The organism is Streptomyces pallidus (ex Mingjun et al. 2026) (assembly GCF_051550185.1).
GTDB lineage: Bacteria > Actinomycetota > Actinomycetes > Streptomycetales > Streptomycetaceae > Streptomyces.
The window spans coordinates 4,909,772-4,965,592 of record NZ_CP196181.1 but is presented as its reverse complement, the minus strand read 5'-3'; the positions used below and the strand labels follow the sequence as shown (position 1 = coordinate 4,965,592).

Annotated in this window: 51 protein-coding genes, 1 tRNA gene and 1 pseudogene (2 of these 53 only partly in view); 28 read left to right on the top strand and 25 right to left on the bottom strand. The window is 72.6% G+C overall.

The features are described from left to right. The 3 genes from ACSHWO_RS21970 to ACSHWO_RS21960 all read right to left on the bottom strand — a co-directional run. Window positions 1-1,036 carry the 5' portion of an aminopeptidase gene (locus tag ACSHWO_RS21970; protein WP_438314051.1) on the bottom strand. It extends 431 nt beyond the left edge of the window, so 1,036 of the gene's 1,467 nt are visible here — the first part of the coding sequence; it begins with the start codon at window positions 1,034-1,036; its stop codon lies beyond the left edge, outside the window. Window positions 1,037-1,121: 85 nt separating this feature from the next. After that, window positions 1,122-1,385, bottom strand: coding sequence for a hypothetical protein (locus tag ACSHWO_RS21965; protein WP_438314048.1), 264 nt, complete (start codon window positions 1,383-1,385; stop codon window positions 1,122-1,124). A 260-nt stretch (window positions 1,386-1,645) separates the two neighbouring features. Next, a complete protein-coding gene (locus ACSHWO_RS21960) occupies window positions 1,646-5,512 on the bottom strand; it encodes an ABC transporter ATP-binding protein (protein ID WP_438319216.1) in 3,867 nt (1,288 codons plus the stop codon). Window positions 5,513-5,817: 305 nt separating this feature from the next. On the opposite strand from ACSHWO_RS21960, the gene ACSHWO_RS21955 reads away from it, so the two are divergent. Then, window positions 5,818-6,810, top strand: coding sequence for a hypothetical protein (locus tag ACSHWO_RS21955; protein WP_438314045.1), 993 nt, complete (start codon window positions 5,818-5,820; stop codon window positions 6,808-6,810). On the opposite strand, the gene ACSHWO_RS21950 is transcribed toward ACSHWO_RS21955, so the two are convergent. Further along, window positions 6,800-7,396, bottom strand: a complete 597-nt coding sequence (locus ACSHWO_RS21950; protein ID WP_438314042.1) for a hypothetical protein — start codon at window positions 7,394-7,396, stop codon at window positions 6,800-6,802. The genes ACSHWO_RS21955 and ACSHWO_RS21950 overlap by 11 nt on opposite strands. A gap of 144 nt (window positions 7,397-7,540) precedes the next feature. Next, a pseudogene (locus ACSHWO_RS21945) lies at window positions 7,541-8,302 on the bottom strand (GntR family transcriptional regulator). A gap of 157 nt (window positions 8,303-8,459) precedes the next feature. On the opposite strand from ACSHWO_RS21945, the gene ACSHWO_RS21940 reads away from it, so the two are divergent. Next, on the top strand, window positions 8,460-8,879 hold the full coding sequence (locus ACSHWO_RS21940) for an ATP-binding protein (protein WP_438314039.1): 420 nt from the start codon (window positions 8,460-8,462) through the stop codon (window positions 8,877-8,879). On the opposite strand, the gene ACSHWO_RS21935 is transcribed toward ACSHWO_RS21940, so the two are convergent. From ACSHWO_RS21935 to speB, 5 genes are all read right to left on the bottom strand, one after another. After that, window positions 8,869-9,522: a hypothetical protein gene (locus ACSHWO_RS21935; protein WP_438314036.1), complete on the bottom strand. Its 654-nt coding sequence runs from the start codon at window positions 9,520-9,522 to the stop codon at window positions 8,869-8,871. The two genes, ACSHWO_RS21940 and ACSHWO_RS21935, sit on opposite strands and share 11 nt — an antisense overlap. Window position 9,523: 1 nt before the next feature. Continuing rightward, a complete protein-coding gene (locus ACSHWO_RS21930; protein WP_438314033.1) occupies window positions 9,524-11,671 on the bottom strand; it encodes a hypothetical protein in 2,148 nt (715 codons plus the stop codon). A 12-nt stretch (window positions 11,672-11,683) separates the two neighbouring features. After that, a complete protein-coding gene (locus ACSHWO_RS21925) occupies window positions 11,684-12,088 on the bottom strand; it encodes a hypothetical protein (protein ID WP_438314030.1) in 405 nt (134 codons plus the stop codon). A 59-nt stretch (window positions 12,089-12,147) separates the two neighbouring features. Further along, window positions 12,148-13,833 carry a thiamine pyrophosphate-binding protein gene (locus ACSHWO_RS21920; RefSeq protein ID WP_438314027.1) on the bottom strand — a complete coding sequence of 562 codons (1,686 nt, stop codon included), beginning with the start codon at window positions 13,831-13,833 and terminating at the stop codon, window positions 12,148-12,150. A 98-nt stretch (window positions 13,834-13,931) separates the two neighbouring features. After that, entirely contained in the window at window positions 13,932-14,909 is a 978-nt protein-coding gene (speB, locus tag ACSHWO_RS21915) for an agmatinase (RefSeq protein ID WP_361084372.1), read from the bottom strand. Between the two features lie 157 nt (window positions 14,910-15,066). On the opposite strand from speB, the gene ACSHWO_RS21910 reads away from it, so the two are divergent. Beyond that, a complete protein-coding gene (locus ACSHWO_RS21910) occupies window positions 15,067-16,629 on the top strand; it encodes a helix-turn-helix domain-containing protein (protein ID WP_438314024.1) in 1,563 nt (520 codons plus the stop codon). A 108-nt stretch (window positions 16,630-16,737) separates the two neighbouring features. On the opposite strand, the gene ACSHWO_RS21905 is transcribed toward ACSHWO_RS21910, so the two are convergent. Then, window positions 16,738-17,886 carry a serine hydrolase domain-containing protein gene (locus ACSHWO_RS21905; RefSeq protein ID WP_438314022.1) on the bottom strand — a complete coding sequence of 383 codons (1,149 nt, stop codon included), beginning with the start codon at window positions 17,884-17,886 and terminating at the stop codon, window positions 16,738-16,740. A 284-nt stretch (window positions 17,887-18,170) separates the two neighbouring features. Between ACSHWO_RS21905 and ACSHWO_RS21900 the strand changes: the two genes are divergently transcribed. The 3 genes from ACSHWO_RS21900 (at window position 18,171) to nadE (ending at window position 21,169) form a co-directional block, all read left to right on the top strand. Then, window positions 18,171-19,328, top strand: a complete 1,158-nt coding sequence (locus ACSHWO_RS21900; RefSeq protein WP_385847787.1) for an acyl-CoA dehydrogenase family protein — start codon at window positions 18,171-18,173, stop codon at window positions 19,326-19,328. A 6-nt stretch (window positions 19,329-19,334) separates the two neighbouring features. After that, complete coding sequence (locus tag ACSHWO_RS21895) at window positions 19,335-20,213, top strand: acyl-CoA thioesterase (RefSeq protein ID WP_385847784.1); 879 nt, start codon at window positions 19,335-19,337, stop codon at window positions 20,211-20,213. Between the two features lie 125 nt (window positions 20,214-20,338). Then, window positions 20,339-21,169 carry an ammonia-dependent NAD(+) synthetase gene (gene nadE / locus ACSHWO_RS21890; RefSeq protein ID WP_361084387.1) on the top strand — a complete coding sequence of 277 codons (831 nt, stop codon included), beginning with the start codon at window positions 20,339-20,341 and terminating at the stop codon, window positions 21,167-21,169. A gap of 64 nt (window positions 21,170-21,233) precedes the next feature. Here nadE and ACSHWO_RS21885 read toward each other — a convergent pair whose 3' ends face one another. Continuing rightward, window positions 21,234-22,046, bottom strand: coding sequence for a phosphatase (locus ACSHWO_RS21885; protein ID WP_361084389.1), 813 nt, complete (start codon window positions 22,044-22,046; stop codon window positions 21,234-21,236). A gap of 56 nt (window positions 22,047-22,102) precedes the next feature. Next, a complete protein-coding gene (locus ACSHWO_RS21880) occupies window positions 22,103-22,681 on the bottom strand; it encodes an SACE_7040 family transcriptional regulator (RefSeq protein ID WP_361084392.1) in 579 nt (192 codons plus the stop codon). 100 nt (window positions 22,682-22,781) lie between these two features. Here ACSHWO_RS21880 and ACSHWO_RS21875 point away from each other — a divergent pair, with 100 nt between their 5' ends. The 11 genes from ACSHWO_RS21875 (at window position 22,782) to ACSHWO_RS21825 (ending at window position 36,572) form a co-directional block, all read left to right on the top strand. Beyond that, window positions 22,782-24,413 carry a carboxyl transferase domain-containing protein gene (locus ACSHWO_RS21875; RefSeq protein ID WP_361084394.1) on the top strand — a complete coding sequence of 544 codons (1,632 nt, stop codon included), beginning with the start codon at window positions 22,782-22,784 and terminating at the stop codon, window positions 24,411-24,413. A gap of 27 nt (window positions 24,414-24,440) precedes the next feature. Next, the gene (locus ACSHWO_RS21870) at window positions 24,441-26,513 is read left to right on the top strand and encodes an acetyl/propionyl/methylcrotonyl-CoA carboxylase subunit alpha (RefSeq protein ID WP_438314015.1); all 2,073 of its coding nucleotides are present in this window, start codon (window positions 24,441-24,443) and stop codon (window positions 26,511-26,513) included. An 11-nt stretch (window positions 26,514-26,524) separates the two neighbouring features. Then, the gene (locus ACSHWO_RS21865) at window positions 26,525-27,451 is read left to right on the top strand and encodes a hydroxymethylglutaryl-CoA lyase (protein ID WP_361084901.1); all 927 of its coding nucleotides are present in this window, start codon (window positions 26,525-26,527) and stop codon (window positions 27,449-27,451) included. A gap of 7 nt (window positions 27,452-27,458) precedes the next feature. Next, the gene (locus ACSHWO_RS21860) at window positions 27,459-28,619 is read left to right on the top strand and encodes an acyl-CoA dehydrogenase family protein (protein WP_361084400.1); all 1,161 of its coding nucleotides are present in this window, start codon (window positions 27,459-27,461) and stop codon (window positions 28,617-28,619) included. A gap of 129 nt (window positions 28,620-28,748) precedes the next feature. After that, the gene (locus ACSHWO_RS21855) at window positions 28,749-29,792 is read left to right on the top strand and encodes an ABC transporter substrate-binding protein (protein ID WP_438314012.1); all 1,044 of its coding nucleotides are present in this window, start codon (window positions 28,749-28,751) and stop codon (window positions 29,790-29,792) included. A 93-nt stretch (window positions 29,793-29,885) separates the two neighbouring features. Beyond that, entirely contained in the window at window positions 29,886-30,794 is a 909-nt protein-coding gene (locus ACSHWO_RS21850; RefSeq protein WP_438314010.1) for a siderophore-interacting protein, read from the top strand. A 141-nt stretch (window positions 30,795-30,935) separates the two neighbouring features. Continuing rightward, window positions 30,936-32,417: a pyridoxal phosphate-dependent decarboxylase family protein gene (locus tag ACSHWO_RS21845; RefSeq protein ID WP_438314007.1), complete on the top strand. Its 1,482-nt coding sequence runs from the start codon at window positions 30,936-30,938 to the stop codon at window positions 32,415-32,417. After that, window positions 32,401-33,720: a lysine N(6)-hydroxylase/L-ornithine N(5)-oxygenase family protein gene (locus ACSHWO_RS21840; RefSeq protein ID WP_438314004.1), complete on the top strand. Its 1,320-nt coding sequence runs from the start codon at window positions 32,401-32,403 to the stop codon at window positions 33,718-33,720. Before ACSHWO_RS21845 ends, ACSHWO_RS21840 begins: the two co-directional genes overlap by 17 nt. Then, on the top strand, window positions 33,717-34,301 hold the full coding sequence (locus tag ACSHWO_RS21835) for a GNAT family N-acetyltransferase (protein WP_361084416.1): 585 nt from the start codon (window positions 33,717-33,719) through the stop codon (window positions 34,299-34,301). The genes ACSHWO_RS21840 and ACSHWO_RS21835 overlap by 4 nt, the downstream gene beginning before the upstream one ends. Then, a complete protein-coding gene (locus ACSHWO_RS21830) occupies window positions 34,298-36,079 on the top strand; it encodes an IucA/IucC family protein (protein ID WP_438314001.1) in 1,782 nt (593 codons plus the stop codon). Before ACSHWO_RS21835 ends, ACSHWO_RS21830 begins: the two co-directional genes overlap by 4 nt. Window positions 36,080-36,155: 76 nt before the next feature. Beyond that, window positions 36,156-36,572, top strand: coding sequence for a hypothetical protein (locus ACSHWO_RS21825; protein WP_438313998.1), 417 nt, complete (start codon window positions 36,156-36,158; stop codon window positions 36,570-36,572). Window positions 36,573-36,612: 40 nt separating this feature from the next. On the opposite strand, the gene ACSHWO_RS21820 is transcribed toward ACSHWO_RS21825, so the two are convergent. Further along, window positions 36,613-38,211: a beta-N-acetylhexosaminidase gene (locus ACSHWO_RS21820; protein ID WP_438313996.1), complete on the bottom strand. Its 1,599-nt coding sequence runs from the start codon at window positions 38,209-38,211 to the stop codon at window positions 36,613-36,615. Window positions 38,212-38,262: 51 nt separating this feature from the next. Between ACSHWO_RS21820 and ACSHWO_RS21815 the strand changes: the two genes are divergently transcribed. The 3 genes from ACSHWO_RS21815 to glmS all read left to right on the top strand — a co-directional run bounded on the left by ACSHWO_RS21815 (window position 38,263) and on the right by glmS (window position 41,466). After that, window positions 38,263-39,177, top strand: a complete 915-nt coding sequence (locus tag ACSHWO_RS21815) for a DUF4429 domain-containing protein (RefSeq protein WP_385848724.1) — start codon at window positions 38,263-38,265, stop codon at window positions 39,175-39,177. 109 nt (window positions 39,178-39,286) lie between these two features. Further along, window positions 39,287-39,562 (top strand): hypothetical protein, encoded by a 276-nt coding sequence (locus tag ACSHWO_RS21810; protein WP_361084431.1) that lies wholly within the window; start codon window positions 39,287-39,289, stop codon window positions 39,560-39,562. 86 nt (window positions 39,563-39,648) lie between these two features. Beyond that, the gene (gene glmS / locus ACSHWO_RS21805) at window positions 39,649-41,466 is read left to right on the top strand and encodes a glutamine--fructose-6-phosphate transaminase (isomerizing) (protein ID WP_361084434.1); all 1,818 of its coding nucleotides are present in this window, start codon (window positions 39,649-39,651) and stop codon (window positions 41,464-41,466) included. 90 nt (window positions 41,467-41,556) lie between these two features. Here the strand turns inward: glmS and ACSHWO_RS21800 are convergent, their stop codons facing one another. Both ACSHWO_RS21800 and ACSHWO_RS21795 read right to left on the bottom strand, forming a co-directional pair. Further along, window positions 41,557-42,126 (bottom strand): GPR1/FUN34/YaaH family transporter, encoded by a 570-nt coding sequence (locus ACSHWO_RS21800; protein WP_361084436.1) that lies wholly within the window; start codon window positions 42,124-42,126, stop codon window positions 41,557-41,559. A gap of 97 nt (window positions 42,127-42,223) precedes the next feature. Further along, on the bottom strand, window positions 42,224-42,754 hold the full coding sequence (locus ACSHWO_RS21795; protein ID WP_361084439.1) for a universal stress protein: 531 nt from the start codon (window positions 42,752-42,754) through the stop codon (window positions 42,224-42,226). 339 nt (window positions 42,755-43,093) lie between these two features. Here ACSHWO_RS21795 and ACSHWO_RS21790 point away from each other — a divergent pair, with 339 nt between their 5' ends. The 4 genes from ACSHWO_RS21790 to ACSHWO_RS21775 all read left to right on the top strand — a co-directional run bounded on the left by ACSHWO_RS21790 (window position 43,094) and on the right by ACSHWO_RS21775 (window position 46,004). Further along, window positions 43,094-43,546 (top strand): hypothetical protein, encoded by a 453-nt coding sequence (locus tag ACSHWO_RS21790; RefSeq protein ID WP_438313989.1) that lies wholly within the window; start codon window positions 43,094-43,096, stop codon window positions 43,544-43,546. Between the two features lie 373 nt (window positions 43,547-43,919). Then, window positions 43,920-45,092: a helix-turn-helix domain-containing protein gene (locus tag ACSHWO_RS21785; RefSeq protein WP_385848722.1), complete on the top strand. Its 1,173-nt coding sequence runs from the start codon at window positions 43,920-43,922 to the stop codon at window positions 45,090-45,092. 118 nt (window positions 45,093-45,210) lie between these two features. Further along, entirely contained in the window at window positions 45,211-45,813 is a 603-nt protein-coding gene (gene orn / locus ACSHWO_RS21780; protein ID WP_361084445.1) for an oligoribonuclease, read from the top strand. Between the two features lie 118 nt (window positions 45,814-45,931). Next, window positions 45,932-46,004: transfer RNA gene (locus tag ACSHWO_RS21775), tRNA-His, on the top strand. Here the strand turns inward: ACSHWO_RS21775 and ACSHWO_RS21770 are convergent. Next, complete coding sequence (locus ACSHWO_RS21770; RefSeq protein WP_438313986.1) at window positions 45,996-46,883, bottom strand: NAD(P)H-binding protein; 888 nt, start codon at window positions 46,881-46,883, stop codon at window positions 45,996-45,998. The two genes, ACSHWO_RS21775 and ACSHWO_RS21770, sit on opposite strands and share 9 nt — an antisense overlap. A 118-nt stretch (window positions 46,884-47,001) precedes the next feature. On the opposite strand from ACSHWO_RS21770, the gene ACSHWO_RS21765 reads away from it, so the two are divergent. Next, the gene (locus ACSHWO_RS21765; protein ID WP_438313983.1) at window positions 47,002-47,496 is read left to right on the top strand and encodes a MarR family winged helix-turn-helix transcriptional regulator; all 495 of its coding nucleotides are present in this window, start codon (window positions 47,002-47,004) and stop codon (window positions 47,494-47,496) included. Between the two features lie 71 nt (window positions 47,497-47,567). Here ACSHWO_RS21765 and ACSHWO_RS21760 read toward each other — a convergent pair whose 3' ends face one another. The 5 genes from ACSHWO_RS21760 to ACSHWO_RS21740 all read right to left on the bottom strand — a co-directional run bounded on the left by ACSHWO_RS21760 (window position 47,568) and on the right by ACSHWO_RS21740 (window position 51,412). Next, window positions 47,568-48,281, bottom strand: a complete 714-nt coding sequence (locus ACSHWO_RS21760) for an NADPH-dependent F420 reductase (protein ID WP_438313980.1) — start codon at window positions 48,279-48,281, stop codon at window positions 47,568-47,570. A 138-nt stretch (window positions 48,282-48,419) separates the two neighbouring features. Continuing rightward, window positions 48,420-49,085 carry a disulfide bond formation protein B gene (locus tag ACSHWO_RS21755; RefSeq protein ID WP_438313977.1) on the bottom strand — a complete coding sequence of 222 codons (666 nt, stop codon included), beginning with the start codon at window positions 49,083-49,085 and terminating at the stop codon, window positions 48,420-48,422. 8 nt (window positions 49,086-49,093) lie between these two features. Further along, window positions 49,094-49,258 carry a DUF5993 family protein gene (locus ACSHWO_RS21750; protein WP_361084459.1) on the bottom strand — a complete coding sequence of 55 codons (165 nt, stop codon included), beginning with the start codon at window positions 49,256-49,258 and terminating at the stop codon, window positions 49,094-49,096. A gap of 79 nt (window positions 49,259-49,337) precedes the next feature. After that, window positions 49,338-50,726, bottom strand: a complete 1,389-nt coding sequence (locus tag ACSHWO_RS21745; protein ID WP_361084462.1) for a sensor histidine kinase — start codon at window positions 50,724-50,726, stop codon at window positions 49,338-49,340. Next, on the bottom strand, window positions 50,723-51,412 hold the full coding sequence (locus ACSHWO_RS21740; RefSeq protein ID WP_361084465.1) for a response regulator transcription factor: 690 nt from the start codon (window positions 51,410-51,412) through the stop codon (window positions 50,723-50,725). Before ACSHWO_RS21740 ends, ACSHWO_RS21745 begins: the two co-directional genes overlap by 4 nt. A 79-nt stretch (window positions 51,413-51,491) precedes the next feature. On the opposite strand from ACSHWO_RS21740, the gene ACSHWO_RS21735 reads away from it, so the two are divergent. Then, entirely contained in the window at window positions 51,492-52,055 is a 564-nt protein-coding gene (locus tag ACSHWO_RS21735) for a hypothetical protein (RefSeq protein ID WP_385848715.1), read from the top strand. Window positions 52,056-52,079: 24 nt separating this feature from the next. Here ACSHWO_RS21735 and ACSHWO_RS21730 read toward each other — a convergent pair whose 3' ends face one another. Beyond that, window positions 52,080-52,955, bottom strand: a complete 876-nt coding sequence (locus ACSHWO_RS21730; RefSeq protein ID WP_438313972.1) for a spermidine synthase — start codon at window positions 52,953-52,955, stop codon at window positions 52,080-52,082. A gap of 95 nt (window positions 52,956-53,050) precedes the next feature. After that, window positions 53,051-53,446, bottom strand: a complete 396-nt coding sequence (locus ACSHWO_RS21725) for a hypothetical protein (protein WP_361084471.1) — start codon at window positions 53,444-53,446, stop codon at window positions 53,051-53,053. Window positions 53,447-53,742: 296 nt separating this feature from the next. Between ACSHWO_RS21725 and ACSHWO_RS21720 the strand changes: the two genes are divergently transcribed. After that, window positions 53,743-55,035 (top strand): tetratricopeptide repeat protein, encoded by a 1,293-nt coding sequence (locus tag ACSHWO_RS21720; RefSeq protein ID WP_361084473.1) that lies wholly within the window; start codon window positions 53,743-53,745, stop codon window positions 55,033-55,035. 44 nt (window positions 55,036-55,079) lie between these two features. On the opposite strand, the gene ACSHWO_RS21715 is transcribed toward ACSHWO_RS21720, so the two are convergent. Continuing rightward, window positions 55,080-55,676 (bottom strand): histidine phosphatase family protein, encoded by a 597-nt coding sequence (locus ACSHWO_RS21715; protein ID WP_361084476.1) that lies wholly within the window; start codon window positions 55,674-55,676, stop codon window positions 55,080-55,082. A 115-nt stretch (window positions 55,677-55,791) separates the two neighbouring features. Between ACSHWO_RS21715 and ACSHWO_RS21710 the strand changes: the two genes are divergently transcribed. Further along, on the top strand, window positions 55,792-55,821 hold the 5' portion of the coding sequence (locus ACSHWO_RS21710) for a phosphatase PAP2 family protein (protein WP_385848712.1). It continues 891 nt past the right edge of the window; the window shows 30 of its 921 coding nt (coding positions 1-30); it begins with the start codon at window positions 55,792-55,794; its stop codon lies off the right edge, out of view.

Here is a 55,821-nt window from a genome sequence, read left to right as displayed (position 1 = left end):
CCGGCGAGCCGAGCTGCGTGCCGGCCTGGTAGTAGTACGGCGTGTACGTCTCCAGGCCCTGGTCGGCGTAGGCCGAGAAGCCGGAGATCGCGTCGATCGAGTCCCAGATCTCCTGGTCGCTGGCGGCCTTGGCGTCCGCGGGGATGGTGCCGCAGTCGGACAGCAGGCTGTACTGCCAGAACGCCCACACGTAGTCGAGGACGACGGCCTCGTAGGCCTTGTCGAGGCTGCCGACGGTGTTGAAGGTCCAACCGTTCCCGGTGGCGGCGGCCGCGTACTTGGCCTCCAGCGGCTCGCGGCGCACGAGCGCCTCGCGCTGGACGGCGTTCAGCTTGTCGCGGCACTCCTTGGTGCCGACCTTGGCGAAGAACCGGTCGTAGGCCGAGTCCTCCTTGTTGACGACGTCGTTGGGCGCGACGTACGCGACGACGCCGTCCATGTCGCGCGGGTAGAAGCGCTCGTAGTACGTCGCGGTCATGCCGCCCTTGCTGCCGCCGGTGGCGAGCCAGTTCTTCGGGTAGAGCTTCTTCAGCGCGGTGAAGATGCGGTGCTGGTCGCTGGCGGCCTGCCAGATGTCCAGCTTCGACCAGTCCGCCGGGTCGGGGCGGGACGGGTTGAAGAACCGGTACTCCATCGACACCTGGTTGCCGTCGACGATCGTCGTCGGCTCGGCCCGGCGCGGGTTGGTGTTGACGTTGTAGCCCGAGGTGTAGAACACCGTGGGCCGGGAGACGTCCTTGTGCAGCAGGGTGATGCGCTGCTTGAAGGTGCCCTTCCACGGCTGCCGGTGGTCGATCGGCTGCTCGTAGTTCAGCACGAAGAAGCGGTAACCGGGGTACGGCTTCTCCTCGATCAGGCTCATGCCCGGAATCGCGAGGATCTGGTCCTTGATGTCCGTGGTGGCGGCCTGTGCGGCGATGGCCGGCACTGCGGCGGTCGGCTCTGCGGCGGTGGCCGCCTGAGCCGTGAAGCCGGCCGTGCCCATGGTGCCGATCAGCACGGCGAGCGGCAGCAGCCGGCCAAGCGTCTTGCGCATTCACCCTCCCCTTGAGTTCACTGCGGTCGCACGTGAACCTAGCGGGGTCAACACGCAGCTGACCAGACCCAGTTGGGACGCACGTTCAGCACAGGATCCAGCCGGACTCGACGGACCCGACCGCGACGCTCCCCCTTACATACACACAGCGGTTGATCGCACCCACGGTGACAGGTCCGGCATATCGGGTGAACTGCCCGAGATCGCGGACCGGAACCCCACCGCGCGGCTGGATGCTCACCGCCATCGGCCGGCGCCTGCCCGGATCCCGGGTGAGGGCGACGGCGCAGGCCTGGGTGCGGCTCTTGAAGATCCGCACCTCCCCCGCGGGGAACGGCAGCGTCTTCACGAGCTGCCCCTCACAGCCGCCCCCGGCGGCCCGGGCCGGCGGCGCCCCCAACAGTCCCCCCAGGCAGAGCGCGAGCACCGCCGTCGACACCCCCGCGCGGACGGCCCCCCGGCCGCCCCGCCTTCCTCCGCGTACCACAGTGCCCCCCGGTCAATTGGGCGTACTTATGTGCGTCATACGTACGTCCGTACGACGCGCAGACCCCCCGGAAGGTTGCACCCTGCAAGATCCGGGGGGCTGGGGCAGGAGGCCGGAACGCCTCAGGCCGCGGCGTGCTCGTCCTCGCCGACGAACGTCCGCCACAGCACGGCGTACCGGCCGTCGCGGGCCAGGAGCTCGGCGTGGGTGCCGTCCTCCACCACCCGGCCGCGGTCCATGACCACGACCCGGTCCGCGCGCGCGGCCGTGGTCAGCCGGTGCGCCACCACCAGGGTGGTGCGCCTGCCGGCGAGCCGGTCCGTGGCCTGGTTGACCTGCGCCTCGGTGGCCAGGTCGAGGGCGGCCGTGGCCTCGTCGAGCAGCAGCACGTCCGGGTCGACGAGTTCCGCACGGGCCAGGGCGATCAGCTGGCGCTGCCCGGCCGAGAGGTTGCGGCCGCGTTCGGCGACGGTGTGCAGGTAGCCGCCGTCGAGCGTGGCGATCATGTCGTGGGCGCCGACCGCGCGGGCGGCCGCCTCGACCTCCGCGTCGCTCGCGTCGGGCCGCCCGTACGCGATCGCGTCGCGCACCGTCCCGGCGAAGAGGTACGGCTCCTGCGGGACCACCCCGAGCCGGCGGCGGAACGCCGTCAGGTCGAACTCCCGCAGGTCGGTGCCGTCGGCGGTGACCCGGCCGCCGGTCGGGTCGTAGAACCGGGCGACCAGCTTCACCAGCGTGGACTTGCCCGCCCCGGTCTCGCCGACGAACGCGACGGTCTGGCCCGCCGGTATGCGCAGGCTGATTCCGGCCAGGGCCTCGCTGCCCTTCTCGCCGTGCTCCTCGGCGGTCCCGTACGCGAAGTGCACGTCCTCGAACGCGATCTCGCCGCGCAGCTCCCGCACCCCGCGCGGGTCGGCGGGCAGCGGGGTGGTGGTCGGCTCCCGCAGCAGCTGCTGGATCCGGCCGAGGGAGACGGTCGCCTGCTGGTACCCGTCGAAGACCTGCGAGAGCTGCTGGACCGGGGCGAAGAACAGGTCGATGTACAGCAGGTACGCCACCAGCGCGCCCGTGGTGAGCGTGCCCGCCTCGACCCGGCCCGCACCGACGACCAGGACGGCCGCCGCCGCGGCCGAGGACAGCAGCTGCACGAACGGGAAGTAGACGGATATCAGCCACTGGCCGCGCACCCGCGCCTCGCGGTACGCGTCGCTGCGCTCCGCGAAGCGGACTGCGCCGGAGCCCTGGCGGCGGAAGGCCTGGACGATGCGGAGCCCGGAGACGGACTCCTGGAGGTCGGCGTTGACCAGGCTGACCCGGTCGCGGGCGAGCTCGTACGCGGCGACCGACTTGCGGCGGAACACGATGGTGCCGACGACCAGCACCGGCAGCGTGGCGAAGACGATCAGCGCGAGCTCGACGTCGAGGACGAGCAGGGCGACGAGGATGCCGAGGAAGGTGAAGACGGAGACGACGGCGGTGACGAGGCCGGTCTGCAGGAACGACGACAGCGAGTCCACGTCGGTGGTCATCCGGGTCATGATCTTGCCGGTCAGCTCGCGCTCGTAGTAGTCGAGGCCGAGGCGCTGGAGCTGGGCGAAGATCTTGACGCGGAGGGCGTACAGCACGCGCTCGCCGGTGCGGCCCGTCATGCGGGTCTCGGCGAACTGGGCCGCCCACTGGCCGAGGACCACCGCGAGGGCGAGCAGGGACGCCGCCCAGACGGCCCCGAGCGCGGCCTGCTCGACGCCCTTGTCGATGCCGTGCCGGATCAGGACGGGCAGCAGCAGCCCGGCGCCCGCGTCGACGGCGACCAGGCCGAGGCTGACGGCGAGCGGCGCCCAGAAGCCGCGCAGCAGGCGGCGCAGGTTGTAGCTGTCCTCGGCGGCCGCGGCGCGCGTCTCGTCGACCTCCGGCTCGTCGTCGGCGGGCGGCAGGGCCGCCACCTTGGCGAGGAGCTCGGGGGTCGCCGGCGTGCCGGCGACGGCCCCGGCCATGGAGTGCGGGGGGCCCGCGGCGGGGGTGGGGGGCGCGGAGGGCGCTCCGGGGGCGGAAGCTGCCCCGGAGGAGGCGGTTCCTGACGAGGATGCCGTCCTGGTGTCGTTGTCCTCGCGGCGGCGCCACAGCTCGGGGGTCACCCCGTCGACGACCCGCCGCTTGGCGTTGACCGGCTCGGCGTCTATCTCGGCCTCGACCTCGATGTCCTGCTCGAAGTCCCGCTCGAACTCGTCCATGGTGGCCGCCGGCGCCTCGGGCGTGCGCGGCGAGGCGGCGCCGAGCGCGTCCGCGTCGGTCAGCAGCCGCCGGTACAGCGCGGAGCGGTGCTCCAGCTCCTCGTGCGTACCGATGTCGGCGAGCCGGCCGCGGTCGAGTACGGCGATCCGGTCGGCCAGCGCGAGCGTGGAGCGGCGGTGGGCGATGAGGAGGGTGGTGCGGCCCGCCATGACGGCGCGCAGCGCCTCGTGGATCTCGTGCTCGACGCGGGCGTCGACGGCCGAGGTGGCGTCGTCGAGGAGCAGCAGGCGGGGGTCGGTGAGGATGGCGCGGGCGAGCGCGACGCGCTGGCGCTGGCCGCCCGACAGGGTCAGGCCCTGCTCGCCGACCTTGGTGTCGTAGCCGGCGGGCAGCCGTTCGATGAAGGCCTCGGCCTGGGCGGCGCGGGCGGCGGCCCGGACCTGCTCCTCGGTGGCCTCCGGGTGGCCGAAGGCGATGTTGGCGCGGATGGTGTCGGAGAAGAGGAACGAATCTTCCGGCACGAGGCCGATCGCGGCGCGCAGCGAGTCGTACGTGAGCTCGCGGACGTCGTGGCCGCCGACGCGGACGGTGCCGGCGTCGGCGTCGTAGAAGCGGGGCAGGAGGAGCGAGACGGTGGACTTGCCGGAGCCGGAGGCGCCGACGACGGCGACGGTCTCGCCGGCGGCGACGGTGAGGGAGAAGCCGTCGAGGACGGGCCGCTCGGGGTCGTAGCCGAAGACGACGTCGTCGAACTCGACGGTGGCGGGGGCGTCGGCGGGCAGCTCCCGGGTGCCGTCCTGGATGGTGGGCTCGGTGTCGATCAGCTCGAACACCCGCTCCACGCCGGCACGGGCCTGCTGGCCGACGGTGAGGACCATGGCGAGCATGCGGACGGGGCCGACGAGCTGGGCGAGGTAGGTGGAGAAGGCGACGAAGGTGCCGAGGGTGACCTGCCCGTTCGTGGCCAGCCAGCCGCCGAGGGCCAGCATGGCGACCTGGGCGAGGGCGGGCACCGCCTGGAGGGCGGGGGTGTAGCGGGAGTTCAGGCGTATGCTCCGCAGCCGCCCGGCGAACAGCCCGCGGCCGGCGTCGCGGAGCTTGGCGGTCTCCTGGTCCTCCTGGCCGAAGCCCTTGACGACGCGGACGCCGGTCACGGCCCCGTCGACGACGGAGGCGACGGCCGCGGCCTGGCCCTGGGCCCACCAGGTGGCGGGGAACAGCTTCTTGCGGCTGCGGTCCGCGATGAACCAGAGGGCAGGCGCCATCAGCAGTGCGACGAGCGTCAGCAGCGGCGAGAGCCACAGCATCACGGCCAGGGATATACCGAAGAGCAGGAAGTTGCCGATGGTCATCGGCAACATGAAGAGCAGGCCCTGGATCAGCTGGAGGTCGCTCGTGGCCCGGCCGACGACCTGGCCGGTGGACAGCTCGTCCTGGCGGCGGCCGTCGAGGCGGCCGATGGTCGCGTACATGTCGGTGCGCAGGTCGTGCTGCACGTCGAGGGCGAGGCGCCCGCCGTAGTAGCGGCGTACGTACGTGAACGCGTACACGAGGACCGCGGCGCCGACGAGCAGCCCGGCCCAGGGGGCCATCGGCTTGGTCTGCTCCCCGATGACGTCGTCGATGATGACCTTCGTGACGAGCGGGACGAAGGCCATGACGGCCATGCCGCCGAGCGACGAGCCGAGTGCGAGCAGCACGTTGGCCTTGTAGCGCCAGGTATAGGCGGCGAGCCGCCTGGCCCAGCCCTGCTGCACCGGGCCGCCGTGCTCTCCCGGCCCCTCGCCGGCCGTCTGCGCCGTCCTTGCCGCTGTCTGCGCCGCCGCCACGTTCTGCCTCCCCGTCCGTCCGTCGCTGCCGCCTCCCCCAACGCCCCGACCGGCGGATTTCATCCCGCCGCAACATCTCGAGGGTGCGGATATGTCACCTCGGCCGCACGCGGGGCGGGGCCGGTGGGGGGAACGGGGGTGAGGGGGAAACGGGGACGAGGTGCACACGGTTCGGTTCAGCCGGGTGGCGCGGCCCGCGTGCAGGCCGGGCCGCCCCCGCGGAGACTGGGCGCATGCCCGAGCCGCAGGAGCAGCCGCCGGGACCGGAGCCGGGACCGGGGCCGGCCCGGGGGTCGCCGGTGCCGCCGTCGGAGGCGGAACCAGGGGCGCAGGCGGCGGGGCCGGGGACCGGGTCGGGGTCGCTCCTGGAAAAGGCCGCGTACGTCACGGCCCCGGCGACCGTGGTCCTCGGCCTCCTCTACTACTTCGGCAGCACCTACACCGACGCGTACTACGCCTACTTCGGCATCCCCGCGAGTGATCTTCAGCTCTCCCTCCAGACGTACGTGGTCAAAAGCCCGGACGCGGTCTTCTTCCCCCTCTGGCTGCTGTTGATCTGCGGACTGGTGGTGCTGCTGGTGCTGGGCTCGGTGGGCCGGGCCCTGGCCGTACCGGGGCGGGAGGCGCTGCGCCGCCGGGTGACGGGCTGCCTGCTCGCCCTCGGCCTGCTGCTGGTGCTGGCCGGGTTCCCGGCCTACTTCATGGAGAGACGGCTACCGCAGCTCCCCAGTGGCTGGATGCGCGATTTCCTGCCCTGCCTGGTCGTGGCGCTGGGCGCCACGCTGGCGTTCTTCGCCGTACAGATGCACCTCGGCCGGAGCCGGGACGGCGAGCTCCACAAAGGGGCCCGGATGGGCGACCGGTTGTGGCTCGTGGGCGGCACCTTACTCATCGGGCTGCTAGCGATGAGCCTGTTCTTCGCCATGGCGCGGTACGCGGCCCAAGCAGGTTGGGCCGATGCCAAGAGTCTCGCGTCCAGCGACTACCTGGACAGCCCGAGGGTGGTGGTCCATTCGAAGGTCCGCATCCCTCACCACCTCAAAGCCATCGTCGTCGACGACCAGGGCGCTGGCGCCGCGCCGTACCGTTACCAGTACCGCGGCTTCCGGCTCCTCACGAAGTCGCCGTCCCGCTTCTACGTCGTCTCCTATGCCGTGTCCGACGGGGCGCCGGTCGTGCTTGCACTGCCTGACGACGACACCGTGCGGGTGGAGATCAGTCCGTGACCTCAGGGGACGCGTCGTCGGTGGGCGTGTCCCCGGTGGGCGTGCTGTCGGCCGACAGGTTCGGACTCGGGGATTCCGCTGAGCCGTCGGAGTTCGCCGCGGCGCCGACCGCCTCCCCCGTGATCCCGACGGTGATGACCTCGCCGTCGGTGGTCTCGGCGGTGAGCTGCCCGCTGTAGCTGCCCGGCGCGGTGGCGACGTGCTGGAGCGTGATCGTGCAGGTTCCTGCGGGCGGCAGCTCGACGCCGGAGCAGTTGTCCTGCGTGATCGTGGTCTCCCCGCTGTCGGTGGTCGCCGACAGGTTCTGGACGGTCTTGGGTTCGCCTTCGGGGTTGGAGATCGCGAAGTCCCGGGTCGCGGGCTCGCCCACGGACGCCGCCGGCACGCTGATCGGCCTGGAATTGGCGGCGCTCTCCCCCAGGAACACGGTGTCCTCCGGTTCGGGGGCGACGGTCTGCTCCGTGCCCGAGGGCGGCGTCGGCGAAGGCCGCTGCTCGCGGTCGCCGCCGCTCTGACAGGCGACGAGGACCACCGCCAGGGCGGCCGCGACCGCTGCCGCGGCAGGGCTTCGGGAAAGTGCGGGCATCACGGCGTCGGCGCCTCCGCTCCCGGACCGACACGGACCGGCTCACCGACCAAGCTCCCACAGGGGAGGTCCCCGGCCCGCGACCTCGGGCCCATGACACAGCGTCATCATCCGAAGGGACGCGGCGCGTGGCCGGCCGCGCCGTCAGCCGGCGCCGAACTCGTACTCCAGGACGTAGGCGGCGGAGTCGAGCACCATCTCGTTCACCTCGACGACCTGTCCGTCGGCGGCGAAGGCGGTACGGCAGACCAGGACCACCGGCGTCCCGGGCACGAGGGCGAGGGCCTCGACCTCCTCGGGCCCCGGCATCCGCGACCGGATCTCCTCCCGGAACCGGACCGGCTCGCGGCCGAGCTCGGCGAGGCGGGCGTAGATGCCGCCCGGGCCGGTGTCCGGCTCGGCGATGGGCGTGCCGGCCGTGAAGACGGCGTCCAGGTAGGACGTCGAGACGAGCACCGGCTTACCGTCGAGAAGGAACCGTCAGCGGCGGACGCACACCTGGCCGCCTTCGCCGAGCCCGAGCAGCGCCCCAATGCCCGGCGGCGCAGACTCCTCACCCACGGACAGCAGTTCGACGGACGGGTCCCGGTTCTCGGTGTCGGCCTCCCAGATGGACTGGCCTTCACCCCAGACGTGGCCTCCGAGGCGCTGAATGCCGCGTCGGCGGATCAGTCTGAACTCACGGACGAAAACCCCGGCACCCTTGCGGGCCTCCACGATGCCCTGCGTCTGGAGGACGCCGAGAGCCTGGCGGGCTGTCATGCGTGCAACGCCGTAGGTGGCCATCAGGTCGTTCTCGCCGGGAAGGCGGTCGCCCGGCCCGTACGTGCCGGCCTGGATGGCCTCCTTCAGCTCGGCAGCAATCCGCTGGTACTTGGGCTGCCGCCCGGAGCCGTTACTCGGCATGCGTCCTCCCGATCATCTCTCGCCATCGTAGGCACGGAAGCGTCGGCGCCTGCTCACCCCCATGCACACGCTGCGTACATCTCTAGAGATAGCTTGACCGATAGACGGCCGGCGCGCTTCACTCGACTTCATCGAATCTCTAGAGAGGCGAGTTCCGGTGGCGCTGACTGCATCCCTGCCGACCGAAGTCTTCTGGCTCTTCCCTCGCAGCCCTCGTAGCCCTGGCTGGGCCCGGGTCTTTTTCCGTGAGCAGGCCCGAGCCTGGGGTGTCGCACGCCTGACCGTGGAGGCCGCCGAGCTGGCCCTGTCGGAGCTCGTCACCAACGCCGTACGGCATGCTCATGCGCCCCGCGGCCGGGAGATCGGGGTGCGGGCGGTGTGGGACGGCGCGTGCCTGCGCGTCGAGGTCGCCGACGCCGGCGACTGGGTGGACCTGGACCCCCGACCGCACCGGCCCGACGGTGAGGACGGCCGCGGCCTCGCGGTGGTGGCGGCCGTGGCCAGCCGGTGGGGGCAGGAGCCCCGCGCTCACGGCATCGGCAAGACGGTCTGGGCCGAGTTCCCGGTCAGGGGGTAGGCAGCGGCTTCACGACCGGGGACTTCTCCAGGGGCTTGTTCCCGCAACCGAGGGCCTCGTTGACGCGGCGGGTCATGAGAGCAGTGAGGGCCATCTTCCTGTCCGTTGCCGCTTGGCTCTCGTCAGGCTCGAAGTCCATGAACGTGTACGAAACGTCCGCGGACAGGTACGCCTTCTGCGACTGCGCCGCGAGATCACCGGGCATGTCGCACTGGACGAGCAACCGCGCCTTCGTGTTGTCCGCCACACCACGCGCGCCGTTCACGTCGTACGACACATTGCCGGCGAACCACGGCTGCTGAGGAGCGCTTCGAGGCGCCCATGCGAACGAGAAGCTCGCCCGGGCGAGACGTGTATCGGTGTCCGCCTGGAACGCGCACGTGAGGTGGTAGTACGTCTGCCTTTCGGGAGGCATCGACCGCAGGTCGCGCTCCAGCTTCTTCACCAGTTCGTCCGTGGGCTTGTAGGCCTTCGTCGTGAAGCCCTCGGTCTGGAGGACCTGCCGCAGAAGCACGGTCTCTTCCGAAGAAGACGGGGTCCCGCACAGGTTCGCCGCCTTCTCATCGGCATCGCCCGAGTCGCACGACGCCAGGGTCAGCGCACAGAGGAGAGCAGCCGTCGACCGCCTGAGAGTCTTGAACACGTCAGGACCGGAGGTGCGCGCGAGCGGCATCCCGCCCACTGGTGTAGCTGTCGTGCGCCATGTTCTTGGCATGCTTGAAAGCAGGATCGCCTTCCATGTGACGGTCCTTGCTCCACGCCTCGAACAGGTCGTTGGTCGCCTGCCTGCCCTTCCCATAGTTGCCGCTGGAATCCTTCTTCCCCTGGTCCTCGGCCTCGTCCTTGACGCCCTCGACCCACTCGTACTTGAGCGAGTCGATCAGCGAGCCTCCGACCGTGCCCGCGATCGGGATCTCGCCGATGAGTCCGTTCGCAACGGCAGCCGTGTGCTCAGATGTGCCTTCCGCCCACTTGCCCTGGTCGTCTTCCTTGTCCTTGTAGACGTCGGCCCCGATGCCGTTGAGGGCGCCGGCCGCCGCGCCGATGTCGTGGGCCCGGTTGTCCCAGTCCGCGCTCACACCGTGCATGTCGCCCTTGTACGGGGCGGCGGCGGTGAGCTGCTCCGCCGAGTACATCCGCTCCGCCTCGACCAGCAGGGCGAACGCCGGGCCGTCGTCGGCCACGCCGCGCATCACGCGGACCAGGCTGCCCTGGCCGACCGCGATCCGGGCCCCGTCGCCCGAACCGTGGATCGAGTCGCTGCCGTTGATGCCGCCCAGGTCGGACTCCTGGCCGCCGAGGATGACGTGGGTGTCCGCCACGTAGTCGACCAGTGCCTTCGCCATCGGCTGGCGCAGGCCTTCCAGGTGCTTCGGGAACGTGTCGCCGCCCATCTCGGCGTCGAGGAGGCGGACGGCGTTGTGCATCACGCGGGCCTGGCCCTCGGTGTGCGGTCCGGGCGGGCCGAGCTTCTCGCCGTCCGTGTGACCGGTCGCCGCAGCCTGGAGGGCCGCTCCCAGGCCCGCCGTCTTGTCGCCGTGCATCCCGATCGGCTGGCCGACGCCGGCCGCGGACCAGGGGTCCGGCATCTCGCGCTCGGTGAGCAGGTACTTCAGGTGCTCGTTCTTGTTGCCGGGCGCCTCGGGGTCGAGGAAGTACGTCGCCGAGTCCGGGTCCTCGGCCATGATGCCGAGCAGGCCGTCCAGCGGGTCGGAGACGAGGTTCGGGCGCTGGGAGTCGTAGGGGTGGTCGTACATGTGCGGGTTCGACTTCTCGGCCGCGATCATGCCGTCGCCGACGTCGTTGAGGAACTGCCTGCCGTAGCCGTCGCCGTGCGCCATGAGGGTGACCAGCGCCTGGTAGCCGTACGTCGGTCGCAGGCCCTTGGCGACCAGCTCGGCGCCCTGTTCCTTGAGCCCGTTCACGAAGGGCTCGTACGCGTAGCTGTCCGGGTCCTTGGTGCCCGAGGCGATCGTCCAGGCGAGGCCCGAGTTGATCGATTCGTAGAGCTTCCTGTCGGCCGTCGACGTGCCGCGGTCGTGCGACGCCAGGTTCATCTGGTCGGCGAGCAGCAGGGTGCCCTTCGCCCCCAGCCCGTTCAGGTACGCCTCGCTGAAGTGCTTGTCCCCGGAGTTCTGCTTCAGGACCTCGTCGTAGTGCCGCAGTTCCTCCGGAGAGGCCTTGCCGTCACGGATCTTCTGGGTGAGGGCCAGCGCCTCCACCGCCTCGACGTCGTTGACGGGCTTCGGGTTGAAGCCGAACATCGCCGTGCCGTCCGCGCCCGACGCGTTCAGCAGGGCGGTCCTGACGTCCGCGTCGAACTCCGTGATCGCTTTGACGGTGTCCGAGATCCGGCGGGTCCAGGCCCGCTCGATCTCCGGGAGGTCGGGATCGTGCCGCGCCGCCTTCGCGGTGCCGGCGTCGACCTTGGAGAAGTCGAAGCTCGCGTTGCCGTCGTCGGAGACCTTCATGCCGGCGGCCTTGGCGTCCGAAACGGCGGACACCAAGCGGCCCTTGAGGTCCGTCAACCGGGCGTGCGCGTCACGGAGCAGCGACTCCATGGCCAGCGCCTCCTTCTGCGCCGACGCGTACTCCTGGCGGGTGATGGAGGAGTTGGTGGCGGCGGTCGTGGCGCTGGTGCCCAGCCAGCCGTTGCCGGTGGAGACCTTCTGGACCTCGTCCTTGTAGACGTCCTCCATGGTCTTGAACTGTGCCGCCACGGCCTTCCAGCCGTCGGCGGCCGTCGTGAGCGCGGAGAGGTCGGTCTGCATGATCTCGGCGTAGTTCGGCACGTCCGTCTCCCCCTAGAGCCCCGTGACCTTGGACTGCACCGGCTGGAAGCTCCGGCCCGTCAGCTGGTCGTTCCCGGTGAACAGGTTGGACGCCCCGCGCAGGGCCTTCTTCTCCGAGTCCAGCCGTGCCATCAGGCGCTTGACCTGGTCGTCCCAGTGCGTGTGCGCCTTCGTCAGACCGGCTGCCGTGTCCCAGCCCGTGAAGGCCTTGACCGCGTTGTCGGTCGGCTCGTCGGCCGCGTCCGCGGCCTTCGTCGTGCCGGGCTGCAGGACGTTCTCGATGGTGTTGGCCGCCTTCTTCTTCTCGGGAGGGGTGGTGGCCAGCACCCCGGGCCCGCCGGGTGTCCCGGGCCCGCTCGGCGCCCCGGTCGCGGCGGTCGCCCGCCTGTGCCGGTCCCACTCCTGGTCGAACGACACTGCTCCCCCTCAGACTTCGTCCCCGTGAGCCGCCAACCTGGCGAGCCCCTGGGCAAGCCTTAGATGTGTGTGGGGGCGAACATGCGGGGTTTGGCCGGAAGTACCACCATCGAGGGGCCCGGGGTGGCCAGGGCCCGCCTCAGGTCGGCCGTGAGGGATTCCGGGGTGGTCCGGGTGGCGGGGACGCCGAAGGACGCGGCCAGGGCCGCGAAGTCCGGGCGGGTCAGTTCGGTGCCGGTCGTGCGGCCGTCGAAGGCGTCCGTCATGTACTCGCGCAGGATGCCGTAGCCGCCGTCGTCCACGATCAGCCAGGTGACGTCCAGGTCGTGCTGGCGGGCGGTGGCCAGCTCGGCGAGGGAGTACATCGCGCCGCCGTCGCCGGACACGGCGAGGACAGGGGTGCCGGGCTCGGCCAGGCAGGCCCCGAGGGCAGCGGGGAAGGCGTAGCCGAGGCCGCCGGCGCCCTGGGCCGAGTGCATGGTGTTCGGGTGCTTCGGGTCGAAGGCCGACCACGCCCAGTAGGCCAGGATCGTCATGTCCCAGAAGGACGGGGACCGGGGCGGGAGGGCCGAACGGATCGAGGTGAGGAGGCCCTGCTCCAGCGTGAGGTCCTGGGAGGCCAGGCGGGCCGCGACGGCGGAGAGGACGGCGCGGACGCGGTCGGGGGCGGTGGGGTCGTGGCGTTCGGCCACGGTTTCGAGGAGGGCCTGGAGCGCGAGGCGGGCGTCCGCGTGGATGCCGAGGGCGGGGTGGTTGGACTCCAGCTTGCCGAGGTCCGCCTCGATCTGGACCACCCGACCGCGGGGCGCGAACGTGTGGTAGTTCGAGGACAGCTCGCCGAGGCCGGAGCCGACGACGAGGAGGACGTCCGCGTCCTCCAGGAAGTCGGTCGTGTGGCGGTCCTCCAGCCAGGACTGGAGGGAGAGCGGGTGGGTCCAGGGGAAGGCGCCCTTGCCGCCGAAGGTGGTGACCACGGGGGCGGAGAGGCGTTCGGCGAGCTGCTTCAGCTTTCCGGCCGCGTCCGCGCGGACGACGCCGCCGCCCGCGATGATCACGGGGCGTTCGGCGTTCTCCAGCCAGTGCGCCGCGAGGGCCGTGAGCTCGGGGCGCGGGGGCAGGTCGTGCGGGGTGGCGTCCATGCCGGTGACCTGCGGGACGATCGTCGCGGTGCGGAGCACGTCCTCCGGGATCTCCACCCACACCGGCCCGTGCGGGGCCGTCAGCGCCGACTCCCACGCCTCGGCGATGGTGGAGGGGATCTGGGAGGGGGTCCGGGCGAGGTGCACGGACTTGACCACGTCCCGGAAGGAGGCGGCCTGGTCGCGCAGCTCGTGCAGGTGGCCGCGCCGGCCGCCGCCGAGGCCGGCCGTCGGGACCTGGGAGGAGATCGCGAGGACGGGTGACGATGCCGCGGCCGCCTCGGCGAGAGCGGGCAGCGCGGTCAGGGCGCCCGGGCCGGTGGACAGGAGGAGGGGCACCGCCTCGCCGGTCATCCGGCCGTACGCGTCGGCGGCGAAGCCGGCGTTGTTCTCCACGCGGAGGGTGACCAGCCGCAGGTCGGAGCGGCCCACCGCGTCGAACAGCCCGAGGGCGTGCTGCCCCGGCAGCCCGAACACGGTGGTCGCGCCCAGCCCGCGCAGCGTCTCCACGACCAGGTCCCCGCCCGTGCGGCCCGGCGGCGGCGCGAGGGCCGCCGCCCGCTGGGCGTCGGTGGGGCGGAGTACCAGGTCGTGGTCGTGCGTCACGCTGTTCCGTGCCTTCCGTGGGAGTACGGGGGCGCCGGGCAGCCCGTGGGCGGGCTGCCCGTTCGCCCTTCGCGCCGCGGGGGCCGGGCCCGGGGGTCCTACTTGCCCTTCGCCGCGGCGATCTGGCGGCTCATGATCGTGGTCAGCTCGTACGCGGTGTGGGACGCCGCGACCGAGGTGATCTCGGCGTGATCGTACGCCGGGGCGACCTCGACCACGTCGGCGGAGACCAGGTTGCAGGACGACAGGCCGCGGATGATCTCCAGCAGCTCGCGGGAGGTCATGCCGCCCGCCTCCGGGGTGCCGGTGCCGGGCGCGTGGGCCGGGTCCAGCACGTCGATGTCGATGGAGATGTACAGCGGGCGGTCGCCGATGCGCTGGCGCAGCTGGTCGGCGACCTCGTCGGCGCCGCGGCGGTACACGTCGGCCGAGGTCACGATGCCGAAGCCCATCTTGGCGTCGTCGTCGAGGTCCTGCTTGCCGTACAGCGGGCCGCGGGTACCGACGTGCGAGAGGGCCTCGGTGTCGAGGATGCCCTCCTCGACGGCGCGGCGGAACGGCGTGCCGTGGGTGTACTCGGCGCCGAAGTACGTGTCCCAGGTGTCCAGGTGGGCGTCGAAGTGCAGCAGGGCGACCGGGCCGTGCTTCTTCGCGACCGAGCGGAGGAGGGGGAGGGCGATGGTGTGGTCGCCGCCGAGGGTCATCAGACGGGAACCGGCGGACAGCAGCTCGTCGGCGGCGGCCTCGACCGTCTCTACGGCCTCGTTGATGTTGAAGGGGTTGACGGCGATGTCACCGGCGTCGGCGACCTGCGCGAGCGCGAACGGGGAGGCGTCCTGCGCCGGGTTGTACGGGCGCAGGAGGCGCGAGGCCTCACGGATGGCGTTGCCGCCGAAGCGGGCGCCGGGGCGGTAGGACACGCCGGAGTCGAAGGGTACGCCGACGACGGCGACGTCCGCCGAACCGACCTCGTCCAGGCGGGGCAGCCGGGCGAAGGTCGCGGGACCCGCGTACCGCGGGATGCGGGAGGAGTCGACCGGTCCGCGGGGCGTCTGCTCGTTGCGCTCGATGCTCATGGGGGGGTGCCCTTCTGGAGGTCCTACAGGCCTTGCGGGTCGTGCAGGTCTTGCAGGTGCTGCTGGTGCTTCGAGCGTAAGTCGCCCGGGTCGGGGCGCGCGGTGTACGTTCCATCCATACTGTCCGACTGGTATGTGCGGAGGATCCATGGGCGGGATGGGTTCCTTGAACGGGGGCGCTGATCGGCCTGATTCGGCTCCGGTGAGCGACGGAGCCGCCGTCGGGACGTCGACGGGGCCGGCCGTTTCGCCCGTGCCGCCCGTCGCACTGGGGGCGCTGCTCGGGGACCGGGAGCTCGGGCTTCGGCATCTGGCCGGGCCGGCCGGGGCCTGGGTGTACGGCGTGCACGCCTCCGAGATGGCCGATCCCTCGCCGTACCTGCTGGGCGGGGAGCTGCTGCTCACTGCGGGGGCGGGGCCTGCCGAGGGTCCCGCCGCCGGTTCCTACGACCAGTACGTCGCCCGGCTCGTCGCCGCCGGGGCCGCGGCCCTCGGGTTCGGTGTGGCTCCCGTGCACGAGGAGGTGCCGACCGCGCTCGCCGACGCCTGTGCGCGGCACGGACTGCCGCTGCTGGAGGTTCCGCCGCGCACCCCGTTCACCGCGGTCGCCCGCGCGGTGTGGCGGCTGATGGCCGAGGCGCGGACCCGTGAGCTGCGCCGCGTGACCGAAGCCCAGCAGGCACTGGCTGCGGCCGCTGCCCGGCCGGATCCGGTGCCGGCGGTGTTGTCCAGGCTCGCGGCGAGCCTCGGGGGGTACGTGGTGCTGTGGCCCGACGGGCGCGCCGCGGGCACACCGCCGGGCACTTCCGGCGACGGCGGTGCCGACGCCGAAGTCGGCGCCTCGCTGGAGGCCCTCATGGCCCGCGTCGGGCGGGCCGCGGGGCCCGCGACCGCCACCGACCAGGCCGGGGGGCGGCACCTCGCCGCTTACGCCCTCGGCCGGCACGCCGGCCGACCTGCGGCGCTGGGTACGGCCACCCCGGCCCGTACCCCCGGCGACCACACCGTCGCATCGGTCGCCGCCGTCCTGCTGACCCTGCTCACCGCCGAACGGCCCGCGGGCGACGACACCGCCGCCCTGGCCCGGCTGCTGCTCGGCGGCTCCCCGGCGGAGGTGCTGGGACCCGGCCCCTGGTACGCCGTCCACGCCCGCGGCGGCGGCACCGATCCCGACCCGCGGGCCCTCGCCGCGGCGCTGGGGACCGTACTGCTGGACCCGCGGCCCGGTCCCGTCGTACGGCTCCTCACCGACCGGGATCCCGGCCCGCAGCCCGGATGGCGGCTGGGGGTCAGCGCCCCGGCCGCACCCGAAGCCCTGGCCACCGCCGACGCGCAGGCCCGGCGCGCCCTCGACCGTGCCGAGGCGGCCCGCGCCCCGCTGGCCCGCCACACCGACCCCGGCTTCGCGGGCCTGGTCGGCGAAGCCGAGGCCCGGGCGCATGCGGAGGCGTTGCTCGCGCCCCTGCCCCCGGTGCTGCGCGAGACGCTGCGGGGCTGGCTGGCCCACCACGGCGGCTGGGACCGCAGCGCCGCGGCGCTGGGGGTCCACCGGAACACGGTCCGGCAGCGTGTCGCCCGCTGTGCGGAGCTGCTCGGGCGGGATCTGGACGACCCGGACGTGCGGGCGGAGCTGTGGTTCGCGTTGCGGTGGGCACCCGTGCGCCGCAACGCTGCACCGCCGCAACCCGGCCCGCAGCCGCCATCCACCAGAACCACGTAGCGATCCGCTGCGCACGGCGGGCGGGCCGGCGGAGCGGTTTGTTGCGTTGCGGACCCTGCAAGGCGGGAGGCGCCGCGCGTTGCAAGCCGTCCCTCGGCGGGGGCGGCCTCAGCGGTTGAAGGCGGGGAAGGCGAAGCGCTGGGCGATCTTGAGGCCGTCGCCCTTGGCGTCGGTGCTGTTGACCGAGTAGACGACGGTGCGGGAGAGGTCTCGGGTGGCTGCGATCACCGTGTGGTAGCCGGGGCGGGCGCCGGTCTTGCCCCAGATTTCCTTGCCGTTGACCTCGTAGCGCTGGAGGGCGGCGGCGTAGGTGGCGCCGGGGACGTCCGGGACCGTGAACATTTCGGTGAGCTGGGGCTCCGGGACGACCTGTCCGCGGAAGAGGGCGACGAGGAAGCGTTCCAGGTCGCGGGTGGTGGAGATCATGTCGCCGGCGGCGAAGCGGTCGGACATGTTCCATTCGGTGACGTCGACCGGCTTGCCGTCCATGAGGTCGTAGCCGCGGTTGTGGGGGCCGTGGATGCGGGGGTCGGTGCCCTGGGGGAAGGAGGTGCCGGTCATGCCGAGGGGGCGGAAGATCCGGGCCTCGGCCTGGTGGGCGTAGGTGTCGCCGGTGGTCTTCTCGATCAGCATGCCGAGGATCGTGTAGCCGATGTTCCCGTAGTCCTGCCGCGTGCCCGGGGTGAAGGCCGGGCCCTTCGCGACGGCGGAGGCCACCACCTGTTGCGGGGGGATCGTCTCGTAGCGGTGCGGGTAGCCCTCCTCCACGGTGTCGCCGAAGTCGACGCCCGGCTGGATGCCACTGGTGAAGTTGAGCAGGTTGCGGACGGTGACCTGGTCGAAGGCGGCCGGGAGGACGTCCGGCAGGTAGCGGCGGGCCGGGGCGTTCAGGTCGACCTGGCCTTCGGCGGCGAGCTGCAGGACAAGGGCCGCGGTGACGACCTTGGTGGTGGAGCCGGCCCGGAAGCGGGCGTCGGCGAGGGCGGGGGCCCCGGTGCGCAGGTCGCGCACGCCGGCCGTGCCGGTCCAGCGGCCGTTCCCGCCGACCCGGATCAGGGCGGCGGTGGCGTCCTGGTCCGGGAGGCCGGCGAGGGCCTTGCGCAGGGCGGCGGTGTCGGGGCCCTGGGTGGTGGCGGCGGTGTCGGGGCCCTGGGTGGTGACGGCGGCGGGGGCGGCGTGGGCGGTGACGCCCAGGGGCCCGGCGGTGAGGCCGAGGAGGAGGGCGGCGGCGAGGACGGTGCGCGTGCGGCGGTTCATGCGGGCTCCTGGCTCGTTCTGGTCGGTCGGCTTCCATCCTGGTGATCGTTCGGGGCCCCTCGGATCCTTCGTGGAGAGGACTGCCCCCCTGGGGGTAACGGGTGGGCGGCTCAGGGGAGTTGGCAGGGGCGACCCCGAGGGTGGGGCCGGGCTCCCCACCTGGGGAGGTGGCGCTCGTCATACCGTCTGCACAGCTCTGGACAGAGTCGACAACTCGCCGGTAACTTTGTATGAGCAAGCGCTTAGACATAAGCGGCGGACCGCCGCGACGAAGGGAGCCGGCCGTGCGCCGTACGGTGTTCAACGAGGACCACGAGGCCTTCCGGGAGACCATCCGCGCCTTCATCGAGGCCGAGGTCGTACCCGTCTACGACGAGTGGTTCGCCGCCGGCCAGGCGCCCCGCGACTTCTACTACAAGCTCGGTGAGCTGGGCGTCTTCGGCATCAACGTCCCCGAGGAGTTCGGCGGCGCCGGCCTGGACACCCACAAGTTCGAGGCCGTCCTGTACGAGGAGACCTCCCGTGCGGGCGTGAACTTCGGCGGCTCCGGCGTGCACGTCCTGCTCGCCCTGCCCTACATCAAGATGCTCGCCACCGACGAGCAGAAGAAGCGCTTCCTGCCGAAGTTCGTCTCCGGTGAGGAGATGTGGGCGCTGGCGATGACCGAGCCCGGCACCGGCTCCGACGTCGCGGGCATGAAGACCACCGCCAAGCTCTCCGAGGACGGCACGCACTACGTCCTCAACGGCGCCAAGACGTTCATCACCGGCGGTGTGCACGCCGACCGCGTCATCGTCTGCGCCCGCACCTCCGCCCCGTCGGCCGAGGACCGCCGCTTCGGCATCTCGCTGTTCGCCGTGGACACCAAGTCCGAGGGCTACTCCATCGGCCGCAAGCTCGACAAGCTGGGCCTGAAGACCTCCGACACCGCCGAGCTGGCGTTCGTCGACGTCAAGGTCCCGGTCGAGGACCTGCTCGGCGAGGAGGGCAAGGGCTTCTACTACCTCGGCCACAACCTGGCCTCCGAGCGCTGGGGCATCGCCTTCGGCGCGTACGCCCAGGCCGCCGCGGCCGTCCGGTTCGCCCAGCAGTACGTGACCGAGCGCACCGTCTTCGGCAAGCCGGTCGCCCACTTCCAGAACACCAAGTTCGAGCTGGCCGCCTGCCAGGCCGAGGTGGACGCCGCCCAGGCCGTCGCCGACCGCGCCCTGGAGGCCCTGGACGCGGGCGAGCTGACCCCGGCCGAGGCCGCCTCCGCGAAGCTGTTCTGCACCGAGGTCGCGCACCGCGTCATCGACCGCTGCCTCCAGCTGCACGGCGGCTACGGCTACATGAACGAGTACCCGATCGCCCGCCTGTACGCGGACAACCGCGTCAACCGCATCTACGGCGGCACCAGCGAGATCATGAAGTCGATCATCGCCAAGTCGATGGGGCTGTAAGACCCCTTGAGCGAGGCACTCACCGATCTCCTCGATCTGCTCGACCTGGAGCAGATCGAGGAGAACATCTTCCGCGGCACGAGCCGCACCTCCCTGGTGCCGCGCGTGTTCGGCGGACAGGTCGCGGCCCAGGCGCTGGTCGCGGCCGGCCGGACCGTGCCCGCGGACCGCACCGCGCACTCGCTCCACTCGTACTTCCTGCGCACGGGCGACCCGGGCGCGCCCATCGTCTACTCCGTGGACCGGATCCGCGACGGGCGCTCCTTCACCACGCGGCGGGTCGTCGCCGTCCAGCACGGCCAGCCGATCTTCCACCTCTCGGCCTCCTTCCAGGTGTACGAGGAAGGCCTCGACCACCAGGTCGGGATGCCGCAGGCGCCGGATCCGGAGAGCCTGCCGACCGCGGCCGAGGCGCTGCCCGCCTACCGGGACCTGTTCCGGGACCCGGGCACGGTGGAACGGCTGCTGGAGGCGCGCGGCGCGGTGGACCTGCGGTACGCGACCACCCCGCCGTGGGGCACCATCGGCGAGCCGGTGGAGCCCCGCTCGCAGGTGTGGTTCCGGACCGCCGGGAAGCTGGCGGGCGACGACCCGTTGCTGCACACCTGCCTGGCCACGTACGTGTCGGACATGACCCTGCTCGACTCGGTGCTGCTCGCGCACGGCCGGGGCGGCTGGGCGGTCGGCGACGTGGTGGGGGCCTCGCTGGACCACGCGATGTGGTTCCACCGGCCGTTCCGGGCCGACGAGTGGCTGCTGTACGACCAGGACTCCCCCACCTCGCACGGCGGCCGCGGCCTGGGCCAGGCCCGCATCTGGACGCAGGACGGCCGGCTGGCCGTGACGGTGATCCAGGAGGGCGTCGTCCGCGTCCCGCACACCTGACCGGCCCTGACCGGCCCTGGCCGGGGCGGTCCCGGCGGCCGTCCGGCCCCGGCCCCCGGACACCCCCTGGGTAGGGTGGGCGCGACAGCCCACCGCGGCCGGAACGGCCGGAACAAGGAGCAGACGTGAGCGAGCCGGCGTCCATCGCCCTGCAGCAGGAGATCGCCCGGGAACTGGAGGTCGCCGAGACCTTCGACGCCGAGCGGGAGATCGAGCGCCGGGTGGCCTTCCTCACCGAGCGGCTGACCTCCACCGGTCTGCGCTCCCTCGTGCTCGGCATCAGCGGCGGCGTGGACTCCACCACCACCGGCCGGCTGTGCCAGCTCGCGGTCGAGCGGGCCCGCGCCGCCGGGCACGAGGCGGCGTTCTACGCGATGCGGCTGCCCTACGGGGTCCAGGCCGACGAGCACGACGCCCAGCTCGCGCTGTCCTTCATCCGGGCCGACCACGTGCTGACCGTGGACGTCAAGCCCGCGAGCGACGCCGCCCTCGACGCCTCGGCGGCCGCCGGCGTGGTCTTCCGCGACGCCCACCACCAGGACTTCGTGCACGGCAACATCAAGGCCCGCCAGCGCATGATCGCCCAGTACGCGGTGGCCGGCGCGCACGACGGCCTGGTCGTCGGCACCGACCACGCTGCCGAGGCGGTCTCCGGCTTCTTCACCAAGTTCGGCGACGGCGCCGCGGACGTGGTCCCGCTGACCGGTCTGACCAAGCGGCGGGTGCGCGCCGTGGCCGACGCGCTGGGCGCGCCCGCCGAGCTCGTGTGGAAGACGCCGACGGCCGACCTGGAGACCCTCGACCCCGGCAAGGCCGACGAGGACGCGCTCGGGGTCACGTACGACCAGATCGACGACTTCCTGGAGGGCAAGCCGGTCGACGAGCGGGCCTTCGGGACGATCGTCCGCCGCTACCGCCTGACCGACCACAAGCGCCGGCTGCCCGTCGCCCCCTGAGGTTGGGGCGACCCCGGCGGACGGTGCGCCGCGCGCCCGTCCGCCGGAGGGGTGTCCCTGGGGTTCAGCCCTCCAGGAGGCCCGCCGCGTTCAGCAGGTACGCGACCATCGGGTCGTAGAAGCGCGGGTCGCGGACGTGGTCGTCCAGCGGGACCACCACCTGGAGGGTGCCCTCCGCCTCGCCGAGGAACAGGGCGGGGTCGTTGCAGTCCGCGTACCCGACCGCGTCGAGTCCGCGCTGCGCGGCGCAGCCCGCCCAGCCGTGGTCGGCGACGACCAGGTCGGGCAGGGGGCGGCCGGCCGCGGCGAGGCCGTCGAGGATCGCGGCCATCGGGGCCGGGGAGTGGGTGTGCCACAGGGTGGCGCCCCGCTCCAGTACGGCGATGTCGGCGAACTGCCACACCGAGGCCTCGTCGGCGGTCAGCCCGGACGGGATCACGACGATCTCGCAGCCCGCCGCCCGCAGGGCCTCGGCGGTGGCCCGGTGGACGTCGAGCAGGCCGCCCGGGTGGCCGGTGGCCAGCAGGACGCGCTGGCGGTCCAGGGCCGCCTTGCGCAGCCGGGCCGCCATCCGGTCGAGGGCGGCCACGGTCAGTTCCGGGTCGATGGTGTCCTGGCCCTGCCGGTGCTCGGGGTCGTCGACGACGCCGCAGCGCTCGGCCATCACCGCGAGCACGTCCTGCTCGTCGGTCCAGCGATCGCCCAGTTCCAGGCCGAGCCAGTAGTGCCGGTCGCCGTTGGCGAGCTTGCGGTAGTGGTCGAGGTTGTTCTCGCGCGGGGTGGCGACCTGTCCGGCGATCCGCGTGCGAACCAGGTGTTCGACGAGCTCGGCGCGGGTGGGTACGGACGTATCTATCGGCTTCGGCATGCGGCCCATTCTGCCGCCGCGCCCCCGGATGCGTCGGTTCCATCCCAGCCGTCGGACGCGTCGTGTCACGCGGTCAACGCCCCGAAGGCGCCGTGGGCGAGCCGACGCAGCAGCGACTCCGTCGCCTCCCGGCCGAGCGCCGCCAGGTGCGGGGTGGAGTTCAGCAGGCCGAAGACGGCGTGCACGGCGACCCGCACCTCGGCCTCGCCGACCTGCGGGTGCAGGGCCCGTACGACGTCCACCCACAGCTCGACGTACTTGCGCTGGAGCTGGCGCACGAGCTTGCGGTCGGCCTCGCGGAGCCGGTCGAGCTCCCGGTCGTGCAGGGTGATCAGAGCGCGGTCGTCGAGCGCGAAGTCGATGTGGCCGTCGATCAGCGAGGCCAGGACCGCGGCGGGGTCGCCGGCGGCCTCCTCCACCCGGCGGCGCCCGCCGGTCAGCAGCCGCTCGCTGATGCCGACGAGCAGCTCGGCGAGCATGGCGTCCTTGCCCGCGAAGTGCCGGTACAGGCCGGGGCCGCTGATACCCACGGCGGCGCCTATCTCGTCGACGCCGACGCCGTGGAACCCGCGTTCGGCGAAGAGGCGGGCGGCCTCACTGAGGATCTGCTCGCGACGGGTCGGGGCGGCCGCTGAAGTGCTCATGGGAATCCATTCTAGACAGGGGCCGTTAGCGGTCGTTAACCTTGGCTCCACAGAAGTTAACGGTCATTAACCGCGTGGACCGAGCAAGGGAGCTCGACCGATGCAGCAGGCACCCGTCCTCACGAGCGCCGCGGACCCGGCGTCCGAGGCCTGGCGCACCAACGAGGCCGCCCACCGCGAACTCGCCGAGGGCCTGCGCGCCCGCCTGGACGCGGCCCGGCTCGGCGGTGGGGAGAAGGCCCGCGCCCGGCACACCGCGCGCGGCAAGCTGCTGCCCCGCGACCGGGTGGACACCCTCCTGGACCCGGGCTCCCCCTTCCTCGAACTGGCCCCGCTGGCCGCCGAGGGCATGTACGGGGGCGCGGCGCCGGCCGCAGGGGTGATCGCCGGCATCGGCCGGGTCAGCGGCCGCGAGTGCGTGATCGTCGCGAACGACGCCACGGTCAAGGGCGGCACCTACTACCCGATGACCGTCAAGAAGCACCTGCGGGCCCAGGAGGTGGCGCTGGAGAACCGTCTCCCCTGCCTGTACCTCGTGGACTCCGGCGGCGCCTTCCTGCCCATGCAGGACGAGGTCTTCCCCGACCGCGAGCACTTCGGCCGCATCTTCTACAACCAGGCCCGGATGTCCGGCGCCGGCATCCCGCAGATCGCGGCCGTCCTCGGCTCCTGCACCGCGGGCGGCGCGTACGTGCCGGCGATGAGCGACGAGGCGGTCATCGTCCGCAACCAGGGCACGATCTTCCTGGGCGGCCCGCCGCTGGTGAAGGCCGCCACCGGCGAGGTGGTCACGGCCGAGGAGCTCGGCGGCGGCGAGGTGCACAGCCGTGTCTCCGGTGTGACCGACCACCTGGCGGAGGACGACGCGCACGCGCTGCGGATCGTGCGGAACATCGTGGCGACCCTGCCCGAGCGCGGGGCACTGCCCTGGTCGGTGGAGCCGGCCGAGGAGCCGAAGGTGGACCCGTACGGCCTGTACGGCGCGGTCCCCGTCGACTCCCGCACCCCCTACGACGCCCGCGAGATCATCGCCCGGATCGTCGACGCCTCCCGCTTCCAGGAGTTCAAGGCGGAGTTCGGCACCACGCTGGTCACCGGCTTCGCCCGGATCCACGGCCACCCGGTCGGCATCATCGCCAACAACGGCATCCTCTTCGCCGAATCCGCCCAGAAGGGCGCCCACTTCATCGAGCTGTGCGACCAGCGCGGGATCCCGCTGCTGTTCCTCCAGAACATCTCCGGCTTCATGGTCGGTCGCGACTACGAGGCCGGCGGCATCGCCAAGCACGGCGCGAAGATGGTCACCGCCGTGGCCTGCACGCGCGTGCCGAAGCTGACGGTGGTCGTCGGCGGCTCGTACGGCGCGGGCAACTACTCGATGTGCGGCCGGGCGTACAGCCCCCGCTTCCTGTGGATGTGGCCCAACGCCAAGATCTCGGTGATGGGCGGCGAGCAGGCCGCCTCCGTCCTGGCCACGGTCAAGCGCGACCAGTTGGAGGCCGCCGGCCAGGAATGGCCGCTGGAGGACGAGGAGACCTTCAAGGCCCCGGTCCGCGCCCAGTACGAGGAGCAGGGCAACGCCTACTACGCCACCGCCCGGCTGTGGGACGACGGCGTCATCGACCCCCTGGAGACCCGGCAGGTGCTGGGCCTGGCGCTGACCGCGTGCGCGAACGCGCCGCTGCCGCAGAGGGACCCGGCGCAGCCGGCCTTCGGCATCTTCCGTATGTGACCCGAGACCTGTGACGTGAGGACCCCAATGTTCAGCACTGTCCTTGTGGCCAACCGGGGCGAGATCGCGGTCCGGGTCATCCGCACCCTGCGGGAGCTCGGGATCCGGTCCGTGGCCGTCTTCAGCGACGCCGACGCGGACGCCCGCCACGTCCGGGAGGCCGACACGGCCGTCCGGATCGGGCCGGCCGCGGCCGCCGAGAGCTACCTGTCCGTGGAGCGGCTGCTCGACGCGGCCCGGCGCACCGGCGCCGAGGCCGTCCACCCCGGGTACGGCTTCCTCGCCGAGAACGCGGCCTTCGCCGAGGCCTGCGCCGCGGCGGGCCTGGCCTTCATCGGCCCGCCCGCGTCCGCGATCTCCCTGATGGGCGACAAGATCCGGGCGAAGGAGACCGTACGGGCCGCGGGCGTGCCCGTGGTCCCCGGCTCCTCCGGCAGCGGCCTGTCCGACGCCGAACTCGTCGCGGCCGCCGAGGAGATCGGCATGCCGGTGCTGCTCAAGCCCTCCGCGGGCGGCGGCGGCAAGGGCATGCGCCTGGTCCGTGACGGGGCGGTGCTCGCGGACGAGATCGCCGCGGCCCGCCGCGAGGCCCGCTCCTCCTTCGGTGACGACACGCTGCTGGTGGAGCGCTGGGTGGACCGGCCGCGGCACATCGAGATCCAGGTGATGGCCGACGCCCACGGCAACGTGGTGCACCTGGGCGAGCGCGAGTGCTCCCTCCAGCGGCGCCACCAGAAGGTCATCGAGGAGGCCCCCTCTGTCCTGCTGACCCCGGCGATCCGCGCCGCGATGGGTGCGGCGGCGGTGGAGGCGGCACGGGCGTGCGGGTACGTCGGCGCGGGCACGGTGGAGTTCATCGTCCCCGGCGGGGACCCCTCCTCGTACTACTTCATGGAGATGAACACCCGGCTCCAGGTGGAGCACCCGGTGACGGAGCTGATCACCGGCCTGGACCTGGTGGAGCTCCAGCTGCGGGTGGCGGCCGGCGGCGAGCTCGGCCTGGCACAGGACGACGTCACGTTGACCGGGCACGCCATCGAGGCCCGCATCTGCGCGGAGGACCCGGCCCGCGGCTTCCTGCCGTCGGGCGGCACGGTGCTGGCGCTGGCGGAGCCGTCGGGGCGGACGGTGCGGACGGACTCCGGGCTGACGGCCGGGGTGGACGTGGGTTCCACGTACGACCCGATGCTGTCGAAGGTGATCGCGTACGGGCCGGACCGGGCCGCCGCGCTGCGGGTGCTGCGCGGGGCGCTGGCCGACACCGTGATCCTGGGCGTGCAGACGAACGCCGGGTTCCTGCGGAGGCTGCTGGCCCACCCGGACGTGGTGTCCGGGAACATGGACACCGGGCTGGTGGAGCGGGACCTGGCCTCGATGCTGCCGGAGGGCGTCCCGGCGGAGGTGTACGCGGCGGCCGCGCTGCTGGCGCAGGGCTCCCTCCCCCACCCGGCGGGCCCGGACTGGGCCGATCCGTTCTCGGCGGGCAATGGCTGGCGCATGGGCGGCACCCCGGCCTGGACGGTCCACCACTTCCGCCTCCCGGGCCAGGACCCGGTCACCGTCCGTACCCGCCGTCGGGGCGCGGAACTGGAGCTCGCACTCGACGGCGAGGGGTGGCCCCGTCAAGCCCCGCCGGCGATCGGGGCGCGGGGCCGGGGGCAGGGCCCCGGCGGGCCGGCCGCGGGCCGGATCGTCAGCCGCACCGCCGACCGCCTCGCCATCGAACTCGACGGCGTCACGCACACCTTCAGCCACGCCCCCTCCCCGGAGGGGACCTGGCTCGGCCGCGACGGCGACAGCTGGCACGTCCAGCACCACGACCCGGTGGCGGCAGCCCTCGGCGGCCGCGGCCACGCGGGGGCCGACACCCTCGCGGCGCCGATGCCGGGCACGGTCACCGTCGTCAAGGTCGCGGTCGGCGACCGGGTCGAGGCCGGTCAGAGCCTGCTCGTCGTCGAGGCGATGAAGATGGAGCACGTCATCTCCGCCCCGCACGCCGGCACCGTCACCGAGCTGGACGTCTCCCCCGGCACCACGGTCGCCATGGACCAGGTCCTGGCCGTGGTCACCCCCGAGGACGTGGAGGAGGAGGGCGCGTGAACGGGCTGCCCATGGCCGTCCCGGCCGCCGGACTCCCCGCCCGGGTGCGGATCCACGAGGTCGGCGCCCGCGACGGGCTGCAGAACGAGAAGTCGGCCGTGCCGACCGCGGTCAAGGCCGAGTTCATCCACCGGCTGGCCGCGGCCGGGCTGACGACGGTCGAGGCCACCAGCTTCGTCCACCCCAGGTGGGTGCCCCAACTGGCCGACGCGGAGGAGCTGTTCCCACAGCTCGACGACCTGGCCCGGGCCGGGGTGCAGCTGCCGGTGCTGGTGCCCAACGAGCGCGGGCTCGACCGGGCGCTGGCCCTCGGCGCGGACCGGATCGCCGTGTTCGGCTCGGCGACGGAGACCTTCGCCTCCCGCAACCTCAACCGGACGGTCGCCGAGTCCCTGGCCATGTTCGAGCCCGTCGTGGCACGGGCCAAGCAGGGGAAGGCGCATGTGCGCGGCTACCTGTCCATGTGCTTCGGCGACCCGTGGGAGGGGGCGGTCCCCGTCCACCAGGTGGTCCGGGTCGCCAAGGCCCTGCTCGACCTCGGCTGCGACGAGCTGAGCCTCGGCGACACCATCGGCGTCGCCACTCCCGGGCACGTGCAGGCGCTCCTGTCCGAGCTCAACGAGGAGGGCGTGCCGACCGACCGGATCGGCGTGCACTTCCACGACACCTACGGCCAGGCACTCTCCAACACCCTCGCCGCGCTCCAGCACGGCGTGACCACGGTCGACGCCTCCGCCGGCGGCCTCGGCGGCTGTCCGTACGCGAAGAGCGCCACCGGGAACCTCGCCACCGAGGACCTGGTGTGGATGCTCGACGGCCTCGGCATCGAGACCGGGGTCGACCTGGCCGCCCTCACCGCCACGAGCGCGTGGATGGCCGAGCAGTTGGGGCGTCCGAGCCCCTCCCGAACCGTCCGCGCCCTCTCCCACAAGGAGTAACGAAGACATGTCCCTCGACCACCGGCTCTCCCCCGAGCACGAGGAACTCCGCCGCACCGTCGAGGCGTTCGCGCACGACGTCGTCGCACCCAAGATCGGCGACTTCTACGAGCGGCACGAGTTCCCCTACGAGATCGTCCGCGAGATGGGCAGCATGGGCCTGTTCGGGCTGCCCTTCCCCGAGGAGTACGGCGGCATGGGCGGCGACTACCTCGCCCTCGGCATCGCCCTGGAGGAGCTGGCCCGCGTCGACTCCTCGGTCGCGATCACCCTGGAGGCGGGCGTCTCGCTGGGCGCCATGCCGATCTACCTCTTCGGTACGCAGGAGCAGAAGGAGCAGTGGCTGCCGAAGCTGTGCGCGGGTGAGATGCTCGGCGCCTTCGGCCTGACCGAGCCGGGTGCGGGCAGTGACGCCGGCGGCACCCGCACCACCGCCGTCCGCGACGGCGACGAATGGGTCATCAACGGCTCGAAGTGCTTCATCACCAACTCGGGTACGGACATCACCGGCCTGGTCACGGTCACCGCGGTGACCGGGCGCAAGGCGGACGGCCGCCCGGAGATCTCCTCCATCATCGTCCCGTCCGGCACCCCGGGCTTCACGGTGGCGGCCCCGTACTCGAAGGTCGGCTGGAACGCCTCCGACACCCGTGAGCTGTCCTTCGACGGCGTCCGGGTGCCGCTGGCGAACCTGGTGGGCCAGGAGGGCCGCGGGTACGCCCAGTTCCTGCGGATCCTCGACGAGGGCCGGATCGCCATCGCGGCGCTGGCGACGGGCCTGGCGCAGGGCTGTGTGGACGAGTCGGTCAAGTACGCGAAGGAGCGGCAGGCGTTCGGCCGGCCCATCGGCGACAACCAGGCCGTCCAGTTCAAGCTGGCGGACATGGAGATGCGCGCGCACATGGCTCGAATCGGCTGGCGCGACGCCGCTTCCCGCCTCGTGGCGGGCGAGCCGTTCAAGAAGGAGGCGGCGATCGCGAAGCTGTACTCCTCGACCGTCGCGGTCGACAACGCGCGTGAGGCCACGCAGATCCACGGCGGCTACGGGTTCATGAACGAGTACCCGGTGGCCCGGATGTGGCGCGACTCGAAGATCCTGGAGATCGGCGAGGGCACCAGCGAGGTGCAGCGCATGCTCATCGCCCGGGAGCTGGGCTTCTCCGCCTGAACCCGGACATAGCAGAAGGGGGCCCCGAGAAAACTTAGGGCCCCCTTACCGTTTTCAGCCAAGGTTAGGCTAACCTTCCCACCGAACGGCCCAGTGGCCGCCCGGCACGTACTGAAAGCGGACATCACAATGCCCAAGTCCCGTACCTCTCCTCTCTCCCGTCGCGGCCTCATCGCCGCCGGCGGTGCCCTCGGCCTCGTCGCCGCACTGACCGCGTGCGGTGGCTCCGACTCGGCGAAGAGCGAGGGCGACAAGGACAAGGGCTCCGCGGCCTCGGGCGCCTGGACGTTCAAGGACGACCTCGGCAAGGACATCAGCCTCAAGGCCCGGCCGAAGAACGTCGTGGCCTACACCGGCACCGCCGCCGCGCTCTACGACTACGGCGTCCAGGTCAAGGGCGTGTTCGGCCCGACCAAGACCGCCGACGGCAAGCCGGACGTGACGGCCGGTTCGATGGACATCTCCAAGGTCGAGATCCTCGGCAACGTCTACGACGAGTTCAACGTCGAGAAGTACGCCTCCCTCCAGCCCGAACTGCTCGTCACCAACACCTGGGACGGCACCTACTGGTACGTCCCCGAGGCCTCCAAGGACAAGATCCTGAAGCTGGCCCCGGCCGCCGCGGTCGGCGTGGGCGGCGAGGCCTCCATGGACAAGGCCCTGCAGCGCACGGCCGACCTGGCCAAGGCCCTGGGCGCCGACCTGAACACCAAGAAGACCGCCGACGCCAAGGCCGCCTTCGAGGCCGCCGCCGGCAAGGTCCGCGAGGCCACGAAGGCCAACCCGGGCATCAAGGTGCTCGTCGGCTCCGGCACCGCCGAGCTGTTCTACGTCTCCACCCCGAAGACCTCGGCCGACCTGAAGTACTTCGAGACCCTGGGCGTCGAGTTCGTCGTACCGGAGAAGGACAAGCTCGACCAGGGCGGCTTCTTCGAGAGCCTCAGCTGGGAGAACGCCGGCAAGTACAAGGCCGACCTGGTCCTGCTCGACAACCGCACCGGCACCGCGCAGCCGGAGGACCTGAAGGCCAAGCCGACCTGGAACGAGCTGCCCGCCGTCAAGGCCGGCCAGGTCGCCCCGCGCGTGACCGAGCCGATCTACTCCTACGAGAAGTGCACCAAGATCCTGGAGGACCTGGCCAAGGCCATCCAGAGCGCCAAGAAGGTCAGCTGACCACCGGCCTGACGGCACCACCGGCCACCGGCGCCGGGCCCGCGGCGCCCGCCGCGGACCCGGCGCCCGCCCGACTTCCCAGGGGGATTCCGTATGACCGCCACCGCGCCCGAGACCGCTGACGCCACCGCGGCCGTGGCCCACTTCCGCTTCTTCACGCTGGAAGTGGTCCGCACCCGCCGCCTCGGCCACTCGTTCCTGCGGGTCACCTTCGGCGGCGAGGCCCTCGCGGGCTTCCGCTCGGGCGGCCGGGACCAGAGCCTGTCGCTCTTCCTGCCGCCCGCCCACCGGGAGCACACCGAACTCCCGTCCACGGACGAGGACAGCTGGTTCGCGGGCTGGCGCGGGATGCCGGACGAGGAGCGCCCGGTGATGCGCTCCTACACCGTGCGCGAGCAGCGCACGACGGCCGAGGGGGCGGTCGAGGTCGACATCGACTTCGTGCTGCACGGGGACTCCTCCCCGGCCTCCGCCTGGGCCGGGCGGGCGGTGACCGGCCGCCGGATCCTGGCGATCGGGCCGGCCGTCGCGGAGAACAAGTCCGTGCGCTTCCAGCCGCCCGCCGGCACGGACGCGCTGGTGATGTACGCGGACGAGACCGCCCTGCCGGCGGCCGCGGCCATCCTGGAGGGGATCGACCCCGGCCTGCACGTCACGGCCTTCTTCGAGGTCCCGCACACCGACGACCGGCTCGACCTGGACGCCCCGGCCGGCGCGGACGTCACCTGGATCGTGCGGGAGGGCGGCCCGGGCCGCACCGAGCGCGTCGTCGACACGGTGCGCGCGGCCGAACTGCCCGCCTGTGAAGCCCCGTACGCCTGGCTGGCGGGCGAGGCCGGCACGATCCGCGCCGTGCGCCGCCACCTGGTGCAGGAACGTTCCATCGACCGGCGCGCGGTGCGTTTCACCGGCTACTGGCGCCTGGGCGCGTGCGAGGAGGAGCTCCTCGCCGAGGCCTACGCGGGCCAGGCGCCCAGCGAGGACCCCGGCGCCGCGCTGTAGCCGGCTCCGGGGCAGCTCCCCCAGCGCTTCGACGGGCCCTGGCTTTCGGCCAGGGCCCACCTCTGTTTGGCCTGCAATTTAGGTTAGGCTAACCTAAGCAACATCTTCCCCACCCTTCTCCCCCTGCCCGGAGGAAAGTTGATGCGCTCGCATCTCCTGAACGAGACGACCTCGGAGCACTACCGCCGCTCCGTCACCGAGGGCGTCGAGCGCGTCGCGGCCAAACTCGCGACCGTCCAGGGCCCCCACACCGGGATATCGGTCGACGAACTCGCCCCGGTCGTGAACGGGATCGACCTCGACCGCCCGCTGGAGGACCCGGCCGCCGTCCTCGACGAGCTGGAGGAGGTCTACCTGCGCGACGCGGTCTACTTCCACCACCCGCGCTACCTGGGCCACCTCAACTGCCCGGTCGTCATCCCCGCCGTCCTCGGCGAGGCGATCCTCTCGGCCGTCAACTCCTCCCTGGACACCTGGGACCAGTCCATCGGCGGCACCCTCATCGAGCGCCGCCTGATCGACTGGACCGCCCGGCGCATCGGCCTCGGCCCGGCCGCGGACGGCGTCTTCACCTCCGGCGGCAGCCAGTCCAACTTCCACGCGCTGCTGCTGGCCCGCGACGAGGCCTGCCGGAAGGTCATGCAGGGCAGCGACCGCCCCCTCGCCAAGTCCGAGGTCCTGCCCCGGCTGCGCATCTTCACCTCCGAGGCCAGCCACTTCAGCGTCAAGAAGTCGGCCGCCATGCTCGGCCTCGGGTACGAGGCCGTCATCGCCGTCCCGGTCGACCGCAACCGCCGCATGGACACCTCCGTCCTCGCCCTGGAGCTGGAGGAGTGCGTCCGCGAGGGCCTGTACCCGATGGCCGTCGTGGCCACCGCCGGCACCACCGACTTCGGGTCCATCGACCCGCTCCCCGAGATCGCCCGCCTGACCGCCGAGCACTCCGCGTGGATGCACGTGGACGCCGCCTACGGCTGCGGACTGCTGGTCTCCCCCACCCGCCGGCACCTCCTCGACGGCATCGAGCGCGCCGACTCGGTCACGGTCGACTACCACAAGTCGTTCTTCCAGCCCGTCAGCTCCAGCGCGGTACTGGTCCGCGACCGCGACACCCTCCAGCACGCCACGTACCACGCGGACTACCTCAACCCGCGCCGCATGGCCGAGGAGCGGATCCCGAACCAGGTCGACAAGTCCATCCAGACCACCCGCCGCTTCGACGCGCTCAAGCTCTGGATGACCCTGCGCACGATGGGCGCCGACGGCATCGGGCAGCTCTTCGACGAGGTCATCGACCTGGCCGCGGCCGGCTGGGACATCATCGACGCCGACTGCCGCTACGAGGTCGTCGTCCGCCCGCAGATCTCCACCCTGGTCTTCCGCTACGTCCCCGAGGGCGACGTGCGCCCCGACCTCGTCGACGAGGCCAACCTGCACGCCCGCAAGGCCCTGTTCGCCTCCGGTGAGGCCGTCGTCGCCGGCACCAAGGTCGACGGCAAGCAGTACCTGAAGTTCACCCTCCTCAACCCGCAGACCACCACGGCCGACATCGAGGCCGTGCTCGACCTTCTCGCGTCCCACGCCGAGCAGTACCTGGGAGAATCCCTTGCAGTCGTCTCGTGAGCCCCGTGACCCCCGCCAGCCGCTCGATTTCATCGGTATCGGCCTCGGTCCCTTCAACCTGGGACTCGCCTGCCTGACCGCCCCGATCGACGAGCTCGACGGCCTCTTCATCGAGACGAAGCCGCACTTCGAGTGGCACGCCGGGATGTTCCTGGACGGCGCGCACCTGCAGACGCCGTTCATGTCGGACCTGGTCACCCTGGCCGACCCCACCTCGCCCTTCTCCTTCCTGAACTACCTGAAGGACAAGGACCGGCTGTACTCCTTCTACATCCGGGAGAACTTCTACCCGCTGCGGACCGAGTACAACGACTACTGCCGCTGGGCCGCCGACCGGCTCGACAACGTGCAGTACTCCACGTCCGTCACCGAGGTCACGTACGACGAGCAGGCCGGCCTGTACGCGGTCAGCACCGACCGCGGCGAGACCCACCTGACCCGCCGCCTGGTCGTGGGCACCGGCACCCCGCCGTACGTCCCGGCCGCCTGCGGGCAGCTGGGCGGCGACTTCATCCACAACTCCACCTACATGCAGCACAAGGCGGAGCTCCAGAAGAAGAAGTCCATCACCCTGGTCGGCTCGGGCCAGAGCGCCGCGGAGATCTACTACGACCTGCTGGCGGAGATCGACCTCCACGGCTACCAGCTCAACTGGGTCACCCGCTCCCCGCGGTTCTTCCCGCTGGAGTACACCAAGCTGACGCTGGAGATGACCTCCCCGGAGTACGTGGACTACTTCCACGCCCTCCCCGAGGAGACCCGCTACCGCCTGGAGACGCAGCAGAAGAACCTCTTCAAGGGCATCGACGGCGAGCTCATCAACGCCATCTTCGACCTGCTCTACCAGAAGAAGGTCGGCATGCCGGGCCCGGTGCCCACCACCCTGCTGACCAACACCTCGCTGAACTCGGCGGCGTACGACACCACCACCGGCACCTACGCCCTGGGCCTGCGCCAGGAGGAGCAGGAGCGCGACTTCTCCCTCGCCACCGAGGGCCTGGTCCTCGCGACGGGCTACAAGTTCGTGCTGCCGGAGTTCCTCGCACCGGTCCGCGACCGCCTCAACTTCGACGGCCACGGCCGCCCCGACGCGGCCCGCAACTACAGCATCGACGTGACCGGCCGCGAGGTCTACCTCCAGAACGGCACCGTCCACAACCACTCGATCACCGCGCCCGACCTGGGCATGGCCGCGTACCGCAACGCCTACCTCGTCAAGGAGATGCTGGGTCGCGAGTACTACAAGGTCGAGAAGTCCATCGCGTTCCAGCAGTTCGCGGCCCCGGAAGGCACGCACGCATGAGCACCACCGAGCCCCTGTACTCCCGTACCGACGCCGCCCTCGGCACCTTCGCCGTCCGGCCGTTGGACCCGTTCTCCGACGCGGAGCTGCTCCACGGCTGGGTGACCCACCCCAAGGCCGCGTTCTGGATGATGCAGGACGCCTCGCTGCCCGACGTCGAACGCGAGTACATGAAGATCGCGGCCGCCGAGCACCACGACGCGTACATCGGCCTCCACGAGGGCCGCCCCGCCTTCCTGATGGAGCGCTACGACCCGAGCCGGCTGGAGCTCGTCGGCCTGTACGACGCCCAGCCCGGCGACGTCGGCATGCACTTCCTCGTCGCGCCCACCGACACGCCGCTGCACGGCTTCACCCGCGCCGTGATCACCACCGTGATGGCCGCCCTGTTCGCCGACCCGGGGACCCGCCGCGTCGTGGTCGAGCCGGACGTGGGCAACAAGGCCGTGCACGCCCTGAACGAGGCCGTCGGCTTCGTCGTGGACGGCCCCGTGCAGAAGCCGGAGAAGGAAGCCCTGCTGAGCTTCTGCACCCGCGAACAGTTCGAGACGGCCACCGGCCTGACGGGAGCGGCGATATGAGCCTCGCCGACGCGATATCCCACCTCTCCCCCGAGCTGTGGGAGCGGGCGAACCGCGCACTGGTCCGCAAGGCCCTGGCCGAGTTCGCCCACGAGCGCCTGCTGGTCCCGGAGCCGCTCGGCGAGGGGTCGTACGCCGTCCGCAGCGACGACGGCACCGTGGAGTACCGCTTCACGGCCACCCGCCACGCCCTCGACCACTGGGCCGTGGACGAGTCCTCGGTCACCCGCGTCCAGGGCGGCGCCGAGCTCCCGCTGGACGCCCTCGACTTCCACATCGAGATGCGCGAGGCGCTGGGCCTGAGCGCCGAGGTCCTGCCGGTCTACCTGGAGGAGATCTCCTCCACGCTGGCCGGATCGGGCTTCAAGTACACCAAGGAGCAGGTGCCGTCCGCGGTCCTGGCGAAGTCCTCGTTCCAGGACATCGAGACGGGCATGACCGAGGGCCACCCCTGCTTCGTGGCCAACAACGGCCGCCTCGGCTTCGGCGTCCACGAGTACCGCGCCTACGCCCCGGAGGCCGCGACCCCCGTCCACCTGGTGTGGGTGGCCGCCCACAGGGACGTCTCCACCTTCACGGCGGGCGCCGGCCTGGAACACGACGCGTTCATGCGGGACGAGCTGGGCGAGGAGACCCTCACGGTCTTCGCCGAGCGGATGGCCGCCCAGGGCCTGGACCTGGCGGACTACCACCTGCTGCCCGTCCACCCCTGGCAGTGGTGGAACAAGACCACGGTGACCTTCGCGGCGGAGATCGCGAACCGCCGTCTGGTGCTGCTGGGCGAGGGCGCGGACAGCTACCTGGCGCAGCAGTCCATCCGGACCTTCTTCAACACCAGCGCCCCCGAGAAGCACTACGTCAAAACGGCGATCTCGGTCCTCAACATGGGCTTCATGCGCGGCCTGTCCGCGGCCTACATGGAGGCCACCCCGGCGATCAACGACTGGCTGCACCGCCTGATCGAGTCCGACGAGGTGCTGCGGTCGGTGGACTTCTCGATCATCCGCGAGCGGGCCGCCATCGGCTACCACCACCGGCAGTACGAGCGCGCCACCGACCGCTACTCGCCGTACCGCAAGATGCTGGCCGCGCTCTGGCGCGAGTCGCCCGTCGCCTCCCTGAAGGAGGGCGAGCGCCTCGCGACGATGGCCTCGCTGCTCCACGTGGACTCCGAGGGCCGGTCCTTCGTCGGCGCACTGATCGCCGAGTCGGGGCTGACGCCGGAGGAGTGGCTGCGCCACTACCTGCGGGCCTACCTGGTCCCGCTGCTGCACTGCTTCTACCAGTACGACCTGGCGTACATGCCGCACGGCGAGAACACCATCCTCGTCATCGAGAACGGCGTGGTGAAGCGGGCGGTCTTCAAGGACATCGCCGAGGAGATCGTGGTCATGGACCCGGACGCGGTCCTGCCGCCGGCGGTGGAGCGGATCCGGGCGGACATCCCGGAGGACATGAAGCTGCTGTCGGTCTTCACCGACGTCTTCGACTGCTTCTTCCGCTTCCTGGGCCCCATCCTCGCCACGGAGGGGGTCTGCGACGAGGACGTGTTCTGGCGGGCGGTCGCGGACTGCGCGCACGCCTACCAGGACTCGATGCCGCAGCTCGCGGAGCGCTTCGAGCGCTACGACCTGTTCGCGCCGGAGTTCCAGCTGTCCTGCCTCAACCGGCTCCAGCTGCGCAACAACAAGCAGATGGTCGACCTCGCCGACCCGTCGGCGGCCCTCCAGCTGATCGGCCACCTCAAGAACCCCGTCGCGCCCTTCGCGCGCCGGTAGGCACGGGGCGGGCGGTGCTTGACGATACGGTCCCTCGCAAGCACCGCCCGCCTCCAGCCTGCTAGCGTCCGCACGCATGGTCGAATTCACCAACAGGCGGGACATCACCTCGCCCGCTCAGCTCGCTCCCGTGCAACTCGAACAGCTCGTGCTGTGCGGGGCCGCCTACGACGACGAGGACCTCCCGGCCGAACGGCGCCTGGACCAGGACGCGCCCGACGACGAGGCGGTGCTGTACTCCTGTGAACTCTGGGACGTGGTGGCCGCCGACGGGTCGCCCGTCTACGAGGCGTGGTTCTACCAGTCGGACAGCGGATCGGTCTTCCTGGCGGGTACCACCGAGATGGTCGCCCAGATCATCCAGTGCGGCCTGGAGTGCGAGGACGCGGAGCGCGAAGGGGAGTTGGGTGCCGCGCTGGTCCGCGCCGGCCTCCTCCCGCCCGGCGACTCGGAGTACCGGCGTTTCAGCGGAGCTGCCGCCCCGGAGGCGTAGCCCGTAGGACCGGTCCGCGGCAGACGCCCGAGGACCGCGCCTACAGCCAGGGCACGTCCGGGGCGCGGTGGAAGGTGATCCCCTGCGCGTCCAGGCGGGCCCCGTGGGCGGCGAGGCGCCCGCTGTACGCGCCCCAGTCGCGCGCGGCGGCCGGACTCCAGCCCAGTTCCGCCAGGCTCAGCACCCGGGGGAAGGCCATGTACTCCAGGTCGGCGCGGGTCGCGATGGTCTCCGTCCACAGCGGCGCCTCCACGCCGAGGACGGCCGATTCCGGGACGTCGGGCAGGTACGCTCCCGGGTCCCAGTCGTAGGAGCGGCGCACCGGCACGTAGCCGGCCCAGGCCAGGCCCTGCTTCGTCGCCGGGTCGTACTTCATGTCCAGGTACAGCCGGTCCGCCGGCGACAGGACCAGCGGGTGGCCGGCCTTCGCCGCCGCGGCCACCGCCGCCTTCTCCGCCGCCGCCGTCCGGTCGTGGCCCCAGTACTGCAGGACCGCACCCGGGGCCGGCCTGGCCGAGGCGAGCTGGTGCCAGGCCACCACCGTCTTGCCGTGCCGCGCGGCGGCCTGCTGCGCCCGGTCCATGAACGCCGCGTAGTCCGCGGCCGGGGTCCGGTGGGCCTCGTCGCCGCCGATGTGCAGGTAGCGGCCGGGGGTGAGGGCGGCCAGCTCCCCGAGCACGTCCTCGACGAACTCGTACGTCCGCTCCTCGGCCACGCACAGCGAGCTGAAGCCGACCTTGGTCCCGGTGTAGCGCTCGGGTGCCTTGCCGTCGCAGTTCAGCTCCGGGTAGGAGGCGAGGGCGGCGTTGACGTGGCCCGGCATGTCGATCTCGGGGACCACGTCCACGTACCGCTCGGCCGCGTACGCCACCAGGTCCCGGTACTGGTCCTTCGTCCAGTGGCCGCCGGGGCCGCCGCCGACCTCGCTGCCGCCGCCGTACTCGGCGAGCCGGGGCCAGGAGTCGATGGCGATCCGCCAGCCCTGGTCGTCGGTCAGGTGCAGGTGGAGGACGTTGACCTTGTACTGGGCGAGCTGGTCGACGTACCGCTTGACCTGCTCCACCGTGAAGAAGTGGCGGGCGACGTCCAGCATCGCCCCCCGGTACGCGAACCGGGGCGCGTCGGTGATCCGGCCGCCCGGGACGGTGCCCGGCCCGGACACGGGCAGCAGCTGGCGCAGGGTCTGCCCGGCGTGGAACAGGCCGGCCGGGGTGCGGGCGGTCAGGGTGACCCCGCCCGGGCCGGAGTCCAGCCGGTAGCCCTCCTCCCCGACCCCCCGGGCCCGCGGGTCGATCCGCAGCCGGATCCCGTCGCCGGCCGAGCCGTGGACCACGGGGAGCGGCAGCCCGGTGGGGCCGCGCAGCTGCTCGGCGAGGAGCTCGCCGACCCGCCGGACCTCGGCGTCGCCGGCCGGGGCGGTGCGGACGACCGTGCCCGCCGCGACGGGGTAGCCGGCTCCTGCGGCCTGCGCGGAGGCCGGGGCGGGCAGGAGCCGCTCGTAGGGGGTGGGGGCGGCGGCGGGTCCGGGCCCGCCGGAGCGGGCGTTGCCAAGTCGGACGTCGGCGCCGCGGGCGGAGGCGCAGGAGACGAGCGTGCCGAGGACGAGGAGGGCGCCGAGCGTGCGTCGCAGGACTCTCATGGCCCAGGTATAGGCCAACTCCCGTGCTGGGGACGGTGCGAGAATCGCTGGATGGCGGAAATCATCCAGAAGGACGGTACGTGGACCTTCGACGGGGACGCGGTGCGCATCGTGCCCGGTCGGGACAAGGGAGTGGGCCTGCTGCGCCAGACCCTCGGCGAGGTGGTCGTACCGCTGCGGGCCCTGGCGGGGATCAGCCACGAGCCGGGGCGCAGGACGGGCCGGCTCCGGCTGCGGCTGCGTGACGGGGCGTGCCCGCTGCTCCAGGTGACCGGGGGGCGGCTGCCGGAGGCCTCGGACCCGTACCGGCTGACGGTGGAGTCGGACCGCAGCGGGGTGGCCGAGTACTTCGTGGACGAGGTGCGCAACGCGCTGCTGCTGGAGCAGGTGCCGGCGGGCCCGCTGGACGCGTACGTGCTGCCGGGGCCGGCGGTGCCGATCTCGGTGGGGGCGGGGGACGGGACGGTGGCCTTCGACGGGGACCGGATCGGCCTGGACTGGAACTGGACGACGGAGGAGGCCAAGAGCTCGGGCGGGCCGCGCGAGTTCCGGGTCGCGGACCTGCGGTCGGTGGAGTGGTCGCCGTCGAAGGGTCTGGACAACGGCTGGATCCGGTTCGGCCTGACGGGGGCGGCGCCGGCTCCGGCGCCCAAGTACGACCCGTACACGGTGGAGCTGTTCGGCTTCAAGAAGGACCCGCTGATGGCGCTGGTCGCGGCGGCCGTGGCGGTGCGGATGCCGCACCCGGCGGCTCCGGCCGAGCCGGTTCCGGTGCCGGCGCAGTCGCCGTCGCTGGCTCCGGCACCCGCGGAACGGGCGGCGGCCGCACCGGCGGGGGCGGCCGGCGGGGAGGACCACGATGCGCTGCTGCGGCGGCTGCGGGAGCTGGGCGAGCTGCACCAGTCGGGGATCCTCACGGCGGACGAGTTCGCAGCCGCCAAACAGGCCGTTTTGCGGCGTTTCTAGCCAGTTCATTAGCGGATCGACGCATTCCGCAGGTACGTACCAGCGTGATCCTGCCCGCATTCGGGCAGGATCTTTGCTTTTCCAGGGCCTCGGACGTCAATATCTACGAGTGCTCGACCGCCGCCCGTCGTACGACGATCTTGTCGAACACCTGGTGCGCAGCACCGCGCTCCAGCGCGGGGAGGCCGCCCGGGTGGTGCTCGACGTGCTCGCGTACTTCGACGAGACGACCGAGGAATTCGTCCGGCGCCGCCACCGGGAGCTCCAGTCCGGCGGGGCCCTCAACGCCGCGATCTTCGAACGGATCGCGGCCGAGCTGCCGCACCGGGCCGTGGCTCCACCGGAGCTGTCCCTGCGGCAGCTGCGCCGCATCGTCTACGGCTGACCGGCCCGCACGGCACCGGTCACGGCACACGAGCCGCCTCGGCGGCGGCAAGAGCGACACCCGAACCTCAGGAGGGGCAACACTTCATGTGCGGAATCGTGGGATACATCGGCAAGCGCGACGTGGCACCGCTGCTGCTCGAAGGCCTGCAGCGGCTGGAGTACCGCGGGTACGACTCCGCGGGCATCGTCGTCAACAGCCCGAAGTCCCCGGCGCTGAAGGTCGTCAAGGCCAAGGGCCGGGTGCGTGAGCTGGAGACCCGCGTCCCCAAGCGCTTCGCCGGCACCAGCGGTATCGCCCACACCCGCTGGGCCACCCACGGCGCCCCGAGCGACATCAACTCCCACCCGCACCTGGACGCGGAGGAGAAGGTCGCCGTCGTCCACAACGGAATCGTCGACAACGCCGCCGAGCTCCGCGCCAAGCTGGAGGCCGAGGGCGTGGTCTTCGTCTCGGAGACCGACACCGAGGTGATCGTCCACCTCGTCTCCCGCTCCCAGGCCGACACCCTGGAGGAGAAGGTCCGCGAGGCCGTCAAGGTCATCGAGGGCACCTACGGCATCGCCGTCATGCACGCCGACTTCGCGGACCGCATCGTCGTCGCCCGCAACGGCTCCCCCGTGATCCTCGGCATCGGCGAGAAGGAGATGCTCGTCGCCTCCGACGTGGCCGCCCTGATCGCCCACACCCGCCAGGTCGTGACCCTGAACGACGGCGAGATGGCCACCCTCAAGGCCGACGACTTCCGCACGTACACCACCAGCGGCACCTCCACCACCGCCACCCCGGAGACCGTGGAGTGGGAGGCCGCCTCGTACGACATGGGCGGCCACGACACCTACATGCACAAGGAGATCTCCGAGCAGCCCGACGCGGTCGACCGCGTGCTGCGCGGCCGCATCGACGACCGCTTCTCCACCGTGCACCTGGGCGGCCTGAACCTGGACCCGCGCGAGGCCCGCGGCATCCGCCGGGTCAAGATCCTCGGCTGCGGCACCTCGTACCACGCCGGCATGATCGGCGCGAGCCTCATCGAGGGCATGGCCCGCATCCCCGCGGACGCCGAGCCGGCCTCCGAGTTCCGCTACCGCAACCCGGTCGTGGACCCCGACACCCTCTACATCGCCGTCTCCCAGTCCGGTGAGACCTACGACGTGCTCGCCGCCGTCCAGGAGCTCAAGCGCAAGGGCGCCCGCGTCCTCGGCGTCGTCAACGTGGTCGGCTCCGCGATCGCCCGCGAGGCCGACGGCGGCGTGTACGTGCACGCCGGCCCCGAGGTCTGCGTGGTCTCCACCAAGTGCTTCACCAACACGGTCGTGGCCTTCGCGCTGCTCGCCGTGCACCTGGGCCGGATACGCGACCTGTCCGTCACCGACGGCAAGCGGATCATCGAGGGTCTGCGCCGCCTGCCCGCCCAGATCGAGGAGATCCTCAAGGGCGAGGAGGACATCAAGAAGCTCGCCGCCGAGTACGCGGACGCCAAGTCGATGATGTTCATCGGCCGCGTGCGGGGCTACCCGGTGGCCCTGGAGGCCTCCCTGAAGCTCAAGGAGATCTCCTACATCCACGCCGAGGCCTACCCGGCCTCCGAGCTCAAGCACGGTCCGCTCGCCCTGATCGAGCCGGCGATGCCGACGGTCGCGATCGTCCCGGACGACGACCTGCTGGAGAAGAACCGCGCCGCTCTGGAGGAGATCAAGGCCCGCAGCGGCCGGATCCTGGCCGTCGCGCACCGCGAGCAGGAGAAGGCGGACCACACCATCGTCGTCCCGAAGAACGAGGACGAGCTGGACCCGATCCTGATGGGCATCCCGCTGCAGCTGCTGGCGTACCACACGGCGCTGGCCCTGGGCCGGGACATCGACAAGCCGCGCAACCTGGCGAAGTCCGTCACGGTCGAGTAGTCGCCCCCGCCGCGACACCCACGAGAGCGGCCCCCGGGACTCCCCGGGGGCCGCTCTCGTCGTCCCGCCGTACGGGCTCCCGCCGTGCGGTCAGCTCGCGGCGACGGCGCTCCCGCCGGAGGCCTTGCCGAGGGCCGTCGGCCAGTGGGCCAGCGCGGCCGTCGCGCCGTACCAGGTCAGCAGCCCGGAGACGGCTGCCACCCAGCCGGCGGCCTTGGCCAGCCCGCCGCTGTCGGCGAGGGTGCCGATCGCGAGGAGCAGCAGCGAGAGGGTGAGCAGGGCGTACGTGCCCTGGCCGAACAGTCCGCTCGCGGCGCCCGTGGTGAGGGTCAGCGCGAGGAGCGCGAAGAGGATCAGGAACAGGCCCGCTGCGTGCGCGGAAACCTTTCCGTCCGCCCCCGCGGCCCAGGTGAACCAGAAGGCGCCGAGGCCCGCGAACGCCGTGCCGTTGAAGCCGTTCCCGCCGCGGAACTCCAGGAGTCCGAGGACGAAGAGGGCGAAGCCGCCGACGTAGGTGGCGAGCGACACGGCGTCCGCCGCGGACACTCCGCTGACGATGCCGGTGTGGCCGATACCGAATGCGAGAAGGGTGAGACCCAGGGCGATGTTGCCGAGGGTCGAGGTCGAGGCCGAGCTTCCCGCAGAGACAGCGTTGTCCACGGCGGGCTCCCTTCGATCTGCAGTTGTGTGCTGCGTCCCAGCAGCATTTATCTACCCTTTACAGGGGTGCACAACCGCACAATCGACAGGGCGGCGGTTACGGAATGACAACAACCGGTCGCTGTGCGCGTTTGGCGAGCCGACCCGCCACGGACCCGAAGATCCGGCCGACGATTCCGTGCGTGGAACCGACCACGATGGCGTCCGCCGAGTACTCCCGGCCCACCTCCTCCAACTCGTGGCAGATGTCCCCGCCCCGCTCGACCAGGATCCACGGCACCTCGGCCAGGTAGTCCGCACAGGCCAGTTCCAGCCCGAGGACCTCGGTGCGGTGGTCGGGCACGTCCACGAAGACCGGCGGCTCGCACCCGGCCCACACGGTGGTGGGCAGCCGGTTGGCCACGTGCACGATGATCAGGCCGGATCCGGACCGCCGGGCCATCCCGATGGCGTACGCGAGCGCGCGTTCGCTGGAGGTGGAGCCGTCGAACCCCACCACCACTCCGTGCCGGAAGGCCGGGTCGCAGGACGGACGCGCCTGTTCCGCCGCGCGCAGATCGCTCGGCACGTGATCGGCGAGCGGCTTGCGCTTGCGATCCGCGGGTTCGGGGAATTCGTGACCGGCCATGGATGTCTCGGCGAAGGGGTCCTCGGGGGAAGGGACAAGACGACGGGGAGGCAGTGGGCGAAAACGACGACTCAGGGTGACGGAGCTCCGTCCGGGCAGCATCTTGCCAAGCCCTTACCCCCAGGGTACGGCGACACTCCTGTCCTGGACAGGGCTTGCCGCACTTGGAGAGCGTCCCAGGGAGCATGCCGGAGCGCGGCCGCCTTGGCAATGCCCGCTGTCCCCTACAGGCAGTGACGAGCGCCCCCGACGCGCCACCCGCGTGCGCAGTGACCGAGCCCCGCCGCACACCGTTGGACAGGCGTCCGACCGCCCAGGAGAGCCCGCAGGGAGCACGCCGTGCCCGGCCATCCGGTTCACCCCCTCCAGCCCGCCCAGCCGACGCAGCCCACCCCGGTCGCCGACACGGCCCCCCGTGTCGCCCCCGCCCCCGTTCACCCGTCCGTGCAGTCCGGCAGGCACTCCCCTGACGACCCCACGGGTGACGTCGTGCGCTGGGCCGCCTTCAGCTGCCTGCTGGTCCCGGTGGTCCTCGTCGTGTACGGGGGCACCTTCGGCGGGGCCGCCGTGGCCACCCTGGGCCTGGTGGCCGTCACGGCGGTGTGCCGGGTGATGCTGCGCTGGTCGGAGCAGGGGAGCCGGGGCGCGGTGGCGGCGCTGGCGAAGGGCCGGACGCCGGCGTCGGACCGGCGCCGGCGGCATTCGCGCGGCGGGGGCGGGGCCCACGGCGGTGGCCGGGGCGGGGCGCGGCGCGGCTGCAACTCCTCCCGCGGGGCCCGCCGGGGGGACTGACCGATTCACACACCCACACCCGCATGATTTCAGCCAACTTCGCGGCACGGTGCCGGTCTTGCCGGAATGCCGCCCCGCACCTCCCACCACCGGCGACGATGGTGGGAGGCAGGCCGGAAGACCCGATGGGTACTGGCCACGGCCGGAGCGCGAGCTTCCTACTCCGGTAGCGGAGTGGAACGCTTCCTGATCGAATGCTTTTCGCCAAGTTGCCAAGTCGACATAGCGCTGCGTGCTGAACTTGTCACGCCGACACCACGGGACGCAGTAGATTCGATCATGTTTTACGGCGGGGGATCCACGTGCAAGGCCGAGGGGAAACGTGCAGGTGCGACCAGACCAGGGAGTCGCGACACCCAAGGGGGGCTTAGCCATGAGCCAGGATTCCACCGCCGTCGTCATGGACGCCGGCAGGAAGCTCGCGGGGCGTCGCCGCAGGGAGATCGTTGCGGTGCTGCTGTTCAGCGGCGGGCCGATCTTCGAGAGCTCCATTCCACTCTCCGTGTTCGGCATTGACCGGCAGGACGCGGGAGTTCCACGCTATCGACTGCTCGTGTGCGCCGGTGAGGACGGTCCGCTGCGGACCACCGGCGGACTCGAACTGACCGCGCCCTACGGCCTGGAGGCGATCGCCCGCGCGGGCACCGTCGTCGTCCCGGCCTGGCGCTCCATCACATCGCCGCCGCCTCCGGAGGCGCTCGACGCACTGCGTCTGGCGCACGAGGAGGGGGCCCGGATCGTCGGACTGTGCACCGGAGCGTTCGTGCTCGCCGCCGCCGGGCTGCTCGACGGCCGGCCCGCGACGACGCACTGGATGTACGCGCCGACGCTGGCCAAGCGGTACCCGTCCGTCCACGTCGACCCGCGCGAGCTGTTCGTCGACGACGGCGACGTGCTGACGTCCGCGGGCACCGCGGCCGGAATCGACCTGTGCCTGCACATCGTGCGCACCGACCACGGCAGCGAGGCGGCCGGGGCTCTGGCCCGCCGGCTCGTCGTCCCGCCGCGGCGCACGGGCGGCCAGGAGCGCTACCTCGACCGGTCGCTGCCGGAGGAGATCGGCGCCGACCCGCTGGCCGAGGTCGTCGCCTGGGCGCTGGAGCACCTCCACGAGCAGTTCGACGTGGAGACGCTCGCCGCCCGCGCCTACATGAGCCGGCGCACCTTCGACCGGCGGTTCCGCTCGCTGACCGGCAGCGCGCCGCTGCAGTGGCTGATCACCCAGCGGGTGCTCCAGGCGCAGCGCCTGCTGGAGACCTCCGACTACTCGGTCGACGAGGTCGCCGGGCGCTGCGGGTTCCGCTCTCCGGTGGCGCTGCGCGGGCACTTCCGCCGGCAGCTGGGGTCCTCCCCGGCGGCCTACCGCTCGGCCTACCGGGCCCGCCGCCCCCAGGGCGACGGGGCGCAGGTGTCGGACATCTCCGCGGGTCCCGTGCCGCACCAGCGCACTCCGCAGCCCCAGCGGGCGGCGGCGGCGCTGGCCGCCTCCGGCTCGTCGGTTGCGGAGCTGTACGCCCCGTCGCGGGTGCTGCGCGAGCACGCGTAGCCCCGGCGCCGGGCGCTGCCCGACTCCCGAAGGCCCCCGTGCCGGTCACGACCGGTGCGGGGGCCTTCCGCCATGCGGGCCCGGTCGGATCCGCCGGGCGAGCGCATAAGGTGGACGCATGAACGATCGCATGGTGTGGATCGACTGCGAGATGACGGGCCTCTCGCTGGCGGACGACGCACTTATCGAGGTGGCCGCGCTGGTCACCGACTCGGAGCTCAATGTGCTCGGCGAGGGCGTGGACATCGTGATCCGCCCGCCGGACGCGGCGCTGGAGACCATGCCCGACGTGGTGCGCGCGATGCACACCGCCTCCGGCCTGCTCGACGAGCTGGCCGGCGGAACCACCCTCGCGGACGCCGAGGCGCAGGTCCTGGCGTACGTCCGCGAGCACGTGAAGGAGCCCCGCAAGGCGCCGCTGTGCGGCAACTCGGTCTCCACCGACCGCGGCTTCCTGCTGCGGGACATGCCCGCACTGGAGGGCCACCTGCACTACCGGATCGTGGACGTCTCCTCGGTCAAGGAGCTGGCGCGCCGCTGGTACCCGCGGGCCTACTTCAACAGCCCGCCGAAGAACGGCAACCACCGGGCGCTCGCGGACATCAAGGAGTCCATCGCCGAGCTGCGCTACTACCGGGAGGCGGTCTTCGTCCCGCAGCCCGGCCCCGACTCGGACACGGCGCGGTCCATCGCCGCGAAGCACGTCCTGCCCGCCGAGTAGCAGCCGCCGGGACCCTCCCGGAACCCTCCCGGAGGAGGGGTCGGTGGAATCGGGGGAGCGAGCACCCTTCCGGACCCTGTACCCTTTTCTTCGGCCGGTCGGTTTCCGACCGGACATGGTGGGTGTAGCTCAGTTGGTAGAGCACCTGGTTGTGGTCCAGGTGGCCGCGGGTTCGAGTCCCGTCACTCACCCTTACCGGAGGCCCCGGTCCGCGCGAGCGGGCCGGGGTCCTCTGCGTTCCGGAAGCCGTCGGCCGAGAAATCGCCGACATGCTCCTCGGCCCAGGTCCCGAAGGACCGCGCGGGCCGACCGGTGAGGCGGGTCACATGGTCGGTGAGGGTGGCGGGGACGCCGTCGCCCGCGGCCCAGTACTCCAGGAGCGCGTCGGCGTAGGGCCCGGGCATGAAGGCGCCGGCCTCGGCCTTCCACTGCTCGGCGGTGACCTCCTCGTACGGCACGGGCCGCCCGAGGGCGCGGCCGAGTATGGACAGTTGGTCCGCGAAGGTGAGCGACTGCGGGCCGGTCAGGGTGTAGGCCCGCCCGGCGAGGGCGGGGTCGGTCAGCACGGCGTACGCGGCCTCCGCGAGGTCGGCCTCGTGCACCGGGTCCGTGTGCGCCCCCGGATACGGCAGCCGGACGGGCGTGCCGGCCCGCAGCGGTCCGGCCCAGCCGAGGGCGTTGGTCGCGAAGGACCCCGGGCGCAGCAGGGTGGCCCGCAGCGGCGAGGCGAGCAGCGCGTCCTCCACGGCTCGGTGGGCGGCTGCCAGCGGATTGTCGGCGGCGGCCGGTGCGAGCACTGCGGAGGAGGACAGGAGCACGACGTGCTCGACGCCTGCCGCGACGGCCTCCTCGACGAAGGCCTCGATGCCGGAGGCCTCCGCGTAGAGGAAGACGGACCGGGCTCCGGCCAGGGCCTCGGGGAAGGTGCCCGGATCGGACAGGTCGCAGCGGACCGTGCCGGGACCGGCCGGCTCCCGGGATCCGAGGCGGTGCGCGAGGCCGCGGGCGCTCAGGAGGGCGGCGAGATTGCGGGCGACGGCGCCTCGGGCTCCGGTGACGAGGATCGACATGGCGGGACCTGCTTCCTGTTCTGGGTCGGGCTGCGCACGGTAGAATCACTACGTGATGCAGATTATGCACCGAACACTCTCTGTGTCACGCAATTAAATTTCAGGCAGGGAGAAACCGATGTCAACCGATTCCCCCCGTTCGGGTGAGCAGTGGAGCCGCGCCGAGCTGCTCGCGCACGTCGTGACGGAGAGCCAGCGCCACTACGCCAACTACTCGCTCTTCACCCAAGCCCTCGCCGACCACGTCAGCCTGCACCCCACCGACATGCAGTGCATCGCGCTGCTCGACCTGGAGCCCGGCCCCGTCAGCACCGGCGACGTCGCCCGCCTCACCGGCCTGACCTCGGGCTCGGCCACCCGCCTCGTCGACCGCCTGGTCAAGGCCGGAATCGTGGAGCGGCTCGCCGACCCGAACGACCGCCGCCGCTCCCTCGTCGCCCTCGCCCCCGACGCCCGCAACCGGATCGGCGAGGCCTGGGACATCCCCGGGCGCGCCTTCGGCGCCGTCCTCGACCGCTACTCCGACGCCGAACTCGCCCTCATCGCCGACTACCTGCACCGCGCCGCCGAGGTCGGCCGGTCCCAGGCCGAGCGGCTCCAGTCCGGCGGCTGAACCGCAGCTGCTCGCTCTCCTGGACCGCGAACACGATCCAGCGGGGCCGCACGCCCTCGTGGAGGCCGGGGTCAGGCGTCGGCGCCGGCGACCAGGCCGCCCGCGCCGCCCCTGCGGGCGCCCTGGACGTGGAAGTTGAAGTCCGTGTGCCCGAGGGCCCCCATCAGCCGCAGCCAGACCGGGAGCAGCATCTCCGTCCCTCGGGCGGTCTCGATGCCGCCGAGGTCCAGCACGCTCGCCTCCGGCCAGCCGAACGCGTGCAGCAGCGCTTGCACCTCCGCCTTGGCCTCGGGGTCCTCGCCCGACAGGAACACCGTGTGCTCCCCCGGAACCCGCGCCGGCTCCACCATGATCCGGCAGTTCATGGTGTTCAGCGTCTTGACCACCCGCAGCCCCGGGAAGGTCCGCTGGATCCGCTCCCCCAGGCTGTCGTCGTTCACCGGGTCCAGGGTCGGCGGGAACCCGTGGGAGAAGTCCAGCGGGTTCGCGATGTCGATCAGGATCCTGCCGTCCAGGTGCGCGGCGCCGGCCTCCGCCAGGATCGCGACGCTGGCCTTCCCGGCCGTGGCGTTGACCAGGGTCTGGCCGTGCCGGGCGGCCTCCGCGAAGCCGGCCAGGCCGACGTCCGCCGCGCCCCGGTCGCCCTCCCGCCACGCCGCGAACTCGTCGCGGCCGGCGGTGGCGTCGGGGTCGCGGGTGCCGATGACGACCTCGTGGCCGAGGGAGTTCAGGCGGGCGGCGACCGTGCGGCCGACCATCCCGGTGCCGAGGACTGCGTAGCGCATGAGCGTTTCCGATCCTTCCGATACGTCCTGATCTGCCGAGCCCGAGCGTGCGCTGCCGCGCCGTGCGCCGCCGCGCCCCGCCGTGTTCCGGTGGGGGCGGCCGCGCCCGCCGTGCCCGTACGCCGGACCGTACGCCCGCTACCCGCCCAGGATCCGCAGATCGCGGAAGAACTCGTAGCGCTGCGGGTCGTCCGGCAGGAACCAGTGGGCCCCCTCCTGCAGGAGCACGGCCAGCCCGCTCACGGCGACGACCAGCCCGAGGAGCCACAGTGCGAGTTGCCCCGCCGCCCGGTACGGCCCCGGCCCGGACGTCGGAACGGCGCGGTCCGCGGTCGCGTGGGCGGAGGCCAGGACGATGCCGACTACGACGGCCGAGGCCTGGAAGAGGATCCACGCCCGGACGTCGAGGTGCAGGCCGAGGACGTGGCTGCCCTGGCCGCCCCGGCCCCCGGCGGCGGGTACGGCGTGCAGCGCCGCCTGCCGCCAGGAGGCGAACGAGCCGGCGGCGACCGCGGCCAGCGCCAGCCCCCAGCCCGTCATGTAGTCGCGGCCGGTCAGCGCCCCGTGCGTGAGCGCCGTACGCACGATGTACGCCGCCCCGGTCGCGGCCAGCAGCATGAACATCCGCTGCACCACGCAGAACGGGCAGGGCGGCTGCTCCCCCAGCACCAGCTGGGTGAAGAGGCCGGCGCCGACGACGCCCGTCCAGCCGAGCGCGAAGAGGCACGCGAACCAGTACTGCGCCCGTCCCAGCAGACCGCCCTCCAGCGGGGTCTCCGGGAGGATGCTCTCCATCGTGGCCATGGCGGCGGTCAGTGGAGCGGGCCGGGGCCGGGGCCGCCGGCCAGGTGGTGCGCCGCCAGCAGGACCACCGCGGCCAGCGTGACCCACCAGGCGCCGAGGACGGCCGTCCGCGACGCGTCCCGGCACAGGGCGACCAGCGTGGCGAGGAGCGCGCCGAAGATGAGGGTGTCCATGCCGCGGACCGTACCGACGAACGGCGGGTGCACCCCGAGAGGCGCGCCCCGGCCGCCGGCCCGTTCCGCCGGTTGACCGTCAGCCGCCGCGCCGCTTGCGCCGGCCGCGGCGCTCGCGCCCGCCGCGCGCCCCGCCGCTGCGGGCCCGGTCGTCCAGGGCGATCCACAGCCGGACCTCGGTGCCGCCGAGCACCGAGCGGCCGATCCGCACGTCGCCCCCGGTCGCCTCGGCGACCCGCCGCACGATGTCCAGCCCGAGGCCCGTCGAGCCGTCCCGGGCGCCGTCGTTGCCCCGGCGCAGGGCGGCGTCGGGGTCGTCGATGCCCGGCCCGCCGTCGGACACGAGCACGATGACGGCGTCCCCCGCGTCGTGCACGTCGACCGCGAAGGCCGTGCCCTCCGGGGTGTGCCGGAAGACGTTGCCGAGCAGGGCGTCCAGGGCGGCGGCCAGCTCCGGCCGGGCGACCGGGATCCGTACGGTCCGGTCCACGCCGGCGAGCCGGACCTCGCGCCCCTCGTCCTCCGCGAGCGCCGACCAGAACGCCATCCGGTCCCGGATCACCTCGGAGGCGTCACAGCCCGCCCCGGCGCCGGCCCCGGCCGCCCCGGGCGCGCGCTGCTCGCGGGCGGTCCGGATGATCGTGTCGACCTCCCGCTCGAGTTGCTCGACCGCGGCCCGGGTCTGCTCGGCGGCCGGGCCGTCGCCGAGCGAGGCCGTGTTGAGCCGGAGCACCGTCAGCGGCGTCCGCAGCCGGTGCGACAGGTCGGCGGCCAGCTCCCGCTCGTTGGCGAGGAGTTCCACGACCTGGTCCGCCATGGAGTTGAACGCGACGGCCGCCGACCGGAGTTCCTTCGGCCCGGCCTCCGGTACGCGGGCCCCCAGCCGGCCCTCGCCCAGCTGGTGCGCGGCGTCCGCGAGCCGTTCGGCGGGCCGCACCAGCCGGGCGCCGAGCCGGTCGGCGACCGCCACCGAGCCGACGACGAGGGCGAGACCGACGCCCGCGAGGACCAGCCAGGCGGTGGCGACACCGTTGCTGACCTCCCGCTCGGGCACGAGGATCTCCACGACGGCGATGTCCCCCGACCCCAGCGCGGTGGGCTGGAGCAGCGCCGATCCGCCGCGCGCCAGCGGCACCGTCATCGCCCGCCCGAGCCGCCGGGTCTCCGCCACGGCGTGGGCGCCGGCCCAGCCGGTGCCGATCTCCACGGCCGCGCCGCCGCCGATCGCCGGCACGTGGACGGCCATCCGCTGGGCGGCGCCCATCTCCGTGGACTCCACGGCCCTGCGCAGCTGGCCCGGGTCGGTGGTGATGGACAGGGTCGGGCCGATGGTGGCGGCCTGCCGCTCGGCGTTGGAGAACGCCCGGTCGCTGGCCATCTCCTGGACGACCATCCCGAGCGGCACGGCGAAGGCGACGACCACCATGGTCGTGACCGCCAGGCACACCTTGACCAGCGCCCACCTCACCGGGGCGGCTCCAGCTTGACCCCGACCCCGCGCAGGGTGTGCAGGTAGCGGGGGTTGGCGGCGGTCTCGCCGAGCTTGCGGCGCAGCCAGGACAGGTGCACGTCGATGGTCTGGTCGTCGCCGTACGACTGCTGCCACACCTCGGCGAGCAGCTCGCGCCGGGACACGACCACCCCGGGCCGGCCGGCCAGGAAGGCCAGCAGGTCGAACTCGCGCCGGGTGAGGTCCAGGACGGCACCGTCCAGTTCGGCCTGCCGCCGCAGCGGGTCGATGGCGAGGCCGCCCACCCGCAGGACCCGCGAGGGCGCCTCCGCCCCGGAGGCGGACCGGGCGCGGCGCAGCACGGCGGCCATCCGGGCGGAGAGGTGCTCCACGGAGAACGGTTTCGTCAGGTAGTCGTCGGCGCCGTCGTTGAGCAGCCGGACGATCTCGGCCTCGTCGTCGCGCGCTGTGGCGATGATCACCGGTACGTCGGTGATGCCGCGCAGCATCTTGAGCGCCTCCGACCCGTCCAGGTCGGGCAGGCCCAGGTCGAGGATGACCACGTCGAAGCGGTGGTGGGCGACTTCGCGCAGGGCCTCCAGGGCCGTTCCGACGCTGCGCACGGTGTGCGCGGCGTCGGTGAGGTGCCGGATGAGGGCGGAACGTACGAACTGGTCGTCCTCGACCACGAGCACACTTGCCATGGGCCGCACCGTAGTCCATTCGGGGGACCCGGCGGGGTGTCGGGCGGTGTTCGGGGCCGGTGGTGCAGTATGTGGGCTGATGCACCGAGGACTTGTACACGCTTTCGCCTGGACGCTGGCGACCGGGGCAGCGGTGACGCTGTCGTGGTGGGGCGTGCACACGGTGATGTCCGGGACGGCCTACGATCCGCCGCTGGCCGTGCCGTTGGCCACGAAGCCGCGGTCCTCGTCGACGCACGGGGCGGCGGCCGCCGGTCCGCCGTCCCCGTCCGCGTCCGCGTCCGCGACGGCCTCCTCGTCGGTGTCGGCGTCCCCGTCGCCCTCGGCGTCGCCGTCCGCGGAGCCCTCCCCTGCGAAGCCGTCGCCGAAGGCGTCCGCCGGCGGGCCCCCGCCCGGCGAGCAGGGGTACGGCGGTGGCGGCGGCACGGTGAAGGCGTACACGGTCAACGGCGGCCGGGTGGTCTTCGACCTCGGGGCGTCCTCGGCGGACCTGGTCTCGGCGACCCCCGACGCCGGCTGGCAGATGCAGGTGTGGAAGCAGCCGTTCTGGATCCGGGTGACCTTCACCAAGGGCGACCGCGAGATGTCGGTCTTCTGCACCTGGAACGGCCACCCGCCCCTGGTGGAGACGTACGAGGGGTAGTCCGTCCGGGCCGTCGGGGCCCGCTCACTGGAAGGCCGACGGCGGCGGCTGCGGGGACGGCGTGGCCGAGGTGTCGCGGACCGGGGCCGCGCCGCCGGCGAAGTCGGTCAGGGCGCGGCCGTGTTCGACCCGGCCCGGGTGCGGGTCGCCGGCGACGCGGCGGGTGAACTCGGCGACGGGCAGTTCCCGGTCGGCGGCCGCCAGGACCGCGTTGCCGAACCGTTTCCCCCGCCACACCACCGGGTCCGCGGCCATGGCCAGGTGCGTGAAGCGGGCCGCGGCCGTGGCGATCTGGCCGCGCAGGTGCCCGAGCGGCGGCCCGTCCGCGAGGTTGGCCACGTACCAGCCGCCGGGCGCCAGGGCCCTGCGTACGTCGTCCAGGAACTCGGTGCTGGTCAGATGGGCCGGGGTGCGGGCACCGCTGAAGACGTCCGCGATCACCAGGTCCGCCCAGCCGTCCGGCACCTTCGCGAGCCCGGCCCGCGCGTCCAGCGCCCGCACCCGGATCCGGGCCTGCGGGTCCAGCGGCAGGTGCTCGCGCACGAAGGCCACCAGGGCGGCGTCGATCTCGACGACCTGCTGCGTGGAGCGGGGGCGGGCGGCGGCCGTGTAGCGGGCGAGGGTGAAGGCGCCGCCGCCGAGGTGCAGCACGTTCAGCGGCTGCCGGGCGGGGGCCGCGAGGTCGATGAGGTGGCCGATGCGGCGCTGGTAGGCGAAGGACAGGTGCCCCGGGTCGTCGAGGTCGACGTGGGACTGCGGGGCCCCGTCGAGCAGCAGGGTCCAGGCCCCGGCCCGCTCCCGGTCGGGCTCCAGCTCCGCCCGCCCGCCGCCCACCTGCCCGACGACCGCCTCGGAGGTACCGCGCCCGCGCTGTCTGCTGCCTCTGCCCTTGCCTGCCACCACCCCATTGTCCCCGGCCGGACGCCGGCCCCGCCCGGCTTCCGCCCGGGGCCGGGGCGCCCCGGGCCGGGGCGCGCGGACCCGGAGGCCGTTGCTCAGCGGCAGTTGTCGGCGGCCTCGATCAGCCGGGCCGCCTCGCCGAGCGCGGCCCGCAGCACCTCCGGGTCGGTGACCGCGTCGACGGCCTCCGGCGGGAGCAGCCAGCCGCGGTCCCCGGCGGCGGGCAGCACGTCGCCGAACCGCGTCCCGCGCCCGTCGGTCTGCGTGCAGGCGCTGCCCGGGAGGTCCCAGGCGTCGGCGGTACCGGGCGGCACGAGGAAGCCGAGGGTGGCGCCGGCGTCGTCGTGCAGCACGGGGCCGACGCCGCCGGCCCGGCTCACCGCGGCCCGGCGGATGATGTCCACGGCCTCCAGGCCCTGCCGCGCGGGCACGGTCACCATGTCCGGTGCGTCACACCCGAGGGGCGGGGTGTTCGTTCCTGCGCTCTCCATGCCGGCCTCCACCAGGGGAACCACCCCTCATCGATCGCCTACGGGCCGGGCGGGAGTCGCCTCCCACCCCGCAAGGGGTCCAACGCGCCCAGGCGTCAACAGGTTCGGCGGCAAGACGCTGCAAAGGATGGCACTTCATGGCAGATCGTGGGTGAGATATCCCGTTTGTAGGCAAACGCCGCATCAACAGGCGGCCCTTGGCGGTACTTTCATGCGCGCCGGTACCGGCTCCACCCCGCAGCACCCGCAGCACCCGCAGCACCCGCAGTGCGTTCCTTGCCAGAGAGGCCACGTCCATGGCGGCGTTCCCGCACTCACCCAACCACACGTTCCGGCGGCTGCGCGGACCGCTCTCCCCGGCCGAGTTCGCGGCCGCGGTGCGCCGCTCCGCACGGGAGATCGGAGAAACGGTTTCCTGCGACGCCCGCTACGTCGGCCGCGTCGAGTCCGGGGAGATCCGCTGCCCCAACTACGCCTACGAACGGGTCTTCCTGCACATGTTCCCCGGCCGGACGCTGACCGACCTGGGATTCTCCCCGCGCGAGGCGGTCCGCGGCCGCTGGGCGCAGCGCACCCCCGACACCCACAAGGAGAGCGACGTGCAGCGTCGCGCGTTCATGGCGGGCGGTTCCGCCACCGTGGCGGCCGCGACGTTCGGCCTCACCCTCCTCGGCGACACCCGCCGCCCGCCCTCCCGCGCCGGTGAGGCCGAGGCCGCCGCGGTCGAGGACGCCGTACGCCAGATCCGGCTGCTGGACGACCGGCACGGCGCGGACGCGCTCTACCGCAGGGCGGCCGCACCGCTGCGCGCCGCCTACGCGCTGCTGGACGCGGGGGCGACCCGGCAGTCCACCGAGGACCGGCTGCACGCGGGCGCCGGGGAGCTGGCGGTCTCGGTCGGCTGGCTGGCCCACGACTCCGGGCGCTTCGGCGACGCCCGCTCGCACTACTCGGAGGCCCTGGCGACGGCCCGGGTCGCGGGGGACGCCGGGCTGGAGGCGCACGCCTTCAGCAACATGTCCTTCCTGGCCCGGGACTGCGGCCGGCCGCGCGAGTCGGTACGGGCCGCGCAGGCGGGCCGCCGCGCCGCCCGCCCCCTCGGCTCCCCGCGGCTGCTGTCGCTGCTCGCGCTGCGCGAGGCGGGCGGCTGGGCGGGTCTGGCGGACCGCCGGGCCTGCGAGGAGGCGCTGGTCCGGGCGCACACGGAGTTCTCCCGCGGCCCCTCGGACGCGGACCCTGAGTGGATGTCCTTCTTCGGCGAGGCCGAACTGGAGTCGCTGGAGTCGCGCTGCTGGGCGGCGCTCGGGGAGCACGCCCGGGCGGCCCGCCACGCCCGGCGCGCCGCGGACCTCCAGGACCCGCACTTCGCGCGGAACGTGGCCCTGTACACCGCGGAGCTGGCCGAGGACCTGGCCCGCGCTGGGGCCCCGGACGAGGCCGCCCGGGCGGGCGACCGGGTCCTGGACCTGCTGGAGGACGTCCAGTCGACGCGTATCCGGTCGATGCTGTCGGCGACCGCCCGCACCCTGGTCCCGCACCAGCGCAGCCCCCGGGTGGGCGGCTTCCTGGCCCGTCACGCCGAGGCCTGAGCCCGGGGGCGCCCCGCGGCCTGCGGGGGCTGACCTGCGAGGGGCTACGCCTCCAGGTGGCCGGTGTCGTTCCAGCGCTCCAGCGCGGGGGCCCCGTACGCCCAGCCGAGGACCGACAGGGAGGTCGGCTCCAGGCGGATGCGGGCCCCGAAGGAGGCGTCGAAGCCGAGCCAACGCGCGGCGAGGGTGCGCAGGACGTGGCCGTGGGCGAAGACGAGCACGTCCCGCTCGGCCGAGCGGGCCCAGGCGACGACCTCGTCCGCGCGGGCGGCGATGTCGGCGACGGACTCGCCGCCGGGGACGCCGTCCCGCCAGATCAGCCAGCCCGGGCGGACGGCCTGGATCTCGGCCGGGGTCATGCCCTCGTAGTCGCCGTAGTCCCACTCCATCAGCAGGTCCCAGGGCTCCGCGCGCGCGCCGAAGCCGGCCAGGTCGCAACTCTCGCTCGCGCGGACCAGCGGGCTGGTGCGGACCTCCACTCCGGGCAGGCCGCCCCACGGGTCCTGCGCGAGCCGCTCACCGAGCAGCTTCGCGCCCCGCCGGCCCTCCTCCAGCAGGGGGACGTCGGTGCGTCCGGTGTGCTTGCCGAGCTTGGACCACGCCGTCTGGCCGTGCCGGGCGAGGAGGATGCGGGGGGCCATGCGGTTTCTCCCGTTTTTGGTGGTCCGTCACGATTCGGACGATTGGATCGTCCGACCATCATCCATCACATGAACCCCAGGCAACCCACGCGCCCGAACAGGCGTCCTAGACCGTATGAACAACCGGCAGAAGCCCACCCGCTGG

Bases quoted from the DNA above. Each gene is read 5' to 3' on its own strand.
- ACSHWO_RS21955 (WP_438314045.1), top strand. From the start codon at position 5,818: ATGCCCGAGCCGCAGGAGCAGCCGCCGGGACCGGAGCCGGGACCGGGG.
- ACSHWO_RS21950 (WP_438314042.1), bottom strand. From the start codon at position 7,396: ATGCCCGCACTTTCCCGAAGCCCTGCCGCGGCAGCGGTCGCGGCCGCC.
- speB (WP_361084372.1), bottom strand. From the start codon at position 14,909: ATGAGCATCGAGCGCAACGAGCAGACGCCCCGCGGACCGGTCGACTCC.
- ACSHWO_RS21910 (WP_438314024.1), top strand. From the start codon at position 15,067: ATGGGTTCCTTGAACGGGGGCGCTGATCGGCCTGATTCGGCTCCGGTG.
- ACSHWO_RS21905 (WP_438314022.1), bottom strand. From the start codon at position 17,886: ATGAACCGCCGCACGCGCACCGTCCTCGCCGCCGCCCTCCTCCTCGGC.
- ACSHWO_RS21885 (WP_361084389.1), bottom strand. From the start codon at position 22,046: ATGGGCCGCATGCCGAAGCCGATAGATACGTCCGTACCCACCCGCGCC.
- ACSHWO_RS21880 (WP_361084392.1), bottom strand. From the start codon at position 22,681: ATGAGCACTTCAGCGGCCGCCCCGACCCGTCGCGAGCAGATCCTCAGT.
- ACSHWO_RS21875 (WP_361084394.1), top strand. From the start codon at position 22,782: ATGCAGCAGGCACCCGTCCTCACGAGCGCCGCGGACCCGGCGTCCGAG.
- ACSHWO_RS21870 (WP_438314015.1), top strand. From the start codon at position 24,441: ATGTTCAGCACTGTCCTTGTGGCCAACCGGGGCGAGATCGCGGTCCGG.
- ACSHWO_RS21865 (WP_361084901.1), top strand. From the start codon at position 26,525: ATGGCCGTCCCGGCCGCCGGACTCCCCGCCCGGGTGCGGATCCACGAG.
- ACSHWO_RS21860 (WP_361084400.1), top strand. From the start codon at position 27,459: ATGTCCCTCGACCACCGGCTCTCCCCCGAGCACGAGGAACTCCGCCGC.
- ACSHWO_RS21855 (WP_438314012.1), top strand. From the start codon at position 28,749: ATGCCCAAGTCCCGTACCTCTCCTCTCTCCCGTCGCGGCCTCATCGCC.
- ACSHWO_RS21850 (WP_438314010.1), top strand. From the start codon at position 29,886: ATGACCGCCACCGCGCCCGAGACCGCTGACGCCACCGCGGCCGTGGCC.
- ACSHWO_RS21845 (WP_438314007.1), top strand. From the start codon at position 30,936: ATGCGCTCGCATCTCCTGAACGAGACGACCTCGGAGCACTACCGCCGC.
- ACSHWO_RS21835 (WP_361084416.1), top strand. From the start codon at position 33,717: ATGAGCACCACCGAGCCCCTGTACTCCCGTACCGACGCCGCCCTCGGC.
- ACSHWO_RS21830 (WP_438314001.1), top strand. From the start codon at position 34,298: ATGAGCCTCGCCGACGCGATATCCCACCTCTCCCCCGAGCTGTGGGAG.
- ACSHWO_RS21825 (WP_438313998.1), top strand. From the start codon at position 36,156: ATGGTCGAATTCACCAACAGGCGGGACATCACCTCGCCCGCTCAGCTC.
- ACSHWO_RS21820 (WP_438313996.1), bottom strand. From the start codon at position 38,211: ATGAGAGTCCTGCGACGCACGCTCGGCGCCCTCCTCGTCCTCGGCACG.
- ACSHWO_RS21815 (WP_385848724.1), top strand. From the start codon at position 38,263: ATGGCGGAAATCATCCAGAAGGACGGTACGTGGACCTTCGACGGGGAC.
- glmS (WP_361084434.1), top strand. From the start codon at position 39,649: ATGTGCGGAATCGTGGGATACATCGGCAAGCGCGACGTGGCACCGCTG.
- ACSHWO_RS21795 (WP_361084439.1), bottom strand. From the start codon at position 42,754: ATGGCCGGTCACGAATTCCCCGAACCCGCGGATCGCAAGCGCAAGCCG.
- ACSHWO_RS21785 (WP_385848722.1), top strand. From the start codon at position 43,920: ATGAGCCAGGATTCCACCGCCGTCGTCATGGACGCCGGCAGGAAGCTC.
- orn (WP_361084445.1), top strand. From the start codon at position 45,211: ATGAACGATCGCATGGTGTGGATCGACTGCGAGATGACGGGCCTCTCG.
- ACSHWO_RS21770 (WP_438313986.1), bottom strand. From the start codon at position 46,883: ATGTCGATCCTCGTCACCGGAGCCCGAGGCGCCGTCGCCCGCAATCTC.
- ACSHWO_RS21765 (WP_438313983.1), top strand. From the start codon at position 47,002: ATGTCAACCGATTCCCCCCGTTCGGGTGAGCAGTGGAGCCGCGCCGAG.
- ACSHWO_RS21760 (WP_438313980.1), bottom strand. From the start codon at position 48,281: ATGCGCTACGCAGTCCTCGGCACCGGGATGGTCGGCCGCACGGTCGCC.
- ACSHWO_RS21755 (WP_438313977.1), bottom strand. From the start codon at position 49,085: ATGGCCACGATGGAGAGCATCCTCCCGGAGACCCCGCTGGAGGGCGGT.
- ACSHWO_RS21750 (WP_361084459.1), bottom strand. From the start codon at position 49,258: ATGGACACCCTCATCTTCGGCGCGCTCCTCGCCACGCTGGTCGCCCTG.
- ACSHWO_RS21740 (WP_361084465.1), bottom strand. From the start codon at position 51,412: ATGGCAAGTGTGCTCGTGGTCGAGGACGACCAGTTCGTACGTTCCGCC.
- ACSHWO_RS21735 (WP_385848715.1), top strand. From the start codon at position 51,492: ATGCACCGAGGACTTGTACACGCTTTCGCCTGGACGCTGGCGACCGGG.
- ACSHWO_RS21725 (WP_361084471.1), bottom strand. From the start codon at position 53,446: ATGGAGAGCGCAGGAACGAACACCCCGCCCCTCGGGTGTGACGCACCG.
- ACSHWO_RS21720 (WP_361084473.1), top strand. From the start codon at position 53,743: ATGGCGGCGTTCCCGCACTCACCCAACCACACGTTCCGGCGGCTGCGC.
- ACSHWO_RS21715 (WP_361084476.1), bottom strand. From the start codon at position 55,676: ATGGCCCCCCGCATCCTCCTCGCCCGGCACGGCCAGACGGCGTGGTCC.